Origin of the sequence: Ancylothrix sp. D3o (genome assembly GCF_025370775.1) — a bacterium.
GTDB lineage: Bacteria > Cyanobacteriota > Cyanobacteriia > Cyanobacteriales > Oscillatoriaceae > Ancylothrix.
In genome coordinates, this window is sequence record NZ_JAMXEX010000005.1 from 297,551 (window position 1) to 355,079 (window position 57,529).

A 57,529-nucleotide genomic window follows, 5' to 3' on the forward strand; every position below is an offset into this window, starting at 1 on the left:
AATTTCTTCGATAGTTTGACCGCCGCGCACGGCTCCAAAATCAATGTAATATTGTTGGTCTTCGCGGTTTTTTAAGTCGAGCACTTTGGCCGGGTTACAAGCTCGATAAAATCTTCTTAGGTCTAGTCCCATAAATTTTCCTTTTTTTGTTGTGTCCGTCTGGGGTTCGGCGGCTATGATTAGTGAGTATTCATCCTCAATAAAAATACTCCCCGTTTCTATTTTGCACAATCGGCAGTCTAATTGCGCTGTTGGCTGTGCCGGTTGTCCAGATGGTCTTTTCTCTTTAGATTTTAAGGTTTATATTTTAAATTGGAGTTTGGGCTGGCTGCGAGTTAAGCTAGTGATGTGTCAATGCGGGTGGATGCTCCCCCAAATTGGGGGCAAGTGAACTACAAATTGCTTTTCAGGACACTTGACAAAATGGCACACTTGTTGTGTTGTTATTTCCTCCCAATCCCCCATCCCCAATCCCCGATTCCCAAAATGCTTTTATCACCAAATTTTCATCGTCTTAAGTTAATTCTCTTCACCGGCAAAGGTGGTGTAGGTAAAACAACTCTTTCCTGCGGGTTTGCTCGCGCTTTGGCAAAGCAATTTCCCACCGAAAAAATCCTCTTGGTTTCCACAGATCCGGCGCATTCTTTGGGCGATATTTTGCAATTGTCGGTGGGTTCAGATGCCGAAATGATGCCTGATATTCCTAATTTATATGTGCAAGCTTTTGATGCCGAATTATTGCTAAAAGAGTTCAAAGGAAAATATGGAAAAATCCTAGAAACTTTAGTTGAACGCGGCAGTTTTGTTGAAGGGGAAGACCTCACACCGGCCTGGGATATGAGTTGGCCTGGGTTAGATGAATTAATGGGGTTATTGGAAATTCAACGTTTATTTACAGAAAATTTGTTTGACCGCGTGATAGTAGATATGGCACCCACCGGCCATGCTTTGAACCTTTTAGGTTTAATGGATTTTCTCGATAATTTACTGGTTGCTTTAGAGCTTTTTCAAGAAAAACACCGTGTGATTAGTCGCTCGTTTGTGGGTCGTTATAATCCCGATGATAGCGATGCTTGGTTAGATAAAATGAAGCAAGATTTAACAGCCGGCAGAAGTTTAATTCAAGACCAAAATCATACCGCTTGTTTGGTGGTGGCAATCGCCGAAGCAATGAGTTATTTTGAAAGTCAACGTTTAGTGGAACAATTGCAGATTTTAAAGATTGCCAGCCAAGGATTTTTTGTTAATAGAATTCTCAGCGATAAATCGCTTAATTCTATGAGCGTTAGGAACTTACATCGCTATGGTGAACAGCAGCTTATCCTAGAAAAATTTACATCTATTGCTGGAGAAATGCCGGTGTTTATTGTTCCTGAATTAACCAAAGAACCATTAGGGGTAAATGCTTTAGATGATTTAATTTCTCAAATTGTGCCTTATTCGCCATCAAGTTTACCTTTAACTTTGCCTTCTTTAGAAATTTTCCTGCCGGAAAAAGTGCTGCCTAGTTTTAATGATTTTATTACAGAAAAACGTCGGTTAATTATTGTGGGGGGGAAAGGAGGTGTGGGAAAAACTACTGTTGCGGCGGCGATTGGTTGGGCAATGGCAGAAAAATATCCAGACAAACAAATTCGGATTATTTCAATTGATCCGGCGCATTCTTTAGGAGATGCTTTTGCTGTAAAATTAGGACACGAACCGAGTTTAATTACTCAAAATTTAAGCGCTCAAGAGGTAGATTCTGAGATTATTTTAAATCAATTTCGAGAGGATTATCTGTTGGAGTTGGCAGAAATGATGAGTGGTGATTCGGGCGATGAAAATAGCGCAATAAAACTTGCCTATGGGCCGCAAGCATGGCGACAAATTGTTTCCCAAGCCTTACCAGGAATGGATGAGATGTTGTCAGTGGTGGAGGTGATGAGGTTGTTAGAAAAAAACGAAATTGATTTGATTATTTTGGATACAGCACCGACGGGTCATTTATTGAGGTTCTTGGAAATGCCGGCGGCGATGAGTGATTGGTTGGCGTGGATTTTTAAGTTATGGATTAAGTATCAAGATGTGTTGGGAAGAGTGGATTTTATGAGCCGGCTTCGGAGTTTGCGAACTTCAATTGTTCAGGCCCAAAAAAAGTTAAAAGATGGGGAATATACAGAGTTTATTGGAGTTGTGCAAGCAGAAGCGGCAATTTTTGCAGAACAGGCGCGTTTATCAGAGTCGCTGGAAAAAATGGGAGTTGAACAGCGCTTTGTGGTACATAATCGTTATGATGGAAATGTTGAAATTGATGGCTCATTGCTGGCAGGAAAAACGGTGGTGAGGTTGCCGGTTTTACCGCGCAGTGTTGAAGCTATGCGATTGATTGAAATGGCATCAAATTTACTATTTTAGGTTGGGTATTTAGCTAAACCAAATCCCAGTTTTACCATTAAAGTTACAAATTTACCAAATGATAAATTCAGAAAAAGCAACTTTTGCCTGCGGCTGTTTTTGGAAAGTAGAAGATACTTTTCGCAGCTTAAAAGGAGTAATTTCAACTTGTGCCGGCTACACCGGCGGTCATTGGCCAAACCCTTGTTATTTAGACGTTTGTGCTCGCGTCACCGGCCATGCAGAAGCGGTGCAAATAGAATACGACGCGAATATTATTAGTTATGAGCAATTATTAGAGGTATTTTGGAATTGCCATGATCCAACACAATTAAACCGGCAAGGGCCAGATCGAGGTGAGCAGTATCGTTCGGCGATTTTTTACCATACAGCAGAACAGGAAAAATTGGCCAGAGAATCAAAGCGAAAATTACAGATTTCGGGCCGGTATGATAAAGAAATTGTGACGCAAATAAAGCAGTGCGGTGAGTTTTATTTAGCCGAGGAATATCACCAACAATATTTAGAAAAAAAACGCCGATTATCGTAGGGGCCGGTGTAGGATATAAAAATTTCATAAACCGGCTTTTTGCAGAAGATTTTGGTAGAGAGACAAAAGTTATTTGAAAAACCCGATTTCTTTTGTTGGGAGAAATGACTCATGCCGTTACCCCTTCCCAGCGGCGCAGGTGGAGTGCCTGTATGCAGACCACCCAAAAGGGGCAACCACAGCCACCGTTTGCCCCTACAGTTTTATTTATGTTATTTGCAATAGCAAATTAAACCTAATTAACCAAAAAAATATCCTTATAGCATCAAAATCAGCAAAAAAAGCCGGTTGTTCAAACAAACCGGCCCACAACTCATCAAAAAATCCCATAAACCCCACCTAACTAACAACGTAACCGGCGAGAAGAACCAACCAAAGGACGACACCGGCCCCCCGTACAATCCAAATGCAACTCATGCCAATACAAAGTAGGAATAGCCCAACCACGATCCCCCGCGTGTTCCCTACTTAAAAATTCTGATTCCAAATAATCACTTGGAGACTCATAACGCCGGTTACGCCAATAAGGAACCGTAAACGAACCAAACGCCTTACGATACTCATCCGAATCAAGCATTTGAGACACCATCGCCCCCACACCCTGACGAATTAAAATATCATCATAAAAGCGAATTTCCGACTCATCATGCAACGCCCGACCCAAAAAATGTTTAAACGCATTCTCAATAAACTTAATATTAGAACTGCATTCATAAAAACACTTTAAATAAACCGGCGACACCGCCAAATTTTTCAAAAAATGCCGAATCCCCAATTTACCCTTAATAAACCCCTTTTCCAAATCAGCCATTTGCTTTCTTTCAAAAGCATAAGGTTGACGTTCTAAAACCTGCGAATAAATTTGCCGTAAAATAGACTCCCTTTCCTCCGCCGAAGCCGTATGACTTGTTTTAATCGCTTGCGTTAACATAATACCCCTCCCAACTGCTCAATTACGAACAACTTCCTAGACCCTACTTTGTCAAACTTTGTAATAGATGCTACACAGATAGAAACGCCAAAATATTAAAAATTTACAGGCATTTTTTGCATCGAAGCCATCAACTTCGGAGGCAAATCTAAAGTTTCCAACATCATATCTAAATAAGGATTAATCAACTGTTGAGCCGGTGCCGGAAAATGTTCATTAACAACATCTTGCAAACAACGGTACGCCACCAAACAATTAGCATTTTGCCGATAAGCACTCAAAATATTTGCCTGCCAAAAAAACAAACTTTCCTTAAAAAACTTTTCATCATCCCGCAAAATCGACAAAGCAATATAACGCAAAGCCTCATTCATATCATAAACACAGCGCTTGCCATGCTTTTGCATCACATCAGGATTAAGAGGCAGATACTTTTTCAGCGCCAACTGTACCAATTTTTCTCCCTTATCTCGCAACAAATTATAAGTTTGTACCCGATTAGAAAAGCTTTTTAAATAGCGCTGCACCGGCTGAAGTTCTGCCGAAGTTAAATAACGTCCCTCACTAGAGAGTGCCAGTTCTTCCAAAGTTGAATTAAGACTACCCATTTTTCTGTCCTTTTTTAAACCCCACCTTTAGTTTCAGGCAAACACAAATTTATCGCAAGCAATTGATGTAATTTTTAACATCTCCAGCCCCGTCCGTATTAACTTTTATTAAAAAACATTTCTAAACATCAGTATTTTTACGGATAATTTATCCTTACTCCAGCAACCTAACTTATGCCCAAATCAGAAAATCCAGCCGCAAAATAATAAGCCGGCATAGCTTCCCCCAAATGTAACTCCCAGTATTTACACCGTTGTTGCCACTCTTCCACCCGCTGCTTTAGCAACAATTCTTCATTAAGTTTTGTTAACAAATAAACCCTCTCCAACTTGCCCTGCGCCGGTGCCCGCTTCATTTGCGGATAAGATTCAGAAATCAGCCGCCACAACGCCTCTAATTGTTCAGCTTGTTCGTCTAAAAAAACTTGGCTACTTTGATAGCGTTGCTTTTTCGCCAAAAAATACTCCTTCCCCCGCGCCTCAACAGAAATAGAAGCCGGCTTAGCCTCCACCGGCACCATTTTCAACAGAAACTCACCCTTCCCCCCCAAAAAACTTAACTTTTGAGAATATTCATCCCGCCTTGCTTGCAAATGAGAAACTAAAACCTCAAGAGAAACAAAACTACTACCAAACCGCAAAGGCAAAACCACCCCTTGCCCAAACAACTCACAAATCACCCGATCATGGCACAAAACCGCCTGCAACAAATCCTCCTCATTCTGTTGAATTTCCTCCAAAACAATCCCCCTTTCCACAACCGCCGCCAGATCCTCAACAGCAACAACCTCTAACCCACCCTTCATGCCGGTTGGCAAAACAAAATCAGACGCTGGCAACTTTATTAAACCGTACACATAAATCGCAGCCATAATTAATATTTCCCCATAGATTTTTACACCCTATCTAGTTGCGCTCATCCTCCTAAAAATAACAGCGATAAAGCGCAACTACATACCCGCATCTCTATAACCCCTCAAATCCCAATTACACATCATTATAATCAATTAAACGCCAACCAAAACCCAACTTAATAACCACCGGCACCCCCTCAGCCCCGAAACCGCAATATTCCACCTCACAACCATTCAGCAACAAACCCACCTCTGGCAACAACAAAACCTGTTTTCTTAACCACTTCATCAAACTACCAACCGGCACAAAATCCCCCAACAAACCACACTCACCAGACTGCACCATCGCATCATTAACAACCGGCATCCCCCGCCACATCAACACATCACCCGTCCTTAAATCTAAACTTCTCTTCAAAACCCCCGAACTTCTCTCCTTAACAACCAAAACCGGCACCAAACAAAACACCCCATTTCGCCAGCCTAAAGACGGTTGCAAAACCCTCGCCCCTACCCCACCAACCAACTGCATAACAACCTCAGAACAGCCAATAAGCTGCCATAAAAGCCGCTGTCTAAAATCCTCCAACAAAACCCTTTCATCCCTCAAAAAATCCCGCAAATAACAAGCCAAATTCACCACATCTAAAACCCCAGTATTTGCCCCATTTTCCTCCAAACAATCCACCATCAAACCCGCAACCTGTTCGGGTTCCTTCAATGCCAAATTCCCCACCGGCAAATTCATCAAACCATCATTCATCACTCCTTCAAAATAATTCTTTCCCAAAACCGAACCCTGCAAATTCAGCCCCTCATCCGGCTCCTTAAAATTCTCATCCAAATTCATCACCCCTTCCAAAAAATCCCACGCCAAACTCACCCCAAATTCTCCCGAAGCCCATTGATTTTGGGGAAACAAAGCCTTGCTTACGAACCCCTCAAAAAAAACATCAAACTTCTCGTAAACCCGGAAAATTATCTGCTGTAATGTTAGCAATAAATTTTCTGAAAAAACACAACCCCGCCCCAAAAAACCGCCCTTAAACTTAATCAGAAGCGGCGTAAACTGCCCGCCATCAAATACCTCACCAGTCCCCAAATCAACCCCCCAACAACCCTCAGCAGTTTTTACTTGCAACACCGGCACCAATCGTAAAATTCCTATTTTCCAATCTTCCTCAACATTCAACTTAACCTCAGCTTGCACACCCCCAACCAAACGCATAATATCAGGAGAACTTTTTGCCAAAAACCACAGCAACCGCCGCCCCAAATCTTCTATCAAAACATACCGAGAAGAAAAAAGCACTACGCCTTCATAATCCTGTTTTTTCCCATTCAAAGCTTGCACAACCTCGCAAACTTCCTCAGTTAAATAAGGCAACAAATTCTCAGGAGTTGGCTGCAAATGGGCCGGCCAGCCACCCTCCGGCGAACTGACCTGCTCTACCATAACCATCAGCCGGTGCATAGCTTCCACCGCATCAGATCCCACCGCACCCATTTTGTGTAGCCGCATCTTTCTGAAGTTATCAGGAAGCTTAACAATAGTTTTTAAATGTTCACTTTTCATTGACTCGTAATTTACTCTTGTTCTTGAAAGTTCAAATTAATATCAACCTGAAAATTATAGAGATAATTTTTATCTTCCGTAAAACTCGCCAACAGCAAATTATTCTTACCGCTGCCGGCCAAAGCCGTCGTTATTTTTGGCCCATTCAAATAACCCAAATGCTTGCCTTCCTTATCCAAAAACCAAATTTTGCCTTGAGGCGTTCCCAAAACCCAGCCATCAGGAATAGGCGCAGCTAAAGTCGGCACAGATTCTAACAAAATTCGCGTCACTTGATAAGGCTTTAACCGAATGCGATAAGCCGCAGGAGTGGAGCCTTTTTCAATCCCCAAAAGCGTGTAAGGTTCGTTGCCCTGAATAAGATTTTCAAACACCAGCGGCACAGCAATCGAAGTCAAATACTGACATCGCCGGTTATAAATTTTAAACACCGTTTTTTTCTTTTCCAAATCAGAAAAAACCACCGCAATATGCCGACGATCTAAAAAAAATAAATGCGATAAATTTTCAGTCTTCAGCGGCAAACTTCGCACCGGCACACCATCACCACCCTCCTGACAATCTTGCCAATTTAAAAGCGAATAAACATCTAAAACCCCATTTTTTGCCAGCGCTAACCATCGGCCCCCCGGTTCCACCGCCGCCTGATAACCATCAGACACCAACCCCACAATTTTTTGCGGCTCCCAAACACCAGCCCTCAACCAAAAAACACCCCCCGTAGTCATCACCAAACAACCACCCGCAATCACTTGTAAACCACAAACCTGCAACCCTAAATCAACCTCCCTCCGAGGAGTCGAAAAACTGTCCCAAACCCAAACAAAACTCCCCCCAGCCGCACAAATCACCGGCCCACAACAACTTAAAAAACTCGAAGCTAACCTAAGCGTTTTTCGCTGAACTTCCGGCAAAGGTTTCAAGTGCAGTAAATCCTCAGAATCACTCCCCAAAGGCACCCTTTGATATTTCAAAGATTTAACCGCCGGATCATCCAAAGCCTCACGCAAAGCCTGAGCCATTTCCGCAGCACTACTGTAACGGCGAGCCGGCAATTTTTCCAGAGACTTTTTAACAATAACTTGCAGAGACAAAGGCCAAGTTTGAGGAACCTCTACACGTTCATTTAAATGCGCCCACATCAACTTGCGTGGCATTCCCACAAAAGGCCGATTTCCCATCAGCAATTCAAACAACATAATACCCACAGCATACACATCAGAAACCGGCGAATAAAGACCATAAAAACGTTCAGGAGCCATATAAGCAGGCGTGCCCATTGCCAAATCGTGAGAAAGTTCTTGATGAACCCCAATATTTTGCTTTTTCTGCACGCGAATTGCCAGCCCAAAATCAGAAATTTTCGGAAGCCAACCGGCACTCCCCAAACTCAGCAAAATATTATCCGGCTTCATATCACAATGCACAATTCCTTGGCGATGCGTATATTCCAAACCCGACAAAATACCAATCACCAAACGCAAAGCTTCCGCCAATTTTAGCCCATTGTCTTGTTCCATCAAATTGCGAAGCGTTCCCCCCTCGCAATAATCCATCACCAAATACCTACCCGTCGCCGTATGTTCCAAAGCCAAACAGCCAACAATAGCTGGATGACGTAGCGTAATCAACGACCACAATTCACGCAAAAACTTATTCGTGGGAGAATTATGATGGCTCAGTTCTTTAAGCGCCACAATTTCGCCAGTCGGGCGAATATTCGCACAAAAAACACGCCCAAATTGACCTTGACCAATTTGAGATAAAATTCGATACTTAGAGTGCTGCTGGCCGCTAGAAGCAACCCCCTCAGCCTGCGAAGTCAAATTCTTTACCATCCCACACGCCCCAAAGATCGCTATTACCGGCAAGCCTTCGCCAAGCATCAGAGCTTTGATGCCGTTTCAGTTGAGTTGTATTAAGAGTATCACGCTTCGCCACCCCAGAGGAGAATTTGGCATCTGTGCGCCCCAAGTCTCGAAAAAACTTCCCCACACCGGCTTGTTGAATATTGCAAATTTAGTCACAATTAGCCCCAAGCGTGAAAATTTTTCTCGGCAGATATATCTTAGTATTAATACTGTTTGCTTTTCTGCCAATAGCTGCGCCCGTCCCAGCTAAGAAAAAAAACATTGCAAAAACCACCCTTTGGAAAACCACCCTCACCCCTATCAACGCGCGAAAATATGGCAAAAACAATTAGATTAGACCCCCTCGCCTTAGAGACTTCAGTTAAAACCAATTCAAACATTCTCTCCGCTTTAATCGCCAATGAACTAAACGTTTTAAAAGAATGTGGTGGGCGAGGAATGTGTGCCACTTGTCACGTTTATATTAAACAAGGAATGGACGGTTTATCACCCGTTCAACGCCGCGAACAGCGAACCCTAGAAGTCATTACCACCGCCTCCACAAACTCCCGTCTTGCTTGTCAAGCACGAGTCTTAGATGAAGGCGTCATCGTTGAAGTCCCCACCGGGATGTATATCAACGCCATTCAAGATATTAACGCCCTCATAGGACGTCGTGCAGAACAAAATCTTTTGCACCCAATCACCGGCCAAGTAGTCGTAGAAGCCGGTAAATTAATCACTCGTTCTGTGATCAGCCAACTAGAAGAAACTCGCCTCCAAGTTGGGCAATATCTCGCCCAAACCCGCGATGCTTAAACATTTTTTCCCCCTCTAGCCCGTACAAAAAAGCCAAAACTATGTTAACTCAATTTGCCCGCTTGACTGTAGCCGCCGATGGACGCTACGCCACCCCCGAAGAACTACAATTTTTAAAAGATTATTTCAAATCTTTTAATCTCCGCCTCAGCGCTTATCAAAAAATTCGCGCCGCAGAACCCGAAATTCTCCGCAAAGTTCAAGCCAAAATTCAATCCATAGATCCGACTTTATTTCATAGCGGTTCCCAAGATGTCACCAATAAATGGAAAATTGATACAGTGCGAGTTTTGCGCCACACCGCCGCCGCCTTACTCTTCAACGATAGAGACAGATTTAAAGAGCAATTTATTACCTGGTTTCAAACCATTTTAAAAGCCATGAACGTTGAGCGCAGTGCCGATCTGACTTATCAAGTTATGCTAGAAGTTATCTGCCAATATTTAACCCCAGAAGAAGCCGCCCTTTTTGTCCCCATTTGGGAACTAAACCGCATTAAAGCTTAAGTTATCAATAGTCATTTGTCATTGATCAAATGACTATTGACCATTAATTATTGACTTAACAAAAGGCTCATAATTTCCTCGTCATTTTTGCCCTCTGTTATCCAAACATCCACCGGCTTAAGGCGGTCAGCCAAACCCAAAAGAAAACGGTTTGTCTCTGCCTTTAAAGACTCGCAACTCGTTTGCACACAATGCAACTCTCTGCCCGTCAGTTGGCTAAAAAATGAACTCAAAATCCCCGCCTCTAAATGGCATACCGGACGATTAGTAGGGGGCGCATATTTCGCATAGGGAGAATGGGTAATTCTCACCTCTAAAAACCCATTTTGATAATATTTTTGTTCCAGCGCCAAACTTCCCCAGCCCAAAGTTTTCCAACACTGTTGTAAACACTGCACAAACTCCACCATTTCCATTGTCGCCAGCGGTTTCCCATAATACTCACTCACTTCTTCGGAAAACCGGCCATAAAAATTTTTACCCCACCACCGGCCACAATTAAACAACACCAGACGCGCCGCTTGGCCGGTTTCTTGTTCCAAACCCAGATACATTGCCTCAATTAAAGTTTCCGGCAAAGCAAGTAATCGATCACCCCGCCGGTTTTCCAGCAAACCTAACTCTAAATCGCCACGAATATAAGCACTTGCTGCAAAATAATTCCCAGGAATTCTACGAGACTCAAGCAAATCCGACATTGTAATCATAACAGTTTCCCACCCAAAAATTCACAAACCTACAACACCTAAAGACCTTGCCAACCACTCACCAACCTCTCATCCCATCCCCCGTCTCCGACAAGACAAGACGGCTAACAATTCTGGGAGAAGCAGTTAAAAATCACCCCTTTCTTAAACGCGAAAAGGAGTTAGGGCGCTAGGTTATTCTAACTTTAAAATACCCTGACTCCCGGCCATTTCATCCTTCTATAAGCATTGTCTTTGACTTACTTAAAAACGGCTGAAGCAACGCCAAGGCCGGCGGAGCCATCAGCGTTTTAAGCTGATTTTGCAACAATTGATAAAGTTTCGTTTCAATTTCCATTGATTGATGAGTTTGGACAAGACCTTTCAACCAATCAAGTAAATTCGTTTCTAAATATTGGGCATCATTCGTCAACATTGCCATTGCACTATAACGCAACACCAACACCCAATGCTTCAAAGACCGCTCCAAAGTTTCTTGAGGAACCTGTGGAAAAGCCGCCACCAACTGATCCGCAATCGGTTGAAAAATCTTCACCTCATTCTCTCGCAAAAATTCATAAGTTTTGAGGCTTTGAGCAATATTAATCGCATATTGTTTAAACGCCTCAATTTCTTCTGGTTTCAAGTAACGAGTTTCGGCCTCTTCTATGAGGGTTTCTATTTTTGGGTGCATCTCTTTAAAAAAAAAGGGGTAATCAGTTTAAAAGCCTCTCCCAATCGCAACTTTTTCTCGTCAGCCCCAAACTGTCTGCTATGACTTGGGCTAGGGCTTAGGAATTTATTGTGCCAAAGAGAGAATTTTTTCCTAGCCGTTTTCAAACTTCAAAAAAAGCCATTAAAACAGATCCATAAGATCCGCCAGCGTCGATTGTTTTTGGGTTTCAGCAGTTTTTACAGACACCGCCCGCAGCGGTTTTGTAGCCATTGCAACCATTGGAGTTCCCTCCCAAGGCAAAGCGCCAAAAAACTCCCGCACCGTCACCGTAAAAGGCAGCGGATCTCCGGGCTGCATTTGTTGCAACTCCACCGGCTGACCGGCCCAGTTACACTCTCCAAAAAAAGCCTCAACAGAAAGTTTTAACCAAGACGAATCCTTACCGTTTTTAACTTTCCCATTTTGACTTAAAGAACTCGAATTCATTTCAATCGCTCCCCATCCAGCAAGCGTTTTTGAATATCGCGGGCCGTTGCGCCTTCATTAAGCCAAAAAGACGCCGCATCAATGCGATCTTTATTCCCCAGCAAAAACTTACAATAAGTTTCCCCCATCGAATAACACTGAATTTCAATACAGTTTAAAGGCTTTTTCACCAAACTGCTAAAAAACCCAGAAAACAAACCCGCATAAAGAAAACAAACCGGTTTCCCCACATCTCCCAAAGTACGAGCCACCGCCGAATCAAACAAATTGATAAAAATAAACCCTTGTTTGCGGTCACTCATATCAACCTCCCACCGGCCCCAACCTTGAGCCGTAAAAGGCCACCACCAAGTTTCCAACAAAAACATCAAATTAGAATTGTGGATATCACGGTCAAATTCTTTTTCAAACCAATCTCGAAAAACCAGCGCATCACGAGTTCCCCACTGAGTGCCAATGGTGTACATAATCACGCTAGAAGCATTACCCACTTCTTCTTCCAAACCTTCTTGTAACCCAATAATAAAATCTTCACTTGTGAAGATATTTCGGCTATCATTCCAATCGGTAATAATGCCGGTAGAGTTATCCATTTGGAAAAAATCTTGAAATCCATAATGGTTATGCTTTTTAGGCCGCTTACCCTTTTGGGAGTGGCGCTCTTGAGCAGAAGCAGGTTTTATCGACGTTTCCCGGTTCGGGGCCATAGTCATATTTGGAACGCTCCTTGATGGGATCACTGGCTGTGAAAACAAAGCAATAGATATCGCTCTTTAATTTTAATCCTGATGCTTGATTTATGGTTCATTTCTTTATATCTGTGAAACAGCAGCATTTCTCGTCACGAGAAGAACCTGCTCGCTCAAGCTCTCCCCCAAGCGCGTCGTCGAACCGCCGTCTACAATATGTTATCTTTTCAGCAAAACGCGAAATTATATACAAAAATGGTTAAAAATCACGCTTGCATAGCCATAGGCATTAATCATTATCAGTGCTTCGCCCCCTTAAACTACGCGCTTCACGACGCTGAGGCACTATACAATTTTTTGGTGAGCGAAGTCAGCATTGGTGGCGAGGGCTGTGTGTTAATGACCGACTCTTCACCGGCCTATGGCGAGTCTTCCACCCATCCCAACCGCGAAAATATTCTCCAAATAATAGACATTGTTTGCCGAGAAAAACTGCAAAAAGATGATTTATTATGGTTCTTTTTTAGCGGCTATGGCGTCAGCTACCAAGGGCAAGATTATTTAATGCCAGCTTATGGCGATCCAGCAGATATCCCCGCTACCGGCATTGCCATGCAAGAGTTATTTGCCACCCTCAAAAATGCCAACTCTCAAATGGTAGCCGTCTTGTTAGATATCAACCGCGTATCAGGAATAGCAGGTTCAGAAGTTGTCGGCAAAGAAACTTTGGAACTCGCAAAACGCTATGAAATTCCGACGCTGCTTTCTTGCCAAAGTGAGCAATTTTCCCGCGAGGCGAGAACCCTACGGCATGGGTTGTTTGCAGCTTGTTTGTTGGATGGGTTGCGTTATAACCGCTGTCTTAATTTAGAAAGTTTAAGCCAGTATTTAACCCGCCGTTTGCCGGAATTATGCGAACACCATAATTTGCCGATACAAGAGCCGGTTAGTTGCATTTATCCCGATGTCAAAGGGCAGTGGTTAATCTGGCCCCAAAATCAAGTGGTGGCGGCTTCTGCGTCGCTGAATGGTTCTCGAAACAATCAGCCCTCTAATAATGGTTCGCGTCCTGTTTCTAGTGGCCCTTTGTACCGAGATGTCGGTTCTGATCAGCCTCCACTTAGCAATACTGTCCATAGCGAGTTAAAAAATACCAAACCTCTCCCCTCCCCCGTCCCCGCGTCTCCTCTTCCCCCCGTCTCAAAATCTAAAAATCCTCCCGTCTCGGTGTCTCCTCTCCTCTGGGGTGGTGCTGGGTTGTTGGTTTTGCTTTTGGGGGTGCTGGTTGGCCGGACGGCGTTTGTTTCCCCAGTACCCTCGACTGCACCGGCTCGTCCCTCTGTCGCCTCTAGGGTCGATGATCAGAAGCCTGATCCTTCTTCAGTTGAAGTTAGCGAAGCTACACCGGCTGCGGTGGCTGAAAAAACACCCAAAAATAATAATTCTCTACCATCAACAGCGGCTTCCCAAAAATTGCTCGACCAGGCCGTGCTTTTGGTGGAGCCGGTCTCAGCATCCCGGTTTAGTTATGCCATTGCTAAAGCTAGTCAAATTCCCCCAGGGGATGCTCTTTATCCAGAAGCGCAGCAAAATATTCAGCGCTGGTCCTCTGTAATTTTGGATATTGCTAAGGGTCGAGCTAAACAAGGCAATTTTTCGGGGGCCATCGCGGCGGCCAAATTGGTGCCAAAAAGTCAAGAGGCTTTAAATCAGCAGGCCCAAGCTTTGTTAGGGCAATGGCAAAGTCAGTTTCAGCTACAACAAGCCAACCAGCAACGGTTACGAGTGGCGAGCGCTTCTATCCGTCGGGGTTCGCTAGACTCCTATGTGCGGGCAATTGCTAGTGCTCGTCAAATACGGGCCGGTCAGCCAAGTTACGCCCAGGCTCAGGTTTTGATCGGCCAGTGGGGTCAGGAAATTTATAACATTGCTCTTTATCGTGCGGCGCGGGGCCGGTTGAGTTCTGCAATTGAGGCGGCTTCTTTGGTGCCAAAAGAGGCTGCCGTTTATTCTCAGGCTCAAAAATCAATTCAGCAATGGCAAAGGCGTTAAAAAGCCGCCCATTTCCATTTTCCATCTAGGCGCGGGTATGGGGACTTCTCCCCTACCCCATTGTCAATTCCTAATTTCTATTTAAGAGGAATTTCTATTTGAAACTCTCTGCCTTGTTTAGAGCGAGAAAGATAGTGGAAGTTTCCTTTGTGTTTTTCGACGATGATTTGATAGCTTATGGCTAGTCTTAAGTTGTCATTGTTTCCCTCTGGTTTGGTGGCTGCATAGATGGCATTCAAGGCTTTGTTAATTATTTCTTGCGGCAGTCCGGGGCCGTTATCGGCTATGGAAATGCGAATCCAAGGGACATCATCGCTTTTTCTTTGGTTATTTTCTGTTTGATGGGCGATTGCTTGGCTATTGATTAATTCGGTTCGGATGGTAATTTGGTTGGGATTTTCTTTAATTTCTACCAGGGTTCTTTGTCGGTCTCTTTCTTCTAAGGCTTCAATGGCGTTAGTGAGCAAGTTCATAAAGACTTGATTGAGGGAGCCAGGGTAACATTCAACTTCCGGCAAATTGCTATAGTTTTTGATAATTTGTATCCCCGGATAATCAGTTTTGGGTTTGAGCCGGTGGCTTAAAAGCATTAGGGTACTTTCTATTCCGTCGTGGATGTTAACCGGCTTCATTTCTGATTCGTCAACGCGGGAAAAAACTCTTAAAGACTGAACAATATCGCAGATCCGCTCGGCTCCGACTTTCATGGAATTTAGCAACTTTGGCAAGTCTTCAAGGATAAATTCTAAATCGATTTCTTCTTGCTTTTCGTTGATTTGGGTAGTGGCTGCCAGCGAGTTATTCACATAAAGGTTGAGCAAATCAATGAGGTCTTGGGAGTAGGTGGTGGCGTGGGAAAGGTTGCCGTAAATAAAGTTGATTGGGTTATTCATTTCGTGAGCTATACCGGCCACTAACTGCCCCAAAGTTGACATTTTTTCACTTTGAATTAATTGGGTTTGGGTTCGTTGTAGTTCTTGGATAGCTACTTCTAGTTGGTGGGCTTTTTCTCTTTCTCTGGCTTCCGATTGTTGCAAGGCTGCGTTTAATTTTGCCAGTTCTTCGGCGTTTCTCAGCACAATTGTGATGATGGCGTTTCTTAATTCGAGGGCGGCGTCTATTTCACATTCTTTCCAAGGTAATGATTTGGCTTTGACTATTTCTTTCCATAATTCAAAAGATTTACGCGGCGAAAGTCTCACTGTCCCGTCTTCTTCTATTTCTACGCTTTTGCTAGGGTTGCCGGCCCAGTGTACGGTTTGAAGGACTTCGGGCCGAAACCAGATAACATAACTATTTTGGGTGGGAGAAAATGATAGGGCTATCAGTCCGCTGCCGGTTTCTTTAAAGTCTTCTGCCGGTTTATATTCTTTGGCAAGACAGTCTGTGGCATATAACAAGTTGTGGTTAAGTTTTTTGTGCAACCACTTTGTTAAGCCTTGTAATTGTTCGGTTTGGGGGGTTTCTCCCAAGGTTTCCCATTTGTCGCCGGCTTTGATGATGGCTCCTGTGGCTCCTACAACATCTAGCAAATTGGGTTTATGTTTCAATAATCCGTCTATGTAATCTTTTTCATTGCTCATGTATTCAATTAATTTGGCATTAATTGATTTTAAGCTAATTTGATATTCGTAATCTTCATTTTGTTTTTTGGAGGCAATTTCAAAGGAAATGACTTGTCCAATAAATTCGCAGGCTTTACGAATTTCATAGGAAACGTATTTTGGAGTTTGGTGATGACAGGCTATCAATCCCCACAGTTTTTGCCCTTTTAATAGGGAAATGGACATGGATGCTCTAACACCCATATTTTGCAGATATTCTATATGCAGGGGTGAAACACTCCTCAGCACTGCGTTGCCAAGATCGAGGGGTTGATTGGTCAGGGGGTTGTAGCGAGGTATCAGTTCTACCGCCTCATAATTGACATCTGCTATTAATCTCAGCGCGTTATAAGTATAAAGTTCTCTTGCTTGTTTGGGAATGTCTGAGACAGGGTAATGCAAGCCTAAAAAGGGTGCTAGGTTTTCTTGTTTGGCTTCGGCTATGACTTCTCCGTTGTGATCTGGGTCAAATCTGTACACCATGACACGATCAAAGCCGGTTAGTTGTTGCACTTCTTTGACTGCAATTTCGCACATTTTTTGCAGGGTTGTGGCGTTTTGCAGTTTGGTGGTGGAGGATCTGACTCGATGGTAAAAGCTTAGGAAATTGTCGGTTTCTATCGCTAATTCTGGCTCTAATTCTAAGATGACTGCTCCCCCAGAACGGTGAATAATACCGTTAAATGGGGTTTTTGTTTTGTCTAGGGATACGTTGATTTTGATTGGATTAACTGTTTCTATATTTTCGTGTTCTACATAAGATTTTATCTGATTAATTTCCTCATCTTTTAGCAAAAAGCTTAACTGTTCGTTGAGCAAATCAAGACTTGGTATCCCCAAGAATTTTGCTGTGTTATTGCTGACTTGTAATATTTTTAAATCTGGTTCTTCCAACACCATCATAATGCCGTGCGGCTGGATAGTTCCGGGGAGGTGTATAGGTTCTCGGTCGCAGTTTGTTAAATCAAATTCTTCTTGTTCTCTGCTGATAGTTTCTGGTGGGTTCATATTTTTAGCTTATCCTTTTGACATCGCCAATTCACAGGTTTTTTGGCTATTACAACCTTTACATTAGTTTATTTTTACTGGGCCGAAAAGTCAAGATAAAAAGTGTTCGGGGCGTTTGTTTGCTTTGAAAAAGTACCTTGATGAACAAACTTATGCTTTGACTAGAAAAGTTTTATATTATTGCCAAAACAACTTTGCTGGTAAACCGCCTGGGTTTTCATTTTTTGGGAAAAGTTTTGTTGAAGTTGACCTCGCTCAATGCTTTTTAATAAAAGTCTTGATGGTTGAGGCTTAAATTTTTGCTTAATTATATACTTTTATGCTCCAAAAAGCAATCTTGACCGCCCCGTTCCAAAAAGACGGTGCGCTCTCTAATGATTTGCATTCAAAAGCTTGATAAACCGAATGCTATAAGTTTAAACGTGCTTTGCCCCGTTCTTGGAGACTGTGAGGGCACAATTTGGATGAGAGTGGATTGTGGGTATCTGAATACAAAATTCCGTCCCTCGATCAATTTGAGAGTGACACTCAAAACACCCGCCGTGTTTATCGACAACAATTTGCCGGCTAATAGATAAACCCATGCCGGTGCCTTTGCCGATTTCTTTGGTGGTAAAAAACGGTTCAAATATTTTAGCTCTGACTGATTCTGGCATTCCGGGGCCATTATCTGCAATTTGGATACGAACATAGGGGATACATTCGTCTGAAAAGTTGTCCGAGTTGGGATCAAGAAAACGCTGGCCGGTGACTAGAGAAGTGCGGATCGTAATTTGGCTGGGTTTAGCTTGAATATCTGCGAGTGTGCGTTGTTTGTCGTATTCATCGAGGGCGTCAATGGCGTTGCTAATGACGTTCATAAAGACTTGATTAAGCGAACCGGCATAACATTCCACCAAAGGTAAATTGCCATATTCTTTAACCAGACGAATTCCGGGGCGATCTGGCTTGATTTTGAGCCGGTGATGGAGAATCATCAGGGTGCTGTCGATGCCTTCATGGATATCAACCGGCTTCATTTGTGATTGTTCGAGGCGAGAAAAATTGCGTAATGAGAGAACAATTTGACGGATGCGATCAGCCCCGACTTGCATAGAGGAAAGCATTTTTGGCAAGTCATCGATAACAAAATCCAGTTCCATTTCTTCGATAAGTTGCTCAATTTCTGCATCCGGGTTAGGGTAACGTTGCTGATAGAGTTGCAAAAGTTCGAGCAAATTGTTGGCGTATTCAGTGGCGTGGATGAGGTTGCCGTTGATGAAGTTAACGGGGTTATTAATTTCGTGGGCAACACCGGCCACCAACTGCCCCAAACTTGACATTTTTTCGCTTTGGATAAGTTGGGTTTGAATTTGTTGTAAATTGTCTAAAGTTTCGGCGAGTTGTCGGGCGTGGGCTTTGGCAGAAGCGGCGGCGGCTTGGCTTTGTTCGTAAAGTTCTGCTTGCTGGATGGCGATGGCGGCTTGACTGGCTAATTGTTGGAGGGTATGAATTTCATAACTGTGCCAGTGGCGGGGGGCTATGCAGGAGTGAGCAATGAGTAAGCCCCACAATTGATCGTCCATATTGATCGGCACAATTAGATTGGCTTGGACGTGGAATTTTTGCAAAAATTCCCGGTGACAGGGGCTTATATTCTCCTCTTCAATGTTGTTAATTGCCCTGGTTTTTCCGCGTAAATAATCGCTGACACATTCTTGGGGGAAGCACTCGCCTTTAGTTTCTATTCCTAATACTGAGGAGCATTCGTTGGTTTTGTCTTCAAAGGTGACTTGTCCGCTGCGGTCGGATTTTAACTGATAAATCACTACTCGGTCTGCATTGAGGAGGTTTCTTACTTCTTTAACGATGGTTTGGAGGATGGTTTGGAGGTCTAGGGTGCTGCGTATTTGGTTGGTGATTTGTTTGAGGGCGTGGGTGAGTTCGAGGCTTTGTTGTAGTTGGGCGGTGCGTTCTTTTACTTGGTTTTCTAGGTTGGCGTTGAGTTGCTGTACTTCTTGATAAAGCAGGTATTGTTGAATTGCCATTGAGAAGTGATTGCCCAGGGCTTTGGCGAGTTCTAGGTCGTCAGCTTTCCAGGGGCAAGATTGGCCTTTTTTCGTTTCTCGTTTGGGTTCAAAGGTTTGTCTGGGACGTTGCGGTTTTTCGGGGGTTGGATAGTGGCCGGCCCACCATTTTTCTATTTCAATTTCGTTGCGAAAGATGCTGAGGTAGCCGATAAATTGATTGCGATAGTGCAGGGGGATGATGATCAGTCCCCTGATGGGGGTGGTTTCAAAGGCTTTGATCAGGGTTTGAAGTTCGGGCTGTTTGTAGATGTCTTTGATGGCAATTGGTTGGTTTTTTTCCTGGCTTTGAGTCCAAAAGGGGTGTTTTTCGAGGGGTTGATCGGGGGGTGTTGGTTGGTAGCCGGTGGTGAAGAGTTGGTGCGTTTCCCCGATGTAGAGTCTGCCTCCGCTGCCTTTGAGGGCGGCTTTTGTGGCTTCGAGGGCAGTTTCTAGTTGCAGGGTGGGGCTGGCGTGCAGCAGGCTGGCGATGCTGTTGATGGTTGCTTCTCTCTGTTGCTGTTGACGGGCTACTTTGAGCATCGTGGAGTGGGCGATGGCAATGGAGACTTGATCGGCGACTTGTTGAACGAGTTCCAGGTCTTCTTCAAAGATAAGCTGCGATTGGGTGTGGTGGGAGACGAGTAAACCCCACAGGTTATCGCCGTCAAAGATGGGCACGACTAGGGATGATTGAATGCCCATTGCTTGCAGGTAAGCTATGTGGCAAGGGTCTACTGGGCGGTAGTTGACGTTTGATGTGGGTATGGTGTCGCCGTTTTCGCTGCGGTTGGGTACCGACCAGGTGAGTTGTTGGGTACTGACATCAACAATGGAGCGCACTCCTCCTTTTATGAATTGTTCTCTGGCTTGGGGGGGAATGTCGGCGTCGGGGAAATGCAGTCCTACCATTGAGGGCAGTCTGCTGGTATCAACGGATTCGGCGATGACTTGGCCGCTGCCGTCTGCATGAAATTCATAGACCATTACTCGGTCGCTTTTTAGCAGCGCCCGCATTTCGCTGACTGTGGCTGCTAAGATTTCTTGCAATTCTAATGACTGCCTGATGCGGTTGGTCATGCGGTGCAGCAAAACTTCTTGGTTTAGTATTATCTGTTTTGTTTGGGGGTTTTGTAATGTATTCATTGTTGGGGATCTAAGATTTTTTGTTGGATTTAGGTGTTTGTATTTATTAAATTTTTAGGCTTTGTTGCACATCCGTAAAATTCCCTGATTTTTTATATAAATTTCCTAATAGCTCAGGAAATGTGCTTAGTCTTTAGCTTAATGTAAACTAAGGATGGCTGGCAACCGAAAGGTAAAAGATGGCTGGGGATCGCTTTGAGCGCATTTAGGACATAAAATACTGCTATTGCTTTAGTTTTTCCAGGTAGTGTGCACAGAAGCACCCAATTAACTGCCTACTGTTGTCCTAAGCGGTGGCGTATTTCTAGGCGCACGCTCATTAAAATTTTTCCCAATTGATTTTGGCCTGTTTTATCGGCTCCGCACCCCCAGTAATAATCTCTTGGGGAGTCTTCGACGATGATTTCATCACCTGTTGCTAAAAGCAAGGTTTGAATATCTCTATGGGTGAGAAATTTGGTTAAGACGGCTTCCCGCATAATATTATATTTTGTTTGTTCCCAGTCTGGACGCAAAATGCGACAGGGATCTCGTCCGAGGGCGGCGGCTTCTTGGGGAGTTGGGGCGCTGTGGATCTGGGGAATTATTGCTTCACATTGACTACCGGCAAATTTTTGGGCTTGATAGTAATGTTCTACTGTGGGCCAGTCAAGGCCGCCTAGATGTATGCCATGCGGTGAAAAGTTGGATAAATAACCGTAGGGATCGCTAACTTTATAAAAGTAAATGGTCATTTTATGCGCTGATTGGTTCTGGGGTAAAACTGTTACGTTAGTTTATTGACAGAGTTTAAGTTTTTGTCAAGTTTTTGAACTCGACGCCGATCATCGCCTGTTTGGCTGCGATAGGCATTGAAAAAACCCTCCTATAGCATGACTTATAATGGCTGGTGCTTATTTCTGCTGTTAGTAAAACTTGACGCTAGATGAGGCGGTTGGTTTGTTTGGGGCTTTGGCGGTTGATTACTTGCAAGTTTAATGCAAGGTTTTTGATAAAAATTGATTGAATGCTAATCTCTCAAAAAGGTGTGGGTGATGAAAACGGCTGGTTTTGAAAAAAGTAACCTTGGTTGGCAATTTGGACAAGTTCAGCAACAAGTGGCTGAGTGGGTGGAGTTACAGCTTTCTAAACTTAATTTCAACGGCCAAAAGCAGGCTCCGCCGGGGGAATGGCGTTTAGATTGGCTTGAGGGGTTTTTGCGGGGGATGTTTTGGGTGATTTTGGCTTTGTTGCTTGGTTGGCTGGTTTGGCTGGCTTGGCGGCTGTGGCCGATTGGTTCGCGGCGGTTGCGGGATTTGCTGAATTTTTCGCAGACACCGGCCCCTAAACCGGAGAAACCGATGCCAACGGCTGCTGAATGGCTGACTAAGGCGGCACAGTTGAGGCGGGAAGGTGATTTTGGTTTGGCGGCCCGGTGTCTTTATTTGGCAATGTTACAGCGCTTGAATGACTCTGGTAGGGTTAAGAGCCAAGCGAGCTTAACGGATGGGGAATACCGGCAGTTGTTGAGGGGATTTTCGGGCCGGCAAGGTTGTGAGGTTTTACTTTCGACGCATGAGGCGCAATGTTTTGGGGAAATGCCGATAACGGCGGAGGATTTTGAACGGTGTCAGGAGGCTTTTGGGGAAATTGAAAAGCTATAGGGTTTATAGAAGATGAGTTTTTAATATTTTGGAGGATATAATAATATGAGATTTTCTAATCGGCGAATTTGGTTTTTTTTAGCGCTTGCTGTGGTGCTAATGGTGTTGCTGACGCTGTTAGTAGCACCGGCTAATAATCGTTTAACTGTGGGTTCAACGTATGGGCGTTCTCCTGATGGTTATGGGGCTTGGTATGCCTATATGCAAGAGCAGGGGGTGCCGGTGGTTCGCTGGCAAAAATCTTTTGCGGAGTTGGCGAACAGTCAGCCAGAAAATATTACTTTATTGCGGGTAAATTCGGGGTTAAGTTCGGGCCGGTTGAGTTCTCAAGAAATAGACTGGCTACGGTTAGGAAATAGGCTGGTTGTTTTGGGAATTCGTCAACCAGTTACGGAAGCTAAGTTTAGTTCTATTTTGAAAGCGGATGTGGGAGGGGTGAAAATAGAAACTTCTCGCCGGTTAAACCTGGGTGATATGAAACAAGAAAAAAGTTTATTGGATGATAGGTTTGGCAGTACGGTTTGGCAAAAAACAATTGATAAAGGGTTGGTAATTAATTCTGTTACTCCCCATTTAGGGGCGAATGCTTATCAAGATGAAACGGGTAATTATGAGTTTTTGGCGCAATTGGTAAGAGAAAAAAATCAGCGGATTTTTGTTGATGAATATATGCACGGTTATCGAGATAAAACAGCCCAGACTGAAAAATCAACAGATGATGTTTTTAGTTATCTGTTAAGAAGCCCTGTTTTCATGGCAATTTTACAAGGATTAGTTGTGGTTTTGATTTGGATTTTAGCTGAACGCCGGCGTTTTGGAAAAGCCCAAAGTTTAGTGGTGCCGGTTGTGGATAATAGCGAGGCATATATCCGGGCGACGGCTGGGGTTTTAGAAAAGGCTGAAATGACGGATTTTGTGATGGAAATGCTGGCGAAAGAGGAACAGTTGGAATTCCAAAAAAAGCTGGGTTTGGGGTCAGAATTGCTGCCGCCAAATGTGCTAGTTTCGGCTTGGGTGAGTCAAACCGGCAGGCCGGCTTCGGAGTTGAGTTCTTTGCTGGCAATGAATGCGAAAAAAGCGAAGTTTTCTAAAACTAATTTAAAAAAATGGCTGGAAAAATGGCAAAGGGTGCGGGCAGGGTTATTTCAGGGGTAATTGTGGTGTAGGATAGAATTAACTTTGCCTGCTAAAAAGCTGGTTAATGGTGGAATAAGAAAAAAATTTAGGAATTATGGGGGGTATAAAATATGGCTCAAAGTAATCAAGCATTTACAAATATCCGTCAAGCTGTCAATCAAATTATTGTGGGGCAGCCGGTGTTGATTGAGCAGTTAATTGTGGCTTTGTTGGCGGGGGGTCATGTAATTTTGGAGGGGGTACCGGGGACGGGTAAGACTCTTTTGGCGCAGGTGTTGGCGCGTTTAATTCAAGCGGATTTTCGCAGGATTCAATTAACGCCAGATATTTTGCCGGCGGATATTTTGGGGACGAATATTTTTGATTTGAATACTCGCAGTTTTACGCTGAAAAAGGGGCCGATTTTTACGCAAATTTTGCTGGCGGATGAAATTAATCGAACTCCGCCAAAAACTCAGGCGGCTTTGTTGGAGGCGATGGAAGAACAGCAGGTTACTTTGGATGGGGAAAGTTTGCCGTTACCGCCGTTATTTTGGGTGATGGCTACGCAAAATTCTTTGGAGTTTGAGGGAACTTATCCGCTTCCAGAGGCGCAGTTAGATCGGTTTTTGTTTAAGTTGGTGGTGGATTATCCAGAGGCAAAAGCTGAAAAGCAAATGTTGTTGAATAGCCAGGGTAATTCGACTTCGCGGCGGCTGGATTTAGCGAAGCTTAAACCTATTGCAAATGTTGAGCAGGTTTTGCAGGCGCGTCAGGAAGTCAGAGCGATAAAAATTGCTGATAATGTTGTAGATTATGTGTTAAATTTGGTGCAAAAGTCTCGCAAGCATCCAGATTTGGCTTTGGGGGCTTCTCCTCGTTCTGGTGTGGCTTGGTTGCAGGCTTCTAAGGCTTATGCGTGGTTAAATAATCGGGAGTTTGTGACGCCGGATGATGTTAAGGCGGTAGCGGTTCCTTTGTTGCGTCACAGGCTAATTTTGAAGGCGGAATCAATGTTAGATGGGGTGCAAATTGAGGGGGTTGTGAAGGGGTTATTAAATGGGGTGTCGGTGCCCAGATAATTAGAGGAAAAGCGCTAAATTTAAGTTAAAACCGGGTAATACGTTTTCTCCTGATAATTCTGTGGGAAGATTTCGTATTTCTATTTCTTTTTGGGGCCGGTAAATTTCTACTTGCTGTTGTTGGGGATTAATTAACCACGCCAATTGTACACCGGCCTCTATATATTCTTGCATTTTTTCTCTGAGTATTTTTAGGCTGTCGGTTTCTGACCTTAATTCCATCACAAAATCGGGTGCAATGGGGGGAAATTTGCGTTTTTGTTCTGGTGGAAGTGCTTCCCAACGTTCGCGTTTAATCCATGAGGCATCGGGAGAACGATCTGCACCATTTGGTAACTTAAATACGGTGGAAGAACTGAAGGTATAACCGAGTTTTGTCTGCCGGTTCCAATTTCCTAAATCGATAATTAATTCTGATTCACGATTGCCACTTTCTCCTCCGACTGGTGACATAATAATTAATTCTCCTTTGCTATTTCTTTCAAACTTTAATTCATGGTTGTTTTGACACAGTTCGTAAAACTGTTCATCTGTGAGACGAACGGTATCTAGGTTTAATGTTAAAGGAGTTGCCAACATATCCTTAACCTCAATGCTTGTCAAAATTATATCATGTCACATAAAAAGCCGGTTACTTAACAAATCAGCTTTTCGGCTATAATAAATAGCAAGAAAAATTTTTTATCACATAGCCCAGATAACTAGAGGAAAAGGGATAAATTTAAGTTAAAGTCTGGTAATACGTTTTCTCCTGATAATTCTGTGGGAAGATTTCGTATTTCTATTTCTTTTTCGGGCCGGTAAATTTCTACTTGCTGCTGTTGGGGATTAATTAACCACGCCAATTGTACACCGGCCTCTATATATTCTTGCATTTTTTCTCTGAGTATTTTTAGGCTGTCGGTTTCTGACCTTAATTCCATCACAAAATCGGGTGCAATAGGGGGAAATTTGCGTTTTTGTTCGGGCGGTAGTGCTTCCCAACGTTCGCGTTTAATCCATGAAGCATCGGGAGAACGATCTGCACCATTTGGTAACTTAAATACGGTGGAAGAACTGAAGGTATAACCGAGTTTTGTCTGCCGGTTCCATATTTCCAAATCCGTCATTAATTGTACTTCACGATTGCCACTTTCTCCTCCGACTGGTGACATAATAATTAATTCTCCTTTGCTGTTTCTTTCAAACTTTAATTCATGGTTGTTTTGACACAGTTCGTAAAACTGTTCATCTGTGAGACGAACGCTATCTAGGTTTAATGTTAAAGGAGTTGCCAACATATCCTTAACCTCAATGCTTGTCAAAATTATATCATGTCACATAAAAAGCCGGTTTGTTAAAGAAAGCCGGTTTTGATAAACCAAAAAACAAGCTATAATAAACAGCAATAAACCTTTTTTATCAAATAGCCCTTATGATTCCCTCCCAACGTGGTTATTTACTCCTCATTTTAGGCATACTAATTGCGCCGGTATTAGCTTTAGTTTTTAATCAGCAAATCAGCCTTATTGCCACATTAATTTACGATGCCGTTATTTTACTTTTCATCTTTTTAGATAGCTGGCAAGTGCGAAAACACCGCGCCGAAATAACCCGCCAACCTTTAAACCGGCTTTCTATAGGCAGAGAAAACCCAGTTTTATTATTTGTCAAATCTGGAATAAAAGCAATTAATTTACAAATTCGTGATAATTATCCCCCAGAATTTGAAGTGATTAACCCCATTCTCAAAACCTCTTTACCTGCCAACAATTCCACAGAATTAACATACAATGTTAAACCCTCTCAAAGAGGTGAGTATGAGTGGGGAGATATTCAAGTACGACAATTAGGAAACTGGGGTTTAGCATGGCATCAATGGAAAATTCCAGCAAGTTTTAAAGTAGCAGTTTACCCGGATTTAATCGGATTAAGAGCCTTAACAATTCGCTTAACATTGTTAGGAGCCGGTACGATGACACAAGCCCGGAAATTTGGCACCGGCACCGAATTTGCCGAATTACGAGAATATAATAGTGGCGATGATCTGCGTTTAATTGATTGGAAAGCAACAGCACGCCGACTTGCCGCACCTAGCAAAATGCCCCTGCAAATAAGAGTATTAGAACCCGAACAAGAACAAACATTAATGATCTTATTAGATCGGGGCCGGTTAATGACAGCCCAAGTACAAGGTTTAAAAAGATTTGATTGGGGATTAAATGCCGCCTTATCGCTGGCAATGGCAGGTTTAAATCGAGGAGATAAAGTTGGAGTAACGGTATTTGATCGTAATATCGCTGCCTCGATACCCCCAGAACGCGGACAATCCCACTTTAACAAAATTTTGGAACGTTTAACCCCCCTTCAGCCGGTGTTATTAGAGCCGGATTATGTGGGCGCTGTCACAACTTTTGTGAAACAACAAAATCGCCGGTCTTTGGTTGTCTTAATTACCGATATTGTAGACAGTACCGCCTCAGCAGAATTACTCGCCGCCTTGGTGCGTTTAAAGCCGCGTTATTTGCCGTTCTGCGTGACTTTGCGAGACCCCCAAGTAGATCACATTGCCCACAATTTTACGGCAAATATTCACGAAAGTTATGGCCGCGCCGTTGCCTTAGATTTGTTAGCACAGCGTCAGGTAGCCTTTGCAAAATTAAAGCAAAAAGGTGTCTTAGTTTTGGATGCACCGGCCAACTTAATCAGCGATCAATTAGTAGAAAGATATCTGCAACTCAAAGCAAAAAATCAATTGTAGGGTGGGCTTAGCGTCGAAGTCATAAACCGGGTTTCTTAGTGCGGCTTTTGTTGATAATTTATATTTCTGAGAAACCCATTTTCTTTGCATCAGGCCGGCGCAAACAATAACTCACCAAACCCACAAACAAACTCACCCCAAGCAAATATTTAAGAGGTTCAGGAATAACCGGCGAAGGAGAAATAAACCCCTCAATAATTCCCGCCACAAACAACATCGGCACAATTCCAAACACAAGTTGCGCCGCCTGATAACCATAAAATTTCAAAGAATCACCCAAACGAAACTTGCCAGGAAGCAAAAGCCCCCGCGCAATTAATAAACCCGCACCCCCAGCAAAAAAAATAGCCGGTAACTCCAAAGATCCATGAGGAAAAACAAACGCCCAAAACGGATAAGCTAAATTATTTTGCCCTACCAAAGTCGCCACTGCCCCTATCAGCAACCCGTTAAAAAATAAAATAAAAATTGTATAAATGCCCGCCGTAATTCCCCCCGCAACCGCTCGAAATGCCACCCCAATATTATTGACCATAATACTACTAGAAGCCACCGGCTCTATCCCAATAATCGACCCCATCCATAACTCCCCCCGGTCTCTCACTTGAGATATCATTGACTCAGGCACCATTAGCGGCATAAACCCCGGATCATTCCACGCATACCACCAAGCAATCAACACCCCCAACAAAAAAATCCCCGTTGCAATCGCCGTATAAGCCCATGTTTGCCTAACAATCGCCGGAAAACCCCACAAATAAAACTCCCGTACTGCTTGCCACTCTTGCCGGCGCGAACCCTGGTAAATTTGACTATAACTCCGTGAGGTGAGAGCCTGCAAATCTCTCACAATTGTCTCACCCACTTGATTCGTCCGTGCCCGCGCCAAATCTGCCGAAACAGAACGATATAAACTCGCCATTTCCTGAATTTCGGCAGCTTGTAGAGATTTAATTCCCTTTTTTTCTACCCGACTCAACAGCCCATCTAAACGCTTCCAGTTTGCTTCCCGCCGTGAAATCCAGCGCTGAATATTCATAAAATTTTCTTAAAAATTTCCCCACCATTATGCCAAACGTAGCTTAAGATAGCCACAAAGCCAAAAACTTATTTAAGAAAAGGATATTAACTCATGTCAAAACTCAACCCTCAAAGCCCCAGCCAACCCCTTAGTATTGGCAATGTTGTCAGTACAGGAGTTCGCTTGTATCGTTCTCATCTCAAAGATTACTTAAAACTCTCTGCTATAGCCAATTTATGGGGCTTGGCTCCCTTTTTGGTAATATTTGCCTTAGCGGCGGTAATGATACCAATGGGTGCTGGTCTGAATCTTTTATTAGTGAGTCCCATTGGCATCGGATTACTCATATTTGCCTTCGCAAAATACTACGGATATTCCGCCGTAATAGCCCGGTTAGCATTTGCCGAAATGGCCGGCCAACCAGAAACTGTAAAAATGGCATCTGACAAAATTTTACCCCGTCAATGGTCATTTACAGGACTCGCTTTTCTTGTCGGGCTTTACATAGTTTTACTTTATATCGGGTTAGCTTTTGTAGGAGCATTAGCAACCGGTCTCCTAACAGTAATTTTAGGAGCGGTTATAGGACGACAATTCCTTGCTATAGTTAGTGGCCTGTTAGTATTTGTTTTGGTTCTATCGATTATTTTTGGATTAATTTGGTTCTTTTCTCGTTGGTTTGTAGCAGAAATGCCCCTTGCTGTAGAAGAAGGAATGACCGTTAATCGCAGCCTATCTCGAAGCTGGGAATTAACCAATAAATCTGTTTTGCGAATTCAAGCTATCGTCTTTATAGCCTTTTTAGTCACCCTTCCCCTACTATTAATCACCACCTATGTACCTAGTTTCTTTGTAGGAACCTTTGACCCCCAAACTTCAATTTATTGGATTGCCTACGCTTTTTCTATGATTAGAAGTATCATTGGCAGCGCATTAGTATTACCCTTTTGGCAAACAACCAAAGCCGTTTTATACTACGATCTCCGCAGCCGCAAAGAAGGTTTAGGTTTAAAATTACGCGACCACAATATTTAACAACTCGCCTTAAACCTCATGCGATTTTTTAACCGAATCACTCTGCAAACTCCCGAAAGCGTAGAACTCGAATTTACCCTAGGCGGTATTGGCAATCGCACCCTCGCCTTACTCATTGATTATTTTCTGTGGATTCTCACGCTTTTAATCTTATTCTTCATTTGGATCGTTTTTTCCTATCAATTCATCGATCTGATCAGCCAAGTCGTAAGTATCAATAAAATACAACAGTGGTTAACCGCCATTTATATCGTCTTCAATTTTGCTGTTTACGTCGGCTATTTTGTCTTTTTTGAAACCCTCTGGCAAGGGCAAACCCCCGGCAAACGCATCACCAAAATCCGCGTTATTCGAGATGATGGGCGCAGTGTTGGCTTACCTCAAGCCGCCCTCCGCTCCCTCCTGCGTCCCATTGACGATATATTATTTATCGGAATGTTGTTAATTATCTTCACACCACGAGAAAAACGCCTCGGAGACTTTCTCGCCGGCACCGTTGTAGTCTGCGAAGAAACCACCACAAAATCCGCCGATTTTCCTATATCTGAACCGGCCCAAAATCTCGCCCCAAAATTAATAGAAGTTGCCAATATTTCCGCCCTCTTACCCGATGATTTTGCCATCCTTCGGGAATATTTACAACGGCGAAAAAAAATGAAACCCCAAGCCAAAGACGAATTAAGCCGGCAACTCGCAGCCCAAGTTAAAACAATCATTTCCCTTGAAAAAGTCCCCGACAAAGTAAGCGCCGAACAATTCCTAGAAGCCGTCTATCTCGCCTATCAACAACAGTAGCCCACCAACTCTGAATTGAAAAGACAAAAACCCGGTAACTCTCTATGAAACCGGGTTTTTAGAATCTCTACAGCCTAACCACCCATACCAGGAATTAAACTCTTACTCAACTTTTTAATAGCCCGATCAGCAATATCGCCATAACGCAAATCACCACACAAAACCTTACCCAAAGTTTGCGTAGCAGCCGGTCGTCTTACCCCCACTTTGTACGCAATACCGGGTATTTTGAAAAACACACCGCCTAAACGTTGAGCCCAAACCATATCAGAACCCCATTCATCCTGCATAATTTGAGTGTATTTTTCCAAAGCCTTATCATCCCCACCCAAAGCCGCATCCACAGCATCAGCCGCCTTAAGAGCACTAAACATAGAAGGACGAATACCCTCAGCCGTAAACGGATCAACAACCGCCGCCGCCTCCCCAGCCAGCACAGCATTTTGGGTATGTAATTTTTGATTACCATCCCACAAACAAAGAGGATGTGTATATTTCGTACCGCCACTCAACCTTAAACCCTCACCATACTCAGACAAAGGGCCATTAAAATCTTTTGGTTCCCCACCGACAAAAGTAGCAGTACCCACAGAATAGCCATCAGCCTTGGGAAAATTCCAAACAAAGCCATTTTTGCTCAAACCAAACTCAAAATTAATCACCGCATTTTCAGGAGAAACGGTAGCCGGTATTTCCCAAGAAACCCCCATCCGCTTTTTGCGTTCCTTAAAACCCAGCAATTTAGAAAGAGTACCCTTAGCGCCATCTGCTGCAATCAAAAACCGACCTTCCAAAGTTCCAGTCGTTGTTTTTACCTGCCAAGAGCCATTTTTAAATTCAATTCCCGTAACTTCAGTTTTATCTTGAACTTCAGCCCCTTGACCTTTTGCTTGTTCAATCAAAAAATTATCAAAAACATCACGCTTCACCATCCAGATCGGTTCCGAGATATTCAGCGTCACATCCACCGGATCGTCCATTTTCCAAGTACAGCGAATTTGATTTGTTTTAAGCGAAATCGCCGGAGAAAAATCAAAATCAAACCACTGAGCAATCATCGGAGAAACAGCACCACTACAAGGCTTATAACGGGGTAAAGCCTCCTTTTCCAACACCAAAACCTTGCGACCCCGCTTAGCCAAATGATAAGCCGCCGTTCCACCGGCAGGGCCAGCACCCACAATAATGCAATCAAACATACTACTCCTCACGTTCTCTTTGTTTTCAATTTTTCTTGTTAATCTATCCTAGGACATCCGCCCAAAGAACGAATTTTGCCGTTATTCTACATAATTTCTGACTTAGCAGCCAAATTATTGACTTGCCGGCAACAGTAAAATTGTTGCTGTCATTTTAGCGAAACCTTAATTTTTTGGCAGAAACGACGATCTTTTTAGATTAAATAGCCCCTGAGCAGTGATTCCGCAGAAATTCAAGACAAAGTTTAAACAAAAAAAAGAAAGCCGTTCCTTAAACAAACCGGCTTTCTAACAAAGGGATTTTTCTGTTGAATTACACAGTCGTAATATCCTTTTCCTTGTCTGCTAGTAACTTCTCAACCTTAGCGATGTACTTATCCGTCATTTTTTGAATTTTATCTTGCAAATCCCGCGCTTCATCTTCGGTGATTTCGCTAGATTTTTCTTGCTTGCGGACAGAATCAACCGCATCGCGGCGGATATTGCGAATAGAAACCTTACCTTCCTCAGCATACTTAGCCGCAATCTTAACCAGTTCCTTACGGCGTTCGCTTGTCAAAGGCGGAATATTCAACCGAATCACCGACCCATCATTACTAGGAGTCAACCCCACATCCGACAGAGAAATAGCCTTTTCAATCAAAGACAGCGAAGAGCGGTCATAAGGTTGAATTGCAATTGTAGTTGCATCAGGCGTACTAATATTCGCCAAAGACTTCAGCGCCGTTGGAGTTCCGTAATACTCCACCATCACCTTATCAAGCAAAGAAGAATTTGCCCTGCCGGTGCGAATCGTATTAAAGGCTCGTTGAGTTGACTCAACGCCTTTTTCCATCTGACTTTCAACTTCAGCTAACTTCACAACTACCTCCGACAACTGTACCAACAGGTTCACCCATAACAGCGCGGTGGATATTCCCCCGCACTGATAGATCAAATACCATAATAGGAATGTTATTTTCTTTACACAATGCAATGGCCGTACTATCCATCACCCGCAAGTCGTGCATCAAAACATGGCTATATGTCAGAGTTTGAAACCGGCGAGCATTGGGGTTGAGTACAGGATCAGAGTCATAAATCCCGTCCACCTTGGTCGCCTTAAAAATCACATTAGCATCAATTTCAGCCGCTCGCAGCGCCGCTGTGGTATCTGTAGTAAAGAAAGGATTCCCAGAACCGGCCCCAAAAATCACCACCCGACCCTTTTCTAAATGGCGAATGGCTCGGCGGCGGATATAAGGTTCTGCCACTTCCTGCATTGCAATTGCCGTTTGTACCCTTGTGGGAACAGACTTACGTTCAAGAGCATCTTGCAACGTCATTGCATTCATCACCGTAGCGATCATACCAATATAATCGCCCGTTGCCCGATCCATCCCGCCAGCCGCCGCCTTGAGTCCGCGAAAGATATTTCCGCCACCCACCACAACGGCCACCTGGACACCTGTAGCCACCACATCGGCGATCTCTTCAGCGATTTCTTGAACAACAGCCGGATCAATCCCATATCCAAGATCACCCATCAAGGCTTCACCGCTGAGCTTTAACAAAATCCGCTGATAAACTATCCCCATGAATTCTTATTTCTCGCTTATAATTATTCCACCCTACGATAGCAGCATTTAGTCATTAGTCATTAGTCATTAATCATTAGCCATTAGTCATTAGTTTAGGGCCGGCACCCGTTGCACGGCCCCTACTTTCAGAAAGAACATTCGGACAAATGACTACTGTCGCCACTTCACCGAACAACCCACCGGCTCAGTTTGGGGAATACTCACCGGCTCACCGGCCAGCAGTTGGCTGATAGCGTTTCGCAGATACTCCACCGTCACAGCTTGCTCATCATTGGCATTATCATCTATTTGACCGCGATAACAAACCACCCCACCGGCATCCAGCAAAAACACTTCTGGCGTTTTTTCCGCCCCAAAACAATGCGCCACATCCTGCGTCACATCCCGAATGTAGGGAAAATTAAGAGAATTTTCGGCAGCAAAAGTTTTCATGTTCTCAAAACTGTCATCGGGATACTGAACAGCATCATTAGCATTAATGCCGATCAACTTTACCCCTTGCGCTTCAAAATCCGCTTGAATTTGTTTAAGCCGGTTTAAATACCAGCGCACATAAGGACAGTGATTACACATAAAAACCACCACCACCGCTCGAAATTCCTCCAAATAACGAGCTAAATGATGCACTTGTTCATCAGTTCCGGGCAGTTCAAAATCAGGAGCGTAGGCGCCAAGGGGAGTAGCCGTCATTTCGATTCCACTCATTTTCTACAAATCGTCTGAATTACAATCGTGCCACAATTGGTAAAGGCTGTCGGTGAGGTTTTTTCGTGGTTAGGGGATTTTACCAGCCGCAAGCCGTTGCTTTATAGCCAATAATTTTGTACACGAGTTTGGCGGCTGTAAATTCTGATACCACCGAATCCACCAGCGGGGCTAATTCCATTACATCACACCCAATAACTTCATGCTTCTCAAAAACTCGCCGGATAAATGTTGTCAGCGAATACCAGTTTAATCCTCCTGGTTCGGGAGTGCCCACACCTGGAATTAATGTCGGATCTAAACCATCTAAATCGATGGTAAAAAACACTTTTTTTGTTTGGATAGTTGCCAGGGCTTTTTCCATCCAGTCGGGTTGAGCGACAATTTCTCGTGCTCGAAATACGGCTAAATTTTTGGCTTTGATCAAATCCGCTTCTTCTTTACAAATTGCCCGAATGCCTATTTGCAGGGTTGGTAATCCCATATCAACAATCCGCCGCATTACACAAGCATGATTGTGAATTGAATCGTGATATTCGTGGCGTAAATCGCCGTGTGCATCTACTTGAATGACGGTAAACGGTTCATCGGCGTAGGCTTTGCGATAGGCTTCTACGACTCCAGCAGTAATGCTGTGTTCGCCTCCCAAAGCGATGACAAATTTACCATCTTTGATTAGTTGGTAAGTTGTTTTTTCGGTGACTTCTAGCATTTCTGAGGAACTCACCGGCCGGTTATCTCGCGTATCTGCTATCGCCTGGTGTGTATAAATACCAACTTCGTAGCAAATTTCGCGGTCGAGTTCTTCGTCGTAGCATTCAAGTTGATCGGAAGCGTTTAACAGTTCCGCCGGCCCGTTTTGGCAGCCGCGTCGGTAGGTTGTGGTGGCTTCGTAGGGGATGGGTAAGATCACGACGCGAGCATCTTGGTAATTCCATTCAATTTCAGCACCAAGGAAAGGCTGCATCTCAGCGACAGGGGTTAACACCGGCATATCTGCAATTATTAGAAAAAATAGGCAACACTTTTAAATCGTGACATATTCTGGCGCTGTCTGAGTTTATTTGTCAAACACGGATTTATCAAAAGTCTTTGGCCGGCTGCTAGGTCAAGAAACAATCAACCAATGCACAATGAATTAGGAACGATAAACGATCAACCATCAACAACTGCTATGACTTCTTTAACTTCTGCGTCTATAAAGCCTTTAACCTGGATGTGGCGGGGGTTTCCGATTCGTTATCAGGCTGCCGGTGAAACGGGGCCGGCGGTGGTGCTGATACACGGTTTTGGGGCTTCTTGCGGTCATTGGCGCAAAAATATAGCGGTGTTGGCTGAGACTTGTCGAGTTTTTGCCCTTGATTTGATTGGGTTTGGCGGTTCGGCTAAACCGGCCCCCAATGTGGAAATTTCCTATACTTTTGAAACCTGGGCCCAGCAAATTGCCGATTTTTGCCGCGAGGTTGTCGGGGGTTCTGCTTTTCTGGTTGGTAATTCTATCGGTTGTGTGGCGGTTATGCAGGCGGCGGTCGATTTTCCTGATTTGGCGCGGGGGGTGGCGTTGCTGAATTGTTCTCTGCGTTTGCTGCACGAGCGTAAACGTGCTACTTTGCCTTGGTATCGCCGGTTTGGTGCTGGAGTAGCACAAAAAATGCTTGCTTTTAAGCCAGTCAGTCAAGTATTTTTTAATTCAATTGCAAAGCCGGCAACGGTGCGGAAAATTTTGTTGAAGGCATACCGACGTGCTGATGCTGTAACGGATGAATTGATCGAATTGATCCTCGAACCGGCACGCGATCAAGGCGCAGTCGAAGTATTTGTTGCCTTTACTGCCTACTCTCAAGGGCCGTTACCAGAAGATTTACTGCCGATCTTACCTTGCGGAGCGATTATTTTATGGGGAACTGATGATCCTTGGGAACCTATATCACTAGGAAAAGAATTTGTCAAGTATCCCCAGGTAGAAAAATTTATTCCCTTGGAGGGGGTGGGACATTGCCCGCAGGATGAGGCGCCGGAGTTGGTCAATCCTATTTTGCAGCAGTGGATTTTAGAAAAGTCTGGCGTCTAGTTTTGGGAGGTTTTTGGGGCCGGTGTTTTTTTGAAGTTGCTTCGTTTGCATCTTTCAACGAGTAAAGCGTTTCCCCACTCTGGGGGGAAATTAGTTAAATGCAAACCATGCTTGTAGAAAAAAAAGTTGTGAAAACTCCCTATGATTAGTAAGTAGAAGCACTTAATTATTTGTAGGATGGGTAGAGCGTAAGCGTACCGTGATAGTTGGCGTAGCCTAACCCATCAAAGCCTTGAGAGTGTTGGGTTTCGTTCCTCTACCCAACCTACATTACACCCTGAGTTTAATTAAGTTGACTTACTTAACTAGCAACCAAACCTCTACAAGCAAACAACGGCTCCCCTCCCTGTTAAAAACACAACAGAAATTAACTCAAAAACAACTTAAAACAACCAAATTTTCTGAAAATTGCTGATTAAAAGCCTCCATAAATTACATCAAAACTTAAATCCAACTAAAAAAAGCCAAATTAACTTTCTGGAACCAAAGACCCCGCCCCTCTCCCCAACCACCGGCACCAGAATCTTTTTTGATCAAATTTCGTCCTTAAAATCAGACCAACCCTCAACCCCCTCCAGATGTCCGCCCCCCGGAGTTCGTGCTAACACAGAAGAGGGTAGCGAGTCGCCTGAGAGTGCATCAGAATTTGGTATTCCTTGATAAACAAAGCCTTAGAGGATTTTGCTCATGTCACAAAAAACACTTAGACAAATCGCCTTATCCTTGGGAGTTAGTCTCCTATTTGCAGCCCCCGCAGTAGCCCAACTCACACCCAATAACCCCAACCGCTCAAATATAAGAATTCCGCCCAACGAAGACCCCCAAGCAAGCGACGAGTCTACGCAAAGAGCAGAGGGTCAAAAATTCGCTTGTGAGATGGTTAACGGACAATACACTGTAATGTATTATCCCGATAGCCAAAGTAATCAAGGTAATGCCTGGGCTACACCTAGTGCTTTAGGCGGTGGTTGGACACCCGAACGCCGGTGTAACGAAATCAGCCGCCGTCTGGAAAGCTACCGGCCCGATGGTTTAGAAGAACTCAGCACCAGCAAAGTCAATAACTACGACATTGTGTGTGTCACCACTCAAGCAAACTCTGCTTGTCGGATTGTCTTTACTGTGCCACCGGGTCAAGATCCTAAAATCACCCGTGATCGCGTCTTTGAAAATTTAACCGTTGCGGATAGCGGTCAACAAACCGATGCCGTCAATACGTTTATAGATGGCGGCGCAAACAATCAAATTTTGCGAGATATTTTAGGCGTTGACCCCGCCTCCACAATGGGAGGAAGACCGGCCCGAAACCGCTCACAATACTCACCAAATAGCATCAATTTACGTCCCTTCCTGTCCCCTGCTGATGGTGGTACAGGCAGCCGGTTGAGATATTGACACTCCCCTGCCTAAAGGCGCGGGGATTCTTCACTCAAAGACTCAACTTGCCCTGACAGGACTGCTCCAATCAAAGTAGAGGTTAAATCTCCTGAAGCGTTCGGGTCTAAAACCCAAGTTCCGGTATGCCCTACCGTACTCAAGGCTAATTTCAGAATATTGATAGCTGCATTCCAATCTCTATCTAAAACGAATCCACATTCACAGACATGGGTTCTCACGGATAGAGATTTCTTGACGACGGCACCACAGCTAGAGCATTCCTGAGAAGTATAAGCAGGATTCACTGCTACAGTGATTTTGCCAAACTTCCTTCCGAAATACTCCAACCATTTTCTGAACTGATACCAACCCGCATCATTAATCGACTTAGCGAGACAGTGATTCTTGACCAGATTCTTAATCCTCAAGTCTTCATAGGCGACCAAATCGTTAGATTGGACTACGCAACGCGCCAGTCTCTTAGCGTGTTCTTCACGTTGCCTACTTATTTTGAGGTGTACTCGTCCTAGTCGATTAATGGCTTTCTTGCGATTGGCAGAGCCTTTCTTTTTGCGGGAAACACGGCGTTGACGGAATTTCATCCGTTTCTCGCCAATTCGATAAAACCAAGGTGATGGTTCACTATGTCCATTACTATCGGTGTAGAACTCTTTAAGTCCTACATCTAATCCAATAGTTTTGCCTGTGGGTTGTGTTTCAACTTTAGTGTCTGCACTAATTAGGAATTGGACATAATACCCGTCAGCACGACGGATTAACCTGACTCGTTTTATCTGGTCTAACTGGTAGAAGTTTAAATCCCACGTTCCCTTGAGTTTGAGTTTACCAATTTCTTTTTTGTCGGTAAAAGTTATCTGTTTTCTTGTCTCAGAAAGTTTCCATCCGCTCGTCTTGTACTCGACTGAACGGTAATTCTTTTTGAATTTTGGATACCCTTTCTTTCCCGCCATAGCTTTCTTGCAGTTGTCGTAAAACCGAGCAATAGCAGAGTAGGCTCTCTCAACAGATGTTTGGCAAGCATGAGAGTTCAAGTCTTTCACAAAGGCATATTCAGCCCTTAACGCCGTGTTGTAGCGATACAGTTCTTTCTGTCCCACCCCTCGGTTATCCATCCAATACCGGATACACTTGTTGCGGACAAATTGAGCGGTTTGAATCGCTTCATCAATGGCTGTATATTGAGTTGCTTTCCCTTGTGCCTTGAACTCTAAAACTATCATTTGACGTGGAAAACTTCTACGCCAAATATTCTAGCATCCTATAGCCGTCCTGGAAGGACGGGGCTTGTATCCCATTTCTCATGGTCAATTGTCATTGGTCAATTGTCATTGGTCATTGGTCATTGGTCAAAAGTAGGGGCGGTTATGGCGTTCGCTAGTACCGAGGTTTAAGCATCCCAGAGAAAACCTCAATAAACCGGCCTCTACTTTTGCCTTTTCACAAATGACAAATGACAATTGACCTTTACCAAGTACCCGCCGGCTTATTTTGGTTTTGCTGTTCTAACCAATCTTCCCCAACTTGAATCGTGACATCCGTTCGCAAAGCCCCCGTACTTTCTACCCGTACCTCCCCAAAACCAAGCGAATCTCGCACAGCATTTGCAGCTTCCATATTCCCAGACTGTGCCACAATTCGAGTCACCTTCAACGGTTCATTCCAAGGTTTGGCGATTACTACATTCCGATAACCAGAAGTTTGTAAACTATTCACCAAGTCATTCACCGCCGTTTCCGAATTCGTACTATCTTGAATTGCCACCCTCATAGTTCGCGGCTCAATAACTTTATAAGACTCATTATCTGTGCCGGTTTCAAAATGTTGGGATTTAATCGCATCAATTCCATTAAAATCGGGCAACCAATAACTCGCCTGATATTGTTTCGGATCACTAAACTCGCCTGGTAACATTAACATTTGCACATTAGAGCGCTGAAGTTCCGAAGCAAAACCAACCAAAGCCACCAACTCTTCTATCGTTAAATTTGTATCTATATGTTCTTGAATCACCGAAACAATTTTAGGCAAACGTACTATTGTTGCTGGATTTAACGTTTGCTCCATCAAAGCTCTCATCAGAATTTGTTGGCGCTGAATTCTGCCAATATCTCCCAATTCATCATATCTAAAACGCAAAAACTGTAACGCTTGATTACCATTTAATCTTTGCTTACCGGCCTTGAGATCAATATACAAATGTTGCGAATCATCCTTGTATTTCATATCTTTGAGAACGTGAATTTCCACACCTCCCAAAGCATCCACTAATTTCTCTACCGCTTGCACATTAACCCGCACATAACGGTCAACTGCAACACCTCCCATAAGTTCGCCGATAGCTTTAGCGCTTAAAGCCGGCCCCCCATAATAATTTGCTTCATTAATTTTCGTCACTCCTACCCCTTCCACCAAAGTCCGCGTATCTCTGGGAATCGAAAGTACAGCCAATTTTTTTGTTTCAGGATTAAATCTCACCAGCAGCATTGTATCTGCTAAACCGTCTAAAGAATTGACCAAAGCTTGATATCCCACATTTGGCTGAGGATTTTTTTCTAAATCGCTGGTGAGGACTTTTGTGCCAAGCAGTAAAATATTTACCGGACGAGTTAACTCTGGCATCCGCATACTCATAGAAGTAGAAATGCGTTCCCCAGATCCAAATACGGCTGCTTCTTCAGGGCTAAGCCTACTTTGCATAAGCGGTGTACTCGAAAGCGACACCGCCAATAAAGCACCGGCGGTAGCTGAAAGCATCGCCACGCCGGTTAAACCTAAACCCAGCCACATCCAATGTCCGCGAGTTGTGCTTTTGCTCTTGTTGCGGTTAATGGGTAGGGAAGGTTGCGGACTAGACGGTTGATTGGGGATATTTTGAGCAGACACAAAGGAAACCTCACACACACAAAAAAAGGGGCCAGACAAAACATTGAAATGTGAAAAGAAAACACCGAACAAGGAAAAATTAAGTGCTTTTCACGATACATCCTCTATTTTTAGGGAAGCCGGTCGCTCAAGTCACTAAACCCAGGCAACCAAATCGGCTGCCGTTTCCACACACGATACATGAGAGCAACACTGATGACAAAATAGCTAGAAGTTACGACACTACTCATTATTAACAGGGGAAGTGTCATAAATTCCGCAGATTTAGCGCTTGTTTCCAGCAGCAGGTAGGAACTGAGCCACACAAAGGCCAAAGTACAAGCCAGCCGGCTAACGGCGCGTTCTTGAGGGTTGCCTTTGCGCTGGTAAAGCGTCCAGACGGCAGGAAAAAAGCCAAGGACGGGAACCAGATACAAGTATAGGTTTAAGTGCTTAGGGTCGCTGTTGTCAAATTTGTTGTTTGTCATTTGTCATTTGTCATTTGTTAGGGGGATGGGGGGATGGCAGATCATATTGCCTACCCCACAGTGGAGCAGGCATCTTGCCTGCTTGCTGGCTTGCCTGCTTGCCTCATTTACCCAGTCCACCAGGCGAGGGCGTAGGGTTGAGTGGGTTCGTTGACTTGTTGAGAGAACTGGACTCGAATTTTATACCGGCCTGCTTTCGGAACCTGGAAAAATATATGCTCCACGCTGTCTACTTGACTTTGAGAAGCGGTTATCTTTCTGGCAGGGTCGTTTTCTTCAACCGGCATCAAGTATAAGTCCAAATTATTTAATCCCCGGTCTTTAAACACCTCTGGTGAGTCATACAAATTGTTATTGTTCCTATCTTCCAACTCTACGAGTCTGTCCCAAGCAAGGGTAATGGCCACAAAACTACCGACTGTTAGGGGTTTTTCGATTACATAGTCTTGGTAATTGGGAGTTGGGGAAGTTTCAGAAGTTGACAAAGATGCACTTATTGTATTATAATCCCATCCTTTTGCTGGAACGGGGCGGGCCGGTTTCCATTGACCGGCACTGAATTGCTCGTAAGCGCGAAAAGCATTGAGGTGGCCGGTTCCCATTTGGGAATGTAGGGGAATCGAGGAGTCTTGATAGCTATCAGAGGCTAACCAGTCGCGGTTTTCTTTGTCGATGACGGTGCGACTCATGCCGAGATGTAACCCATCACCGTTATCTTTGAGCTTGTCAGTAGAATTAAGTAAAACTGCTTTCATTACTTCATGCTGACGACTTGCTAGGCTCCAGTTTGGTTGTTTTGTGCGTAGTTGTTTATCCCCAAATTCTTGCAACAGGGCAACGGTAGCGGTGACGTGGGGGGCGGCAAAACTGGTGCCGGTGTTGCGAGTTGTGGAGCCGTCAATATTAAGGAGGGGAATGTCTCGGCCCGGAGCCAGTAAGCTAATTGAGCGGCGGGGGCTGACGTTTGCTTCTAAACCGCTTAGTCTTTGAGCATAGTCGGGGAAACTGCTGGGGATGTTGGCGACATCTACTTTGGAAAATATGCCTTGATAAAGACTAGATAAGCCTACATTTACGCCGTTGTAATTGTCGGTGGGGATGGGGATACCGCCTTTGCCTTGGTTGCCGGCGATGACGTAGAGGACGTTGTGGACTCTGGCAGACCAGTCGATACATTGGGTTAGTGGGGCGTTGCCATCGAGTCGGGCGTTGGGTCTGGGGTCAAGTTCGAGGGGTTCGCCAAAGCTGAAGTTAATGGCTCGCACGTCGTCGCTGTTTTGGAGGGCGATGTGTTGGCTGGCAAGGCATTCGAGGGATTGACGGTCGGGGGAACGGCTGTTTACGGCGGCGGTGGAATACAGGCGGGCGGCGGGGGCAACGCCTTTGATGGTTTTGGCGTTGGAGATCATTACACCGGCGACGTTTTGGGCGTGGCCGTCTAGTTGAATGTTGGAGGTGGCCGGTTTGTTGCCTTGAAATACTGCCGAAACTGTGACTCCGTGTGTGGGGGGGATTTTTTTATCAATGCCGAAAAGGGCGGGCCGGCCTATTTCTACTTGCCCGATGGCGATTTTTCTTCCTAAAAGGTTATAGGGGGGTTGGTGGAGTTTTTCGGCATCAATTCCAGCCGGGCCGGTTGAGGTGTTGCTGGCGGTGGCGGGCAGTATCAGTGCGGTGAAAGTCAGTGGGGTTAGGATTTTGAGGATTTTATTTATGTTTTTTGGATAAAGCTTGTCCATTGGGAGATTAAGGATTCTATGTTAATGGTAAAATTTTGTGAACTATAAACATATTGTTAACTGTTCGCAGCAAACAGGAAGCAGGAGACAGGGCCAACCATGACTACGAAATCACAAAAACAGATTGTTATCGCTCCATCCATCTTATCAGCCGATTTTAGCCGTCTGGGTGAGGAAATTCGGGCCGTTGACGAGGCTGGGGCTGATTGGATTCACGTTGATGTCATGGATGGCCGGTTCGTGCCCAATATTACTATCGGCCCGCTGATTGTGCAGGCAATTCGTCCGGTGACGAAAAAGCCTCTGGATGTTCACTTGATGATTGTGGAACCAGAAAAGTATGTGGAGGATTTTGCTAAGGCTGGGGCTGATATTATTTCGGTTCATGCTGAACATAATGCTTCTCCGCATTTACATCGCACCCTTGGCCAGATTAAGGAGTGTGGCAAGCAGGCTGGGGTGGTGTTGAATCCTTCGACTCCGCTTGAGTTGATTGATTATGTGCTGGAATTGTGCGATTTGATTTTGATTATGAGTGTTAACCCTGGTTTTGGCGGCCAAAGTTTTATTCCAGGGGTGTTGCCAAAAATTCGTAAGCTGCGTCAAATGTGTGATGAGCGCGGTTTAGACCCCTGGATTGAGGTTGATGGCGGTTTGAAGGGTAATAATACTTGGCAGGTTTTGGAAGCTGGCGCTAATGCGATTGTGGCCGGTTCGGCGGTGTTTAATGCCCCTGATTATGCGGCGGCTATTGAGGGTATTCGCAACAGCAAGCGCCCTGAACCCCAGTTAGCAGCAGTTTAGGCTGAACTCTGCCCAGCTTGAAGGTGGTGGGCAGAGTATCGACTTACTCTACTGGGAGGGGTTCTTCCACCGGCACTTCTTCTTCGGGTGCCGGTGTTTGTGGTTTTGGGGTTTGGGCTGTGCCGGTGACTTTGGCAAGGGCTTTTTCGAGTTCGGCAACTGAAACGGCTCCGATCAGCGGTTCTCCGTTTAGGTTGAAAAATGGGGTGCCGGTGATTCCCAGGCTTTGGGCGAGTTGTAGGTCTTTTTGAATGGCGGCTTCGGCGGCGGCGCTTTGCCGGTCTTGGTTAAAGCGGTTTTCGTCTAGTTTGAGTTTTTTGGCGATTTCTAAATAGAGGGGTTCTCCAAGTTTTTGTTGTTGGGTAAATAGGGCGTCGTGGTATTCCCAGAATTTTCCTTGTTGTGCTGCTGCCCAAGAGGCTTTTGCTGCGGGTATTGCTTGTTCGTGTTGGGGTAGGGGTAGGTGTTTATAGGTGAGGGTGACTTTGTTTTTATTTTTTTCGATGAATTGTTTTACGTTTTTTTGAGCTTGGGCGCAGACGGGGCATTGAAAGTCGGAAAATTCTACGAGGACGATTTTTTTGTCGGGGGAGCCGGTGATGGGAGAGTCTGCGATGACGGCGGCGGGGTTTGTTGTCATTTGTTGCAAAAATGTTTGCCGTGATTCTTGAAGTTTTCTGTCTTGTTCTTGTTGGTAGGTTTGGACAGATTCAATGAGCACTTGTGGGTTTTCTCTAATGATTTGTAGGACTTGTTCTTTGAGTTGGCTTTCGGTTGGGGTGGTTTGAGGGGTGGGTTTGTTGCCGGTGCAACTGGTTAGGGCTAGGAGGGTTAAGAGGAGAATTAAGGGTTTGTAGGCTTTGTTCATGGGTTTTTATGGGTAGTTTTTTCGATGATTTTTTTATTTTAACTGTTTGAGAATGAAATGGGTTTTTTGAGGCTTTTGGGGCTTTTAATCAGGGGTTTTGAGGGAGGTTTGAAATTTCTATTTGGGTGAGAATTTGGGGGCCAAAGGTTTCGGTTAATCGTTGCAAAGTTAAGGTGAGGCTTTGGGTGGTGTTGTCGATTCCTATCCAGTGGCGGTTGAGTTTTTGGGCGGCGACAAGGGTGGTACCGGCTCCACAATAGGCATCTAAAATTATATCGCCTGGGTTGCTGCTAACTTTGATGATTCTTTCGAGGAGGGCTTGAGGTTTTTGGGTTGGGTAGCCTTGGCGTTGTTTGTCTTTTCTGTTTAGGGTTTCTATGTCTGTCCAGTAGTCTTCTGCTATTTTTCCTGTGTCTAGGTAATATTGATAGGTTTTTTGGGTTTTGGTGTCGGTTTTTTCTTGGTATTTTCTGCCGGTTTCGTCGGTTTTTTGTTTCATGTGAGAGTTTGGTTTTCTGGGGATGGTTGCGGCTTCTGGGTTAAAGGTGTATTGGCGGGTATTTTTGGTGTAAAAAAAGATGGTGTCGTGTTTTTTGGCAAACCGGCGTTTGCTTTTTCCTCCCAAGGTGTAACACCAGATAATTTCGTTTTGAAATTCTCCTCCTTGGGGGCAAAATATTGTGTCTAGGATGATTTTTAGATAGTGGCTGGCGCTTGGGTTGCAGTGTAGATAAAGGCTGCCGGTGGGTTTGAGAATTCGGTGAATTTCTCCGAGTCTGAGGGTGAGGTTAACTATGTATGCTAATAAGCTATTTTTTCCGATAATTTGGGAAAAAGCCCGGATGATATCTAGGGTTTGTTGGGTGAAAATTTGGGTGGAGTTGTCGAGTATTTGGTTATAGTCTTCGGTGGCTTGGTTGTTCCATTTCCAAGTATCTGTAAAAGCTTTTGTTTTTAATAATATGCCGTCTTCTGTGGTGATTTGATAGTAGTCGCGCTTGGAATGAAAGGGTGGATCTATGTAACATAGATCGATGCTTTGATTGGGAATATATTGGCGCAATATTTGCTTGTTGTCTCCATAGAATAGCTTGTTAGTGATGACTGAATCCGACATTTTTGGCTGGGGAAAAAGGACAGTTTTTATTTTTGTTGGGAGGAAATTAATTTTGGCAAAAAACAGGTTTTTGGGAAGCAAAGATGGACTTTTAAGGAGGTTGATGGTTAATATTGTACTGGTGGTTGAGGGTTTGGAAGTATGATTTGCTTTTTAGGCGGGGTAATGATTTTGGGGGTTAAAGGTCTGTTTTTTGACTTAAGCTGTGCTATACCAGTTGTGGGTGTAAGTTAATGTGGCCTTGGGAAACACCGGCCCCGGCTTTATTTTTGGCTGTGGTAGGGTTTCATTTTTGGGGTGGGTTGTTCAATTTTTTGGGGACAACCTGAGTTTCTGCAATTTTACACTGTACCAGTTATAACGAATCAAAGATCCTATGCTTCCGCGCAGCCTTTTGCTCTCGTCTAACGATGCAACTTCTAAAAATAGCGTTTCTCCAGTGAAAATTGGTGTATTGCATTCTCTGACTGGCACAATGTCTATTAGTGAGGTTTCTGTTAAGGATGCTGTGCTTTTGGCGGTGGATGAAATTAATGGGGCTGGGGGTGTTTTGGGCCGGCCTATTCAGGCTATTATTGAGGATGGGGCAAGCGATTTACAAACGTTTTCTGTGAAGGCAAGAAAACTGCTGGAAGAAGATAAAGTAGCGGTGGTTTTTGGGTGTTGGACTTCGGCTTCTCGGAAGGCAGTTTTGCCGGTTTTTGAGTCTTTGAATGGGTTGTTGTTTTATCCGGTTCAGTATGAAGGTTTAGAGCAATCTCCTAATATTGTGTACACCGGCGCGGCGCCAAATCAACAAATTATTCCGGCGGTTGAGTATTTATTAGCTAAGGGAAAGCGGCGTTTTTTTTTAATTGGTTCGGATTATATTTTTCCGCGCACAGCTAATCAAATTATTAAGGCACAATTGGCGGCGCTGGGGGGTGAGTTGGTGGGGGAAGATTATATTCCTTTGGGGGGAAAAGATTTTAGTCAAATTTTTGCTCATATAGAAGCAACTCAACCAAATGCAATTATTAATAGTTTGAATGGTGATAGTAATGTGGCGTTTTTTAAGGCATTACAAGAGGGGGGAATTTCCGCAGAAAGTCTGCCGGTGATGTCGGTGAGTGTGGCGGAGGCGGAAATGTGCGCCATTGGCCCAGAAAATATGTGTGGTCATTTCTTGGTGTGGAATTATTTTCAAACGGTGGATACTCCACAAAATCAAAATTTTGTCAAGGCTTTTAAAGAAAAATATGGAGAAGATCGCATTACAGATGACCCCATTGAGGCGGCTTATATAGGCGTTTATTTGTGGAAACAAGCAGTAGAAAAAGCGTCGAGTTTTGAAGTAAAAAAAGTGAGGACGGCGTTGCAAAATATGGAATTTGCTGCACCGCAAGGAAGGGTAAAAGTTGATGCCAAAACTCAGCATCTTTGGAAAACAGTAAGAATTGGAAAAGTTAGGAAAGATGGGTTGGTTGATACTATTTGGGATTCCGGGGTGCCGGTGTGTCCCGATCCGTTTTTAAAAGGTTATCCTTGGGCTGCGGGATTGGTGCAAAGGGAGAGAAATTGGGGAATTAGGGTATCTCTTTTTAGTTTGTTTTTGGCTTTGGTTGCTATTAATTGGATGGCGGTTTGGGTGGGGTGGATTGCGGTTTCTGAACACAAGGCGCAATTGATGAGGATTGTTGAGACAAGCCAGGGTCAGGCTTTGCTGTTGGCACAAGAGGGTTTAGAAGGGGTAAATCGCAGTGAGTTTGTGTTAGTGGTGGGGTTGATTTTGAGTTTGGTGATGTGTGCTGTGGGATGGGTGGTGGTGTCGAGAATTACGCGCAATTTGGCTTCGCTAACTAAGACGGCGCAAGTGTTGGCAAGTGGGGATTTATCGGCGCGAGGTGCGGTGGTTTCGGGGGATGAAATTGGGGTGCTTTCGGCAACTTTAAATACGATGGCGCAACAGGTAAGTAGTTTGCTTTTGGGTGTAGAAGTTCGTTCGCGCCAACTTGAAGAACGTTCTCTGGAGTTGGAGATGGCAAAGGAGGCGGCGGAGGCGGCAAATCGGGCAAAAAGTACGTTTTTGGCGAATATGAGTCACGAGTTACGCACGCCTTTGAATGCGATTATTGGCTATAGTGAAATGCTGGAAGAAGATGTGCAGGAGTTGGGGGAGGAGGGGGTTATTCAGGATTTAAAAAATATTAATTCTGCGGGCCGGCATTTGTTGGATTTGATAGGAGATATTTTAGATATTTCTAAGATAGAAGCCGGTCGAATGTTGCTTTGTGTAGAGAAGTTTGATGTTTTGACTTTGGTGGATGAGGTTGTGATGACTGTTCAACCTTTGGTCGATAAGCGGGGCAATTCTTTGGTGGTTTTCTGTGAGGAAAATTTGGGGGAAATTGAGGCGGATATTACGAAGGTTCGGCAATGTTTGTTAAATTTGCTGAGTAATGCGGCTAAGTTTACCCACCAAGGTAAAATTATGTTGAAAGTGGGCCGGTTGGCTGGAAAAAAAGCAATTTGTTTTCGGGTTAGTGATACGGGGATTGGGATGACAACGGCTCAAATGGGTAAGTTATTTGAGCCTTTTTGTCAGGCGGATGATTCTTTTAGCCGTAAGTATGGAGGGACGGGTTTAGGGTTAGCAATTACGCGGAAATTCTGCACAATGATGGGGGGTGAAATTAAAGTTGAAAGTGAGTTTGGGGGGGGTTCAACGTTTACAATGATTCTGCCTGTTGTTGTGCCGGTGTCAGGGGCTACAAGTTTAGCAGAGGTTAATCCAAGTGATACGTTTTTGGATTCTCTGCCATCGCCTGGGAGAATTTTGGTGATAGATGATGATGCGGCGGCGCGTGATTTGATGGGGCGTTATTTGAGTAAGCAGGGGTTTCAGGTGGCTGTTTCTTCGAGTGGGGAGGCGGGTTTAGAATTGGCTAGGCAATGGCAGCCGGATGCGATTACTTTGGATGTGATGATGCCGCGTATGAATGGGTGGGAGGTGCTTTCTGCTTTGAAAGCTGATCCGCATTTAGCAGAGATTCCGGTGGTTTTGGTGAGTTTTGTTGAGGATAAGGCGCAAGGTATGGCTTTGGGGGCGGCGGAATGTTTGAGTAAGCCGGTTGATTACAAAAGTTTTGCGGAAATTTTAAGTGAAATTGCGTTGAAAAATATGGATAATTAGGCGATAAAAACCCGGCTTTTTTAAGGAACCGGGTTTTAAAATTTGGGTTTTAAAAGTTGGGGTTTAATCTAAGTAACCCATTAAGGTGTCGGGATCGTCGATGTCGTTGGAAGCTATGGGGCGCCCTGCCATTAGAAAGTCATAAATATCGAGGTTGCTGCTGGTGATCGGGCGATTGCCAGAATATGTCATCATTTCGTGAATTTGTAATTGGCTGGAAGCAATTGGCCGGTTGCCCATGATAGAAACGGTGTCTAATACTTCGATGTTGCTAACACCGATGGGGCGGTTGCCGGCGATTGATACCATGTGGCTGACTTCAAAGTTAGCGGCACCAATGGGCCGGTTTCCGGGTAGGGGTTCAGCTTGATAAAGGGCTATGTTTTCAGTTTTTCTATCTTTTTTTGCAAGGGCGCTTGCTTTTACTTCTTCGGTATCCGGGGTGGAGGTAGAATCTGTTACTTCAGTTGTATTCTTTTTTTTCATGGTAGGTCTGTTTGATTTTCCAAGTGATGTTTTTGGGGAAAATTCTGTTTGGCTGGTGTGTTGTATTATATCATAAATGTACCTGATTCTTAAGCAGCTTCCACAAAAGGCAGGGCACTTGGAAAATTTTGTAAATTCTTATGTAGTTTGCTTGACACAAAAAAAGCGGTGAGATTGTGAAAGCTGATGTTTGGGTTGAGAGTGGCTTATTTCTACAAACAAAAAAAAGGGCTAATCTTTTTTGATTGCCCTCGACACCCAGGAACACCACTTGTTCAACCTAGCGGCGGTTATTTAACCATTTTGCTGCAACGACTCCAACTATCGCCGCGACTAGGGGATTACCTAAAAACTTCATCAAATCTGGTTTATTTGCGAGCACTTCTTGGAAAATATCGGGATGATTGTGATAGGCAAATGATGCTAATTTGGTTACATCATCGGCGCTCATTTTGCTAGGATGATGGGTAGAAAGGGCAAGTTGTTGTTCGAGTTGCCGGTCGTTTAAACCACGTTTTTTAAATTCTTTGAAAAATTCTCTTGCTACATCATCTCGTTGATTGGGTTCAATTTGAGAGATTGCTTTTTGCAATTCGGGTTCGAGTTGCGATGGGGGGATGCTTTCGTGTTGTAGAGAATGCCCGAATAGTTGTTTGCGTTGAGCGGGTGTGGTGCGTTGGGCAAAGTCATCAAAATCTTGATAGTCTCCGCCGGGTGTATCGCTCATTATTTCTTTGTTTCCGCCGGCCAAATCATTCATAATTTGGCGTTTATATTGGTCGCTTGAACTCATTTTTTTTCTCCTTAGATTACATGGGTAACCACTGGGGGTTTGCCCCTAATTTTGACAAATGACAAATGACAAATTACGCTGCTTGATACTCAATTTGTTTGGATTGAGAGTCGTATTTTGTGGTTAAAATCAATTTTTTATCTGGGGCGTAAATCAAAACTGTTAAGTCTTGATCTGGGAAGTTTTTGTGAAAGCCTTGGGTTAAAGATTTGGCTAAATCTTTGACTTCGTTGGGGCGGACTTGCGATGAAATGACTACGCCTAATTTGTTGTTATCTCGCACATAGGCGTCTTGAACTAAGCCTTTGGCGGTTTGTACTACCCATTGCCCGAATTGTTGCCCAGAGGCGCTGTTTCCGCGTTCTAATTGGGCGTAACTCCAAGTTGTGCCGGTGTTGTTGGCGGGGTTGCTGGCCGGTGCTGAGGCGGTATTTACGTTGCCACAAGCGGTTACTACCGTTAAAACTAATACCAAAAGAAGGCTGGTTAAAACTTGACGAAGCTGCTGAAATAAACTCATTTTTTATTCTCGCCAAAGTGAAGTTTTAAATGGGGTTGGGAGGGGTGCATTCTTGATGCACCCTTTTTCCCTAAAAATTAAGCGCGGTCGATGGTGTTTTTAACACTATCTTTGGCATCTTCAACGCTGTGGCGAACAGTGGCTTCGCCTTGTTTCATTTTGCCTTCGGCTTGATCGCCTGCGTCGCCGGTGACGTTACCCATTGCTTCTTGGGCTTTGCCTTCAATATTTTTGGCTGTGGCTTTGGCTCTTTCTTCTAAACTCATAATTTTTCTCCTTGTTTGTGTTTTGGTTTTCTCTTCTTTTAATTTAGCGTTTTTGGTTTTGTTTTGTTCTCTATCTCAAGGGTGATCAATTCTTTTTTGTTGTCTATTTTTGGAAGTTTTTTGTTTTGATTACAGCGCATGAAATTGTTATAAATCAGCGTTGAGGCTGTTGAATTTTGCGGTCGTTCTCTTCTTTAAGTTCGTCCCCGCTGTGTAGGGTTTGGGATTCAATGTTTGCAGCGCGTGTTTCGGTTTTTTCCGAAGGTTGGCTGCTATTTTCTCCCATTTTTTGCTGAATTTTGGCTTGTGGGTCGCTGCGGGTGGTTCTTCCCTCTTTTTCTAGGCTCATTTTGCTCCTTTGCCGTTTCGGTAGTTCTATATTATTTAAGTTAAGAGTGTTTTTTTTAGCCGTCCTCTACCTGGGGGTATAATTCGAGGGCGAGAGCGGGTGAAATGTTTGTTATCTAGTTGGGGATCACGGCTTTAATATGAAGATCGCAAGCAAAGCTGAATGAGTAAAAGTGCTGAGGAGCCGGATAAAGGAATATTTTAATGAAAGTATTTATTGGCTAAAGGTGGGATTAACCCGCCAAAAAAAGGGGGTTTTTACGCCTATCAAAGGGTGGGTTTAGTGATTTTTGGCAAAAAATGCTAAAATTAAGTAAGTAAGATAAACAAACCGGCCAGAAACGTTTGCTTGATTGTTAGTAAATCAGCACTCCCCAGAGAGGCCGGTGTTAAAATATAAATTTGGAAGTAACTGCATAAATTGCTCATGGCAGAATTTCATTTGCAAGCGCCTTTTGTTCCCACCGGCGACCAACCACAAGCTATCGCCCAATTGGTAAAAGGAATACAGGCCGGTTATCCCCATCAAACCTTGTTGGGCGCAACCGGCACCGGCAAAACATTTTCTATAGCTTCAGTCATTGAAAAAATCGGTAAACCTACGCTTGTTCTCGCCCACAATAAAACCCTCGCCGCCCAATTGTGTAATGAGTTAAGGCAATTTTTTCCTGAGAATGCTGTAGAATATTTCATCAGTTATTACGACTATTACCAACCGGAAGCTTATATTCCTGTTACGGATACTTACATCGAAAAAACAGCCTCAATTAATGAGGAAATTGATATGTTGCGTCACTCAGCAACGCGCTCATTATTTGAACGTCAAGATGTGATTGTGGTGGCTTCGATTAGCTGTATTTACGGTTTAGGGATGCCGGCGGAATATTTCAAAGCTTCGATTCCTTTACGAGTCGGAAAAGAAGTCAATCAGCGCGAATTATTGCGGGATTTAGCGACGGTTCAATATAGCCGCAATGATACAGAATTAGGTCGAGGCAAATTCCGCGTCCGGGGTGATGTTTTGGAAATTGGGCCGGCCTATGAAGACCGTATTATTCGCGTTGAATTTTTTGGCGATGAAATTGAAGCGATCCGCTATGTAGATCCGGTAACAGGTAGTATTTTACAAAGTTTAGAAGGCTTAAATGTTTATCCAGCACGTCACTTTGTCACGCCTGAAGATAAACTCGAAGACGCTTGTCTCGCCATTCGGCAAGAATTAGAAGAACGGCTGGAAGAGTTGAATAAAGAAGGTAAGTTACTTGAAGCCCAGCGCCTTGAACAACGCTGTCGGTATGATTTAGAGATGTTGGAAGAGGTGGGATATTGCAATGGTGTAGAAAATTATTCGCGGCATTTGGCAGGCAGAATGGCCGGTGAACCGCCGGAATGTTTAATTGATTATTTCCCGAAAGATTGGCTATTAGTGGTGGATGAATCCCACGTTACAGTTCCCCAAATTCGCGGGATGTATAATGGCGACCAAGCGCGGAAAAAAGTATTAATTGATCATGGTTTTCGCTTACCGAGTGCGGCGGATAACCGGCCCCTAAAGTCTGATGAATTTTGGGATAAAGTTAATCAATGTATTTTCGTTTCTGCAACGCCTGGAGATTGGGAAATGCAGTTAACAGAAGGGAAAATAGCCGAGCAAATTATTCGACCCACCGGCGTGCTTGATCCAGAGATTTTTGTCCGTCCAACGGAGGGGCAAATTGATGATTTGTTAGGGGAAATTAAAGAACGAGTTGTTAAACAAGAACGGGTACTTGTGACAACTTTAACAAAACGGATGGCAGAAGATTTGACAGAATATTTGCAAGAGCGAGCTATCCGTGTCCGCTATTTGCATTCAGAAATCAAATCAATTGAGCGCATTGAGATTATTCAAGCGTTGCAAGAAGGTGAGTTTGATGTGTTAGTTGGGGTGAACTTATTACGGGAAGGTTTAGACTTACCGGAAGTTTCCCTGGTGGCGATTTTAGATGCAGATAAGGAGGGTTTTTTGCGTGCAGAACGTTCGCTTATTCAAACCATCGGACGAGCGGCGCGTCATGTGCGCGGACAAGCGATTTTGTATGGGGATAATTTGACGAAAAGTATGATTAAGGCGATGGAAGAAACGGATCGCCGCAGGGGTATTCAGATGGCGTATAATCGGATGCACAATATTACGCCGCAGCCGATTAAGAAAAAGTCGGGGAATGCAATTTTGGCGTTTTTGGATGTCTCAAGACGGTTGAATTCTCAGCAGTTGGAGGTGGCTTATGAGCAGGCGGATGATTTATCTTTGGAACAAATACCAGAGTTAATTACGCAGTTGGAAGCGCAGATGAAGGAGGCGGCGAAAAAGTTGGAATTTGAGCAGGCGGCGAAGTACCGAGATCAGATTAAGCATCTGCGAGATAAGATGTTGGGGAATTAGTTAGTTTGGGTTGGGTTGGGTTGAGTTGAGTTGGGTTTCGCTTTGCTCAACCCAACCTACGATTTACAATTGTTTGGGATCTATTCCAAATTCTCGCAATTTTGCTTCTAAGAGTTCATTGCGCCGGCGTTGTTGTTCGAGTTCAGATAAAGCATTTTCTTTTTCTTGACGTTCTTGTTCTCGAAGTTGTCCAATTTCCACAAAAGATAAAAACTTTTGTCCATCTGGCCGGTAAATTTCTAGGGTATCGTCTGGAAGTTCAAAGCGGATATTTAAACGGGGACTCACCCATCCATTAATTTCTTCGATGATTTCTAAATGTTGTCCTGAACGCAAATAGCCAATGAATTCATTATCATCTGGATCGTAGATGTAATATTCTTCTACGCCGTAAGTTTCGTAAAATTTGAATTTCAAAGCCATTTTTTTGAGCCGGTTTCCGGGGGATAATATTTCAAATACAACTTGCGGGGGGATGTTGTTTTCTTCCCATTGTTTATAGGAACCTCGGTCGCCTTTTGGCCGGTTGAAAACAACCATAGTATCGGGTGCTTGGCGTCGTTTGTTATCGCCTTCTACGGGATACCATAGTAAGTCACCGGCTACAAAAACATCGGGGTTATTTGCGTATAATAATTCGAGGTTTTCTTTGATGGTGACAATCCAGCGGAATTGTTTGGTATTATCTGACATGGGTTCGCCGTCGCTGTCGGGGTAGATGATGGCCGGTTTTTTTGTGCTTTCGAGTTGTTTGATCATAAATAAATTACCTTTTTAAAGTTGGAATTGAGAGGCCGGTGGGTTAGGATGATTTTAACAAATAGGCCGGTTTTTGTAGGTTGGGTAGAACGAAGTGAAACCCAACCCATACAACACTAGCCTTTTCACCCACCGGCCACTTTTTGCAAAAATCTCCTATCATTTTTATAACCCTATTATCTTATCGCTATGACAACTACCCCTCTAACAAAAGCCTATGAAGAATTAATCGAATTTATAGCCACCGGCACCACTCCCCAAAGCCTAATTAACTTTCAAGCTTCTGATACCGTAAAACAGCGGGTAATACACCTAATTGAGCTAGAAAAAATCAACAGCCTCACTCAAGACGAAAAGAAAGAATTAGACAACTATATGCAAATTGAACATTTGATGAGGTTAGCAAAAGCAAAAGCCTATAAATACCTGCCAACCTCATCACATCAATAAAAAATCGAAATACTAACTCACCCCATACTCCTTAAACCAAGCTAACAACCGGCGCCACCCATCCTCCGCCGGCTCCTTGCGATAAGTAGGCCGGTAATCAGCATAAAAACCATGCGGAGCATCCGGGTATAAAATAATCTCAGAACCACTCTCCCCAGCCTTCAAAATACCCCGCATTTTCTCTACCGCCTCATTAGGAATTAAATCATCCTTACCCCCATACAAACCCAAAACCGGCACCTTCAAATACGGCGCAACATCAATCGGATGCTTAGGCGTTAAAGCCGTCGAATCAGACATCAACCGGCCATACCAAGCCACCCCCGCCTTAATTTTAGGATTATGCGCCGCATACATCCAAACAACCCTTCCTCCCCAACAAAACCCCGTAATTCCAACCTTATTACCATCCCCCTTACTAGACTTTTCTGCCCAAGCAATTGTCGCATCCAAATCAGACATAACCTGAGCATCAGGAACCTTAGAAACTACCTTAGAAACAATCTCTTGAACATTCGTCATCCCCGAAACATCACCCTGACGAGCAAACATTTCTGGCGCAATTGCTAAATATCCTAACTTAGCAAACCGGCGACAAACATCCTGAATATGTTCATGCACCCCAAAAATTTCTTGCACCACCAAAACTACCGGAAAACTATTACCAGATGCCGGCATTGCACGATAAGCCGGTATTTCTCCATCCTCTACCGGAATTTTTACCTCACCGGCAATTAAACCCTCACTATCCGTCTTAATTGTTTGGGCTGAAATTGGGCCCGCCGCCACCGCAAAACCAACCGCAAGTGCAGACATTACAAAAAACTGCCGGCGTGTTAAATCAGCCATAAATCTTTGCTCCAAAAAGTAATACAACGCTATCAGGAATCTGCTGTTTTTTAACCAATCATACCAGATTTAATTTTCAGAGTGGGGTTTTTTGGATTTGTGGGAGAGGTTTTATTTTTTAACCGCAGATGTTAGGCGTAGCCTGCACTTCGTGCGTACGCAGATGAACGCGGATAGGTTATCTGTTTGAAATTGGATTTGGGATGAGGGATGACTGTTGATTAAAAAAATCTTTACAGACTCTTCATAATTTTAGCGCCTCAACTCTTGGCAAATTAGGCATAACAGAAAGAGAGGCTTTTATTAAAAAAATGACGCCAAATACCATAAATAAAATACCGTTCGTTGACTTTAGCCACCAACACCAACCGATCCAAACTCAACTCGAACAAGCAATCCAAACCGTAATTCAACGCGGCGATTTTGTCTTAGGAGAAGCCCTGACAGAATTTGAAAATGCTTTTGCCGGCGCCTGTGGTGTCAAATATGGCATCGGCGTTGCTTGTGGTACTGATGCTATTGCCCTTGGATTACAAGCCTGTGGAATTCGTAGCGGTGATGAAATCTTGGTTCCCGCCAACACTTTTATCGCCACCGTGATCGGAGTTTTGCGGGCCGGTGCAGTTCCTATCCTCGTTGATTGTGACGTAGAAACAGCCTTAATTGACCTGGAAGCAGCCGAAAAAGCAATTTCCCCCAAAACAAAAGCAATCTTGCCGGTGCATTTATACGGCCAAATGGTCTCGCCAAAACAACTCCTCGACTTCGCCGGCACCCATAACCTCTTCATCTTTGAAGACGCAGCCCAAGCCCACCTCGCTTTATCCGAAGGCTACCGCGCCGGCAGCATCGGTAAAGCCAGCGCCTTCAGCTTTTATCCCAGCAAAAACCTCGGCGGTTTTGGTGACGGCGGAATGGTAGTCACCCCCGATCCCGACATTGCCAAAAATCTCCGTTCCCTCCGCAACTACGGCGCCCCCCAAAAATATCTCCACACCGACACCGGCACAAATAGCCGCCTCGACACCCTCCAAGCCGCCGTCTTAAACGTCAAACTTCCACACCTTCGGAAATGGAACCAACAACGAAACACAGCAGCCCAAAACTATGAGAATTTATTGCACAATAAACCTATCATCCCTCTCCAAAACAAAACAGCCACCGGCCATGTTTATCACCTCTATGTTATTCGTATCCCCCACCCCTTAGATCGCAATTTTTTTCAACAACAACTTGCCGAAATTGGCATCCAAACCGGCATCCATTATCCCCTACCTTGCCACCTCCAACCCGCCTATCAAAACTTAGGCTATCAAAAAGGCGATTTTCCCGCCGCTGAAACCCTCTCTCAAGAAATACTTTCCTTGCCTATGTATCCGGGTTTAACCCCCTCCCAAATTCAGCAAGTCATCAACAGTATAGAACTTGTTTTGTGCCATCAAAATAAACTATAAAATCATGCAAATTGAACGCAAAATTACTGACAATATCCAGCCATACCTCCTTTTTGGCAGCATCCTAAGTCTGCTAAGCATTTTGTATGCACCCGTGCTGATTCACTGGTACCAAGGCTGGCTAAAAATGATTAAAATCAGCCTTGAACACGAATATTTCAGTCACGGACTCATCGGCTTACCTTTCGCCGCCTATATTAGTTGGCTCGACCGGCACAACTGGCAAAAACTCCCCAACCAAACTCATCCCCTCGGTGGTTTTTTGCTTGGACTTGCAGGAGTTATGTATCTCAGCGGACTACCCGATCTTGTCAATTTATCCTTTCCAATTATTTTAACCGGCATGAGTTTATGGTTTAAAGGAATTGCCGGTTTAAAACAACAAGGCTTTCCCCTCCTTCTCACATTTTTAGCCACCCCCAACGAACTACCTTATCTTATTGCCCCTTACACCTTACCTCTGCAAAGTTTTATTGCTGGATGTGCGGGATTTTTCCTCATTCAATTAGGTATGGACGTTACCGTTCAAAACATTAACATTTTTGTTGGTGACAAAATTGTAGAAGTCGCCCCTCACTGTGCCGGTTTAAAAATGTTATTTACCAGCCTTTATGTCAGTTTAATGCTAATTAATTGGTACGGCACCTGGACATCCCGCGCCACAACCATCACATTTTTAACCCTTACCGTACTAATGAGTACCATTGCAAACATTATTCGCAACACCTTACTCACCTTATTTCACGGCACCGGCGCCAACCAACTTTTTAACTGGCTACATGACGGATGGGGCGGAGATTTATACTCGGCAATTATGCTAGTTTTATTAATAGTCATCCTCAACGGCCTGGAAAAACTCAAAGAAGTCTTTACCTTTGAACCAGAAACCGAAGATGGGTAAATACTAATTGCACACATGACAAATTAGCTTACGGGCAGTGTCCCTCTGCCTGCCCTAGACAAACCACCCATGAAAAATGAAAGCCTTTCTAAAATAATTTTATTCCTATTTTTATTAGGGGTAATAGTAGTGGGGGCAATTCCAGGGTATTTTAGCGGATATTGGCGATGGCAAAAGCCCCCAGCAGTTGCAAATATTGAACAACTCAGACATCTACGCACAACCGGCCTCACAGTAGAAAACTGGCAAACCCTCGATAAACAACCCTTAAACATCGGCGGTTTGCATTGGATTTTACAAGACATCCAAAACGATACTAAAACCAAAGCCTTAATCTTATTATTACCCCAATCAGAATCTACAGATCAACCACAAGTTGAA

55 protein-coding genes (2 of these 55 cut by a window edge) are annotated in these 57,529 nt (G+C 44.1%); 20 read left to right on the forward strand and 35 right to left on the reverse strand.

The window, feature by feature from the left end:
- Positions 1–132 carry the 5' portion of an ATP-binding protein gene (locus NG798_RS12475; RefSeq protein WP_261223016.1) on the reverse strand. It extends 1,227 nt beyond the left edge of the window, so only the first 132 of its 1,359 coding nucleotides appear in the window; the start codon lies at positions 130–132; its stop codon lies beyond the left edge, outside the window.
- A gap of 354 nt (positions 133–486) precedes the next feature.
- Between NG798_RS12475 and NG798_RS12480 the strand changes: the two genes are divergently transcribed.
- A complete protein-coding gene (locus NG798_RS12480) occupies positions 487–2,397 on the forward strand; it encodes an ArsA family ATPase (RefSeq protein ID WP_261223022.1) in 1,911 nt (636 codons plus the stop codon).
- A 58-nt stretch (positions 2,398–2,455) separates the two neighbouring features.
- Positions 2,456–2,926: a peptide-methionine (S)-S-oxide reductase MsrA gene (msrA, locus tag NG798_RS12485; RefSeq protein ID WP_261223024.1), complete on the forward strand. Its 471-nt coding sequence runs from the start codon at positions 2,456–2,458 to the stop codon at positions 2,924–2,926.
- Positions 2,927–3,269: 343 nt separating this feature from the next.
- On the opposite strand, the gene NG798_RS12490 is transcribed toward msrA, so the two are convergent.
- The 6 genes from NG798_RS12490 to NG798_RS12515 form a co-directional block, all read right to left on the reverse strand.
- Complete coding sequence (locus NG798_RS12490; protein ID WP_261223026.1) at positions 3,270–3,857, reverse strand: phycobilisome rod-core linker polypeptide; 588 nt, start codon at positions 3,855–3,857, stop codon at positions 3,270–3,272.
- Between the two features lie 95 nt (positions 3,858–3,952).
- Positions 3,953–4,465: a phycobilisome protein gene (locus NG798_RS12495; RefSeq protein WP_261223029.1), complete on the reverse strand. Its 513-nt coding sequence runs from the start codon at positions 4,463–4,465 to the stop codon at positions 3,953–3,955.
- A gap of 167 nt (positions 4,466–4,632) precedes the next feature.
- A complete protein-coding gene (locus NG798_RS12500) occupies positions 4,633–5,337 on the reverse strand; it encodes a GvpL/GvpF family gas vesicle protein (protein WP_261223030.1) in 705 nt (234 codons plus the stop codon).
- A gap of 115 nt (positions 5,338–5,452) precedes the next feature.
- Positions 5,453–6,895 carry a hypothetical protein gene (locus NG798_RS12505; RefSeq protein ID WP_261223033.1) on the reverse strand — a complete coding sequence of 481 codons (1,443 nt, stop codon included), beginning with the start codon at positions 6,893–6,895 and terminating at the stop codon, positions 5,453–5,455.
- Between the two features lie 11 nt (positions 6,896–6,906).
- Positions 6,907–8,733 carry a serine/threonine-protein kinase gene (locus NG798_RS12510; RefSeq protein ID WP_261223035.1) on the reverse strand — a complete coding sequence of 609 codons (1,827 nt, stop codon included), beginning with the start codon at positions 8,731–8,733 and terminating at the stop codon, positions 6,907–6,909.
- Positions 8,705–8,890: a hypothetical protein gene (locus tag NG798_RS12515; RefSeq protein ID WP_261223037.1), complete on the reverse strand. Its 186-nt coding sequence runs from the start codon at positions 8,888–8,890 to the stop codon at positions 8,705–8,707. Before NG798_RS12515 ends, NG798_RS12510 begins: the two co-directional genes overlap by 29 nt.
- A 191-nt stretch (positions 8,891–9,081) precedes the next feature.
- Between NG798_RS12515 and NG798_RS12520 the strand changes: the two genes are divergently transcribed.
- Positions 9,082–9,564, forward strand: coding sequence for a 2Fe-2S iron-sulfur cluster-binding protein (locus NG798_RS12520; RefSeq protein ID WP_261223040.1), 483 nt, complete (start codon positions 9,082–9,084; stop codon positions 9,562–9,564).
- Between the two features lie 41 nt (positions 9,565–9,605).
- On the forward strand, positions 9,606–10,070 hold the full coding sequence (locus NG798_RS12525) for a phycobilisome protein (protein WP_261223042.1): 465 nt from the start codon (positions 9,606–9,608) through the stop codon (positions 10,068–10,070).
- 47 nt (positions 10,071–10,117) lie between these two features.
- Here NG798_RS12525 and NG798_RS12530 read toward each other — a convergent pair whose 3' ends face one another.
- The 4 genes from NG798_RS12530 to NG798_RS12545 form a co-directional block, all read right to left on the reverse strand.
- Entirely contained in the window at positions 10,118–10,777 is a 660-nt protein-coding gene (locus tag NG798_RS12530; protein WP_261223043.1) for a V4R domain-containing protein, read from the reverse strand.
- A 211-nt stretch (positions 10,778–10,988) separates the two neighbouring features.
- Complete coding sequence (locus tag NG798_RS12535) at positions 10,989–11,450, reverse strand: phycobilisome protein (RefSeq protein ID WP_261223053.1); 462 nt, start codon at positions 11,448–11,450, stop codon at positions 10,989–10,991.
- A 162-nt stretch (positions 11,451–11,612) separates the two neighbouring features.
- Positions 11,613–11,918, reverse strand: coding sequence for a hypothetical protein (locus NG798_RS12540; RefSeq protein ID WP_261223055.1), 306 nt, complete (start codon positions 11,916–11,918; stop codon positions 11,613–11,615).
- Positions 11,915–12,625 carry a V4R domain-containing protein gene (locus tag NG798_RS12545; RefSeq protein ID WP_375338961.1) on the reverse strand — a complete coding sequence of 237 codons (711 nt, stop codon included), beginning with the start codon at positions 12,623–12,625 and terminating at the stop codon, positions 11,915–11,917. The genes NG798_RS12540 and NG798_RS12545 overlap by 4 nt, the downstream gene beginning before the upstream one ends.
- A 237-nt stretch (positions 12,626–12,862) precedes the next feature.
- On the opposite strand from NG798_RS12545, the gene NG798_RS12550 reads away from it, so the two are divergent.
- Positions 12,863–14,659 (forward strand): caspase family protein, encoded by a 1,797-nt coding sequence (locus NG798_RS12550; RefSeq protein WP_261223057.1) that lies wholly within the window; start codon positions 12,863–12,865, stop codon positions 14,657–14,659.
- A gap of 77 nt (positions 14,660–14,736) precedes the next feature.
- Here NG798_RS12550 and NG798_RS12555 read toward each other — a convergent pair whose 3' ends face one another.
- The 3 genes from NG798_RS12555 to NG798_RS12565 form a co-directional block, all read right to left on the reverse strand.
- Positions 14,737–17,271, reverse strand: a complete 2,535-nt coding sequence (locus NG798_RS12555) for a GAF domain-containing protein (protein WP_261223059.1) — start codon at positions 17,269–17,271, stop codon at positions 14,737–14,739.
- Positions 17,272–17,687: 416 nt separating this feature from the next.
- Positions 17,688–20,462, reverse strand: a complete 2,775-nt coding sequence (locus NG798_RS12560; protein ID WP_261223061.1) for a GAF domain-containing protein — start codon at positions 20,460–20,462, stop codon at positions 17,688–17,690.
- 275 nt (positions 20,463–20,737) lie between these two features.
- Positions 20,738–21,196, reverse strand: coding sequence for an NADAR family protein (locus NG798_RS12565; RefSeq protein WP_261223063.1), 459 nt, complete (start codon positions 21,194–21,196; stop codon positions 20,738–20,740).
- A 300-nt stretch (positions 21,197–21,496) separates the two neighbouring features.
- Here NG798_RS12565 and NG798_RS12570 point away from each other — a divergent pair, with 300 nt between their 5' ends.
- From NG798_RS12570 to NG798_RS12580, 3 genes are all read left to right on the forward strand, one after another.
- Positions 21,497–22,105 (forward strand): DUF4129 domain-containing protein, encoded by a 609-nt coding sequence (locus NG798_RS12570; RefSeq protein ID WP_261223065.1) that lies wholly within the window; start codon positions 21,497–21,499, stop codon positions 22,103–22,105.
- Positions 22,106–22,150: 45 nt separating this feature from the next.
- On the forward strand, positions 22,151–23,260 hold the full coding sequence (locus NG798_RS12575) for a DUF4350 domain-containing protein (RefSeq protein WP_261223067.1): 1,110 nt from the start codon (positions 22,151–22,153) through the stop codon (positions 23,258–23,260).
- A gap of 92 nt (positions 23,261–23,352) precedes the next feature.
- The gene (locus NG798_RS12580) at positions 23,353–24,303 is read left to right on the forward strand and encodes a MoxR family ATPase (RefSeq protein WP_261223069.1); all 951 of its coding nucleotides are present in this window, start codon (positions 23,353–23,355) and stop codon (positions 24,301–24,303) included.
- Here the strand turns inward: NG798_RS12580 and NG798_RS12585 are convergent, their stop codons facing one another.
- Both NG798_RS12585 and NG798_RS12590 read right to left on the reverse strand, forming a co-directional pair.
- Complete coding sequence (locus tag NG798_RS12585; RefSeq protein WP_261223071.1) at positions 24,304–24,882, reverse strand: Uma2 family endonuclease; 579 nt, start codon at positions 24,880–24,882, stop codon at positions 24,304–24,306.
- Positions 24,883–25,004: 122 nt separating this feature from the next.
- A complete protein-coding gene (locus NG798_RS12590) occupies positions 25,005–25,583 on the reverse strand; it encodes a Uma2 family endonuclease (RefSeq protein WP_261223073.1) in 579 nt (192 codons plus the stop codon).
- Between the two features lie 134 nt (positions 25,584–25,717).
- Here NG798_RS12590 and NG798_RS12595 point away from each other — a divergent pair, with 134 nt between their 5' ends.
- Complete coding sequence (locus NG798_RS12595; protein ID WP_261223087.1) at positions 25,718–27,043, forward strand: DUF58 domain-containing protein; 1,326 nt, start codon at positions 25,718–25,720, stop codon at positions 27,041–27,043.
- 58 nt (positions 27,044–27,101) lie between these two features.
- On the opposite strand, the gene NG798_RS12600 is transcribed toward NG798_RS12595, so the two are convergent.
- A complete protein-coding gene (locus NG798_RS12600; RefSeq protein ID WP_261223088.1) occupies positions 27,102–28,082 on the reverse strand; it encodes a stage II sporulation protein M in 981 nt (326 codons plus the stop codon).
- 93 nt (positions 28,083–28,175) lie between these two features.
- On the opposite strand from NG798_RS12600, the gene NG798_RS12605 reads away from it, so the two are divergent.
- Positions 28,176–29,099 carry a hypothetical protein gene (locus NG798_RS12605; protein WP_261223090.1) on the forward strand — a complete coding sequence of 308 codons (924 nt, stop codon included), beginning with the start codon at positions 28,176–28,178 and terminating at the stop codon, positions 29,097–29,099.
- Positions 29,100–29,117: 18 nt separating this feature from the next.
- On the forward strand, positions 29,118–29,894 hold the full coding sequence (locus NG798_RS12610) for an RDD family protein (RefSeq protein WP_261223092.1): 777 nt from the start codon (positions 29,118–29,120) through the stop codon (positions 29,892–29,894).
- A gap of 74 nt (positions 29,895–29,968) precedes the next feature.
- On the opposite strand, the gene NG798_RS12615 is transcribed toward NG798_RS12610, so the two are convergent.
- From NG798_RS12615 to speB, 5 genes are all read right to left on the reverse strand, one after another.
- On the reverse strand, positions 29,969–31,093 hold the full coding sequence (locus NG798_RS12615; protein WP_261223094.1) for a geranylgeranyl reductase family protein: 1,125 nt from the start codon (positions 31,091–31,093) through the stop codon (positions 29,969–29,971).
- A 313-nt stretch (positions 31,094–31,406) separates the two neighbouring features.
- A complete protein-coding gene (gene frr / locus NG798_RS12620) occupies positions 31,407–31,955 on the reverse strand; it encodes a ribosome recycling factor (protein ID WP_261223096.1) in 549 nt (182 codons plus the stop codon).
- The gene (gene pyrH, locus NG798_RS12625) at positions 31,942–32,670 is read right to left on the reverse strand and encodes a UMP kinase (protein WP_261223107.1); all 729 of its coding nucleotides are present in this window, start codon (positions 32,668–32,670) and stop codon (positions 31,942–31,944) included. The genes frr and pyrH overlap by 14 nt, the downstream gene beginning before the upstream one ends.
- A gap of 153 nt (positions 32,671–32,823) precedes the next feature.
- On the reverse strand, positions 32,824–33,363 hold the full coding sequence (locus NG798_RS12630) for a thioredoxin family protein (protein WP_375338962.1): 540 nt from the start codon (positions 33,361–33,363) through the stop codon (positions 32,824–32,826).
- 94 nt (positions 33,364–33,457) lie between these two features.
- A complete protein-coding gene (speB, locus tag NG798_RS12635) occupies positions 33,458–34,372 on the reverse strand; it encodes an agmatinase (protein WP_261223111.1) in 915 nt (304 codons plus the stop codon).
- Between the two features lie 180 nt (positions 34,373–34,552).
- On the opposite strand from speB, the gene NG798_RS12640 reads away from it, so the two are divergent.
- Positions 34,553–35,449 (forward strand): alpha/beta fold hydrolase, encoded by an 897-nt coding sequence (locus tag NG798_RS12640; protein ID WP_261223257.1) that lies wholly within the window; start codon positions 34,553–34,555, stop codon positions 35,447–35,449.
- A gap of 687 nt (positions 35,450–36,136) precedes the next feature.
- Complete coding sequence (locus NG798_RS12645; protein ID WP_261223113.1) at positions 36,137–36,844, forward strand: COP23 domain-containing protein; 708 nt, start codon at positions 36,137–36,139, stop codon at positions 36,842–36,844.
- Positions 36,845–36,855: 11 nt separating this feature from the next.
- On the opposite strand, the gene NG798_RS12650 is transcribed toward NG798_RS12645, so the two are convergent.
- The 4 genes from NG798_RS12650 to NG798_RS12665 all read right to left on the reverse strand — a co-directional run bounded on the left by NG798_RS12650 (position 36,856) and on the right by NG798_RS12665 (position 41,936).
- The gene (locus NG798_RS12650) at positions 36,856–38,067 is read right to left on the reverse strand and encodes a transposase (protein ID WP_261223114.1); all 1,212 of its coding nucleotides are present in this window, start codon (positions 38,065–38,067) and stop codon (positions 36,856–36,858) included.
- Positions 38,068–38,311: 244 nt separating this feature from the next.
- Positions 38,312–39,730 (reverse strand): LCP family protein, encoded by a 1,419-nt coding sequence (locus NG798_RS12655; protein WP_375338960.1) that lies wholly within the window; start codon positions 39,728–39,730, stop codon positions 38,312–38,314.
- Positions 39,731–39,840: 110 nt separating this feature from the next.
- Positions 39,841–40,197: a hypothetical protein gene (locus NG798_RS12660; protein WP_261223115.1), complete on the reverse strand. Its 357-nt coding sequence runs from the start codon at positions 40,195–40,197 to the stop codon at positions 39,841–39,843.
- A 107-nt stretch (positions 40,198–40,304) separates the two neighbouring features.
- The gene (locus tag NG798_RS12665; RefSeq protein WP_261223116.1) at positions 40,305–41,936 is read right to left on the reverse strand and encodes a S8 family serine peptidase; all 1,632 of its coding nucleotides are present in this window, start codon (positions 41,934–41,936) and stop codon (positions 40,305–40,307) included.
- Positions 41,937–42,035: 99 nt separating this feature from the next.
- On the opposite strand from NG798_RS12665, the gene rpe reads away from it, so the two are divergent.
- Positions 42,036–42,740 (forward strand): ribulose-phosphate 3-epimerase, encoded by a 705-nt coding sequence (rpe, locus tag NG798_RS12670; RefSeq protein WP_261223118.1) that lies wholly within the window; start codon positions 42,036–42,038, stop codon positions 42,738–42,740.
- Positions 42,741–42,783: 43 nt separating this feature from the next.
- Here rpe and NG798_RS12675 read toward each other — a convergent pair whose 3' ends face one another.
- Together NG798_RS12675 and NG798_RS12680 are read right to left on the reverse strand one after the other, a co-directional pair.
- Entirely contained in the window at positions 42,784–43,608 is an 825-nt protein-coding gene (locus NG798_RS12675) for a DsbA family protein (protein ID WP_261223120.1), read from the reverse strand.
- 88 nt (positions 43,609–43,696) lie between these two features.
- Entirely contained in the window at positions 43,697–44,725 is a 1,029-nt protein-coding gene (locus NG798_RS12680) for a site-specific DNA-methyltransferase (RefSeq protein ID WP_261223122.1), read from the reverse strand.
- Between the two features lie 376 nt (positions 44,726–45,101).
- Between NG798_RS12680 and urtA the strand changes: the two genes are divergently transcribed.
- On the forward strand, positions 45,102–47,897 hold the full coding sequence (urtA, locus tag NG798_RS12685) for an urea ABC transporter substrate-binding protein (RefSeq protein ID WP_261223124.1): 2,796 nt from the start codon (positions 45,102–45,104) through the stop codon (positions 47,895–47,897).
- 63 nt (positions 47,898–47,960) lie between these two features.
- On the opposite strand, the gene NG798_RS12690 is transcribed toward urtA, so the two are convergent.
- The 5 genes from NG798_RS12690 to NG798_RS12710 all read right to left on the reverse strand — a co-directional run bounded on the left by NG798_RS12690 (position 47,961) and on the right by NG798_RS12710 (position 50,311).
- On the reverse strand, positions 47,961–48,383 hold the full coding sequence (locus NG798_RS12690; protein ID WP_261223127.1) for a hypothetical protein: 423 nt from the start codon (positions 48,381–48,383) through the stop codon (positions 47,961–47,963).
- A gap of 280 nt (positions 48,384–48,663) precedes the next feature.
- Positions 48,664–49,176 carry a hypothetical protein gene (locus tag NG798_RS12695; protein WP_261223129.1) on the reverse strand — a complete coding sequence of 171 codons (513 nt, stop codon included), beginning with the start codon at positions 49,174–49,176 and terminating at the stop codon, positions 48,664–48,666.
- 73 nt (positions 49,177–49,249) lie between these two features.
- Positions 49,250–49,696, reverse strand: a complete 447-nt coding sequence (locus tag NG798_RS12700; protein ID WP_261223132.1) for a hypothetical protein — start codon at positions 49,694–49,696, stop codon at positions 49,250–49,252.
- 77 nt (positions 49,697–49,773) lie between these two features.
- Entirely contained in the window at positions 49,774–49,962 is a 189-nt protein-coding gene (locus tag NG798_RS12705) for a CsbD family protein (RefSeq protein ID WP_261223134.1), read from the reverse strand.
- Positions 49,963–50,116: 154 nt separating this feature from the next.
- The gene (locus tag NG798_RS12710; RefSeq protein WP_261223135.1) at positions 50,117–50,311 is read right to left on the reverse strand and encodes a hypothetical protein; all 195 of its coding nucleotides are present in this window, start codon (positions 50,309–50,311) and stop codon (positions 50,117–50,119) included.
- Between the two features lie 426 nt (positions 50,312–50,737).
- On the opposite strand from NG798_RS12710, the gene uvrB reads away from it, so the two are divergent.
- Positions 50,738–52,735, forward strand: coding sequence for an excinuclease ABC subunit UvrB (uvrB, locus tag NG798_RS12715; protein ID WP_261223136.1), 1,998 nt, complete (start codon positions 50,738–50,740; stop codon positions 52,733–52,735).
- 63 nt (positions 52,736–52,798) lie between these two features.
- On the opposite strand, the gene NG798_RS12720 is transcribed toward uvrB, so the two are convergent.
- On the reverse strand, positions 52,799–53,494 hold the full coding sequence (locus NG798_RS12720) for a Uma2 family endonuclease (RefSeq protein ID WP_261223138.1): 696 nt from the start codon (positions 53,492–53,494) through the stop codon (positions 52,799–52,801).
- 189 nt (positions 53,495–53,683) lie between these two features.
- Here NG798_RS12720 and NG798_RS12725 point away from each other — a divergent pair, with 189 nt between their 5' ends.
- Positions 53,684–53,944, forward strand: a complete 261-nt coding sequence (locus NG798_RS12725) for a hypothetical protein (RefSeq protein ID WP_261223140.1) — start codon at positions 53,684–53,686, stop codon at positions 53,942–53,944.
- A gap of 12 nt (positions 53,945–53,956) precedes the next feature.
- Here NG798_RS12725 and NG798_RS12730 read toward each other — a convergent pair whose 3' ends face one another.
- The gene (locus NG798_RS12730; protein WP_261223142.1) at positions 53,957–54,793 is read right to left on the reverse strand and encodes a dienelactone hydrolase family protein; all 837 of its coding nucleotides are present in this window, start codon (positions 54,791–54,793) and stop codon (positions 53,957–53,959) included.
- Positions 54,794–55,104: 311 nt separating this feature from the next.
- Between NG798_RS12730 and NG798_RS12735 the strand changes: the two genes are divergently transcribed.
- The 3 genes from NG798_RS12735 to NG798_RS12745 all read left to right on the forward strand — a co-directional run.
- Positions 55,105–56,247 carry a DegT/DnrJ/EryC1/StrS aminotransferase family protein gene (locus NG798_RS12735; RefSeq protein WP_261223144.1) on the forward strand — a complete coding sequence of 381 codons (1,143 nt, stop codon included), beginning with the start codon at positions 55,105–55,107 and terminating at the stop codon, positions 56,245–56,247.
- A gap of 4 nt (positions 56,248–56,251) precedes the next feature.
- Entirely contained in the window at positions 56,252–57,148 is an 897-nt protein-coding gene (gene crtB, locus NG798_RS12740; RefSeq protein ID WP_261223146.1) for a cyanoexosortase B, read from the forward strand.
- 69 nt (positions 57,149–57,217) lie between these two features.
- Positions 57,218–57,529: the 5' portion of a cyanoexosortase B system-associated protein gene (locus tag NG798_RS12745; protein ID WP_261223150.1), read on the forward strand. It continues 384 nt past the right edge of the window; only the first 312 of its 696 coding nucleotides appear in the window; it begins with the start codon at positions 57,218–57,220; its stop codon lies off the right edge, out of view.

What these genes read in the sequence shown, in the direction of transcription:
- NG798_RS12675 (WP_261223120.1), bottom strand. Translation starts at nt 43,608, where the DNA reads ATGAACAAAGCCTACAAACCCTTAATTCTCCTCTTAACCCTCCTAGCC.
- NG798_RS12605 (WP_261223090.1), top strand. Translation starts at nt 28,176, where the DNA reads ATGTCAAAACTCAACCCTCAAAGCCCCAGCCAACCCCTTAGTATTGGC.
- NG798_RS12535 (WP_261223053.1), bottom strand. Translation starts at nt 11,450, where the DNA reads ATGCACCCAAAAATAGAAACCCTCATAGAAGAGGCCGAAACTCGTTAC.
- NG798_RS12480 (WP_261223022.1), top strand. Translation starts at nt 487, where the DNA reads ATGCTTTTATCACCAAATTTTCATCGTCTTAAGTTAATTCTCTTCACC.
- NG798_RS12735 (WP_261223144.1), top strand. Translation starts at nt 55,105, where the DNA reads ATGACGCCAAATACCATAAATAAAATACCGTTCGTTGACTTTAGCCAC.
- rpe (WP_261223118.1), top strand. Translation starts at nt 42,036, where the DNA reads ATGACTACGAAATCACAAAAACAGATTGTTATCGCTCCATCCATCTTA.
- NG798_RS12705 (WP_261223134.1), bottom strand. Translation starts at nt 49,962, where the DNA reads ATGAGTTTAGAAGAAAGAGCCAAAGCCACAGCCAAAAATATTGAAGGC.
- NG798_RS12495 (WP_261223029.1), bottom strand. Translation starts at nt 4,465, where the DNA reads ATGGGTAGTCTTAATTCAACTTTGGAAGAACTGGCACTCTCTAGTGAG.
- msrA (WP_261223024.1), top strand. Translation starts at nt 2,456, where the DNA reads ATGATAAATTCAGAAAAAGCAACTTTTGCCTGCGGCTGTTTTTGGAAA.
- NG798_RS12560 (WP_261223061.1), bottom strand. Translation starts at nt 20,462, where the DNA reads ATGAATACATTACAAAACCCCCAAACAAAACAGATAATACTAAACCAA.
- NG798_RS12630 (WP_375338962.1), bottom strand. Translation starts at nt 33,363, where the DNA reads ATGACGGCTACTCCCCTTGGCGCCTACGCTCCTGATTTTGAACTGCCC.
- NG798_RS12695 (WP_261223129.1), bottom strand. Translation starts at nt 49,176, where the DNA reads ATGAGTTCAAGCGACCAATATAAACGCCAAATTATGAATGATTTGGCC.
- NG798_RS12680 (WP_261223122.1), bottom strand. Translation starts at nt 44,725, where the DNA reads ATGTCGGATTCAGTCATCACTAACAAGCTATTCTATGGAGACAACAAG.
- NG798_RS12555 (WP_261223059.1), bottom strand. Translation starts at nt 17,271, where the DNA reads ATGAACCCACCAGAAACTATCAGCAGAGAACAAGAAGAATTTGATTTA.
- NG798_RS12720 (WP_261223138.1), bottom strand. Translation starts at nt 53,494, where the DNA reads ATGATCAAACAACTCGAAAGCACAAAAAAACCGGCCATCATCTACCCC.
- NG798_RS12590 (WP_261223073.1), bottom strand. Translation starts at nt 25,583, where the DNA reads ATGTTGGCAACTCCTTTAACATTAAACCTAGATAGCGTTCGTCTCACA.
- speB (WP_261223111.1), bottom strand. Translation starts at nt 34,372, where the DNA reads ATGCCGGTGTTAACCCCTGTCGCTGAGATGCAGCCTTTCCTTGGTGCT.
- NG798_RS12690 (WP_261223127.1), bottom strand. Translation starts at nt 48,383, where the DNA reads ATGAAAAAAAAGAATACAACTGAAGTAACAGATTCTACCTCCACCCCG.
- NG798_RS12525 (WP_261223042.1), top strand. Translation starts at nt 9,606, where the DNA reads ATGTTAACTCAATTTGCCCGCTTGACTGTAGCCGCCGATGGACGCTAC.
- NG798_RS12725 (WP_261223140.1), top strand. Translation starts at nt 53,684, where the DNA reads ATGACAACTACCCCTCTAACAAAAGCCTATGAAGAATTAATCGAATTT.
- NG798_RS12540 (WP_261223055.1), bottom strand. Translation starts at nt 11,918, where the DNA reads ATGAATTCGAGTTCTTTAAGTCAAAATGGGAAAGTTAAAAACGGTAAG.
- NG798_RS12490 (WP_261223026.1), bottom strand. Translation starts at nt 3,857, where the DNA reads ATGTTAACGCAAGCGATTAAAACAAGTCATACGGCTTCGGCGGAGGAA.
- NG798_RS12610 (WP_261223092.1), top strand. Translation starts at nt 29,118, where the DNA reads ATGCGATTTTTTAACCGAATCACTCTGCAAACTCCCGAAAGCGTAGAA.
- NG798_RS12505 (WP_261223033.1), bottom strand. Translation starts at nt 6,895, where the DNA reads ATGAAAAGTGAACATTTAAAAACTATTGTTAAGCTTCCTGATAACTTC.
- NG798_RS12650 (WP_261223114.1), bottom strand. Translation starts at nt 38,067, where the DNA reads ATGATAGTTTTAGAGTTCAAGGCACAAGGGAAAGCAACTCAATATACA.
- NG798_RS12615 (WP_261223094.1), bottom strand. Translation starts at nt 31,093, where the DNA reads ATGTTTGATTGCATTATTGTGGGTGCTGGCCCTGCCGGTGGAACGGCG.
- NG798_RS12595 (WP_261223087.1), top strand. Translation starts at nt 25,718, where the DNA reads ATGATTCCCTCCCAACGTGGTTATTTACTCCTCATTTTAGGCATACTA.
- NG798_RS12645 (WP_261223113.1), top strand. Translation starts at nt 36,137, where the DNA reads ATGTCACAAAAAACACTTAGACAAATCGCCTTATCCTTGGGAGTTAGT.
- NG798_RS12500 (WP_261223030.1), bottom strand. Translation starts at nt 5,337, where the DNA reads ATGGCTGCGATTTATGTGTACGGTTTAATAAAGTTGCCAGCGTCTGAT.
- NG798_RS12665 (WP_261223116.1), bottom strand. Translation starts at nt 41,936, where the DNA reads ATGGACAAGCTTTATCCAAAAAACATAAATAAAATCCTCAAAATCCTA.
- pyrH (WP_261223107.1), bottom strand. Translation starts at nt 32,670, where the DNA reads ATGGGGATAGTTTATCAGCGGATTTTGTTAAAGCTCAGCGGTGAAGCC.
- NG798_RS12570 (WP_261223065.1), top strand. Translation starts at nt 21,497, where the DNA reads ATGAAAACGGCTGGTTTTGAAAAAAGTAACCTTGGTTGGCAATTTGGA.
- NG798_RS12545 (WP_375338961.1), bottom strand. Translation starts at nt 12,625, where the DNA reads ATGGCCCCGAACCGGGAAACGTCGATAAAACCTGCTTCTGCTCAAGAG.
- crtB (WP_261223146.1), top strand. Translation starts at nt 56,252, where the DNA reads ATGCAAATTGAACGCAAAATTACTGACAATATCCAGCCATACCTCCTT.
- NG798_RS12710 (WP_261223135.1), bottom strand. Translation starts at nt 50,311, where the DNA reads ATGAGCCTAGAAAAAGAGGGAAGAACCACCCGCAGCGACCCACAAGCC.
- NG798_RS12730 (WP_261223142.1), bottom strand. Translation starts at nt 54,793, where the DNA reads ATGGCTGATTTAACACGCCGGCAGTTTTTTGTAATGTCTGCACTTGCG.
- uvrB (WP_261223136.1), top strand. Translation starts at nt 50,738, where the DNA reads ATGGCAGAATTTCATTTGCAAGCGCCTTTTGTTCCCACCGGCGACCAA.
- NG798_RS12565 (WP_261223063.1), bottom strand. Translation starts at nt 21,196, where the DNA reads ATGACCATTTACTTTTATAAAGTTAGCGATCCCTACGGTTATTTATCC.
- urtA (WP_261223124.1), top strand. Translation starts at nt 45,102, where the DNA reads ATGCTTCCGCGCAGCCTTTTGCTCTCGTCTAACGATGCAACTTCTAAA.
- NG798_RS12700 (WP_261223132.1), bottom strand. Translation starts at nt 49,696, where the DNA reads ATGAGTTTATTTCAGCAGCTTCGTCAAGTTTTAACCAGCCTTCTTTTG.
- NG798_RS12575 (WP_261223067.1), top strand. Translation starts at nt 22,151, where the DNA reads ATGAGATTTTCTAATCGGCGAATTTGGTTTTTTTTAGCGCTTGCTGTG.
- NG798_RS12530 (WP_261223043.1), bottom strand. Translation starts at nt 10,777, where the DNA reads ATGATTACAATGTCGGATTTGCTTGAGTCTCGTAGAATTCCTGGGAAT.
- NG798_RS12660 (WP_261223115.1), bottom strand. Translation starts at nt 40,197, where the DNA reads ATGACAAACAACAAATTTGACAACAGCGACCCTAAGCACTTAAACCTA.
- NG798_RS12550 (WP_261223057.1), top strand. Translation starts at nt 12,863, where the DNA reads ATGGTTAAAAATCACGCTTGCATAGCCATAGGCATTAATCATTATCAG.
- NG798_RS12510 (WP_261223035.1), bottom strand. Translation starts at nt 8,733, where the DNA reads ATGGTAAAGAATTTGACTTCGCAGGCTGAGGGGGTTGCTTCTAGCGGC.
- NG798_RS12520 (WP_261223040.1), top strand. Translation starts at nt 9,082, where the DNA reads ATGGCAAAAACAATTAGATTAGACCCCCTCGCCTTAGAGACTTCAGTT.
- NG798_RS12600 (WP_261223088.1), bottom strand. Translation starts at nt 28,082, where the DNA reads ATGAATATTCAGCGCTGGATTTCACGGCGGGAAGCAAACTGGAAGCGT.
- NG798_RS12585 (WP_261223071.1), bottom strand. Translation starts at nt 24,882, where the DNA reads ATGTTGGCAACTCCTTTAACATTAAACCTAGATACCGTTCGTCTCACA.
- NG798_RS12640 (WP_261223257.1), top strand. Translation starts at nt 34,553, where the DNA reads ATGACTTCTTTAACTTCTGCGTCTATAAAGCCTTTAACCTGGATGTGG.
- NG798_RS12580 (WP_261223069.1), top strand. Translation starts at nt 23,353, where the DNA reads ATGGCTCAAAGTAATCAAGCATTTACAAATATCCGTCAAGCTGTCAAT.